We start from the raw sequence: 57671 nt of genomic DNA, 5'->3' as shown, positions 1-57671 counted from the left end.
TGATCTGACCATCCACCTTGCCAACACTAACTGCGGCGACCTGACCTAACAGATAATGCTCAGGACCAGAGGCTCCCTGCTTTTTAGCTAACACTCTTAAGGCATCATAGAGAGCGACCCACCCACCGGTAATAGAAGCGGTTCTCGTTCCTCCATCAGCTTGAATAACATCACAATCGATGGTGATACTAACCTCTCCAAGCTTTTCCAGATCAACAGCGGCTCTTAAGCTTCGTCCGATGAGTCTTTGAATCTCCGTACTTCGCCCGTCTTTTTTAATGCCGTCTCTTCGTTTACGCCCTCCCCCTGTAGAACCAGGAAGCATAGAATATTCTGCTGTCAGCCAACCTTTACCACTATTTCTTAAAAAGGGAGGAACCGACTCCTCAATAGTCGCCGTACAAATCACTTTGGTATCTCCAAAGCTTACCAAGCAGGATCCGGCAGGATGTAAAATATAGTTTGTCTCAAATGAGATTGCTCGCATAATAACTCCTCGTAAACAATGCCCCTATTAAACCTTTTATCAAGGGAAATGTCAAAGTCACACAAATATGCTATTCTTTCTGCATGGCTGACACAGGATTTATTGTTCACCGAACTTATTTATACCAGGACAACAAGCCTCAATTGGTTTTTTTGGGGCGTTTGAATCAAGGACAAACTTTTGCCATCATCATAAACACAGAACAACCTTGCTTTTATATTCGTCAATCACAGAGTGTTTTAATTGATATCCCCACACAAGATACGGAGTATAAAACAATAGATGGAGAGCCTGTAAAAAAGTGTTCTTTTCCTAATACTCAAGAATATGACAAACAAGTCAATCATTTGAAAGCTATGGGCATCCGTTTATATGAATCAGACATAGCCTTTCATGACTCCTTTCTTATGGATAAAGGAATTAAAGGACAAATATCTATAGAAGGAACCTGGATCAAAGGGGATCGGGTAGATAGAATATACAGAAATCCTGAGATAAAGAGACAGGAGGAATGGCCTCAATTATCTTATCTTGTCTTCGATATAGAAACAAATCCTTATGAAGATGAAATATGGGCTTTTTCAGCAGTACTACAAGGGCCAAGTGAATCCAAAGAAGGGGTATGGGATTCACGTGATCTGGGAGGGGAAAAGGAGTTACTCACACATTTTCGATCCTTGGTCCAAGAGTGGGATCCTGATATTATAACGGGCTGGAACATCATTGATTTTGATCTGCCTTATGTATTTAAGAGAATGAAAAAACTCGGTGTGACTTCTGATTGGGGACGTTCTAAGGAACCAGCCAGGTATTTTCCATCAGAAGGCAAACAAGGTCCCAGCTATCAAATCCCCGGTCGACAAGTTCTGGATGGTTTAAGAGCAGTTCGTTCCGGACCGGATCAATTCGATGATTACAAATTAGAAACAGTAGCTCAAGCCGTCTTGGGGAGAGGGAAAGAAATTGAAGAAGCAGGGACTGATAAGCTCAAAAAACTAATCGATTTAAGAACTAATAGAAAAGAAGACTTCCTATCCTATTGTCTTGAAGATTCTCGTTTAGTCCGGGATATCTTAGAGAAAACAGGCTTAATGGCATTGACCATACGTAGAGCCGCTTTGACAGGAATCTCGATAACAAAAGCATGGACCAGTATTCAAGCTTTTGAGTTTCTCTATGGAGTAGAACTTCATAAGAGAGCTTATGTACTACCCGATTATGGAGTCGATACCCTTCCAACAGGAGATGCTTTAGGGGGGGCCATCATTACCCCAAAAGCAGGTTTATATAGAAACGTTTTGACCTTTGATTTCAAAAGTCTTTACCCGAGTATCATTAGAAGTTTTAATATTGACCCTCTGAGCTATCTGCCGCCGTATCGTTATCCTGAAACTTTTCCTGCACATAAACGGGAAGAGTTTATTGAAACACCAGGGGGGCAATTATTTAGTAGAGAACCGGCCATACTACCAGAAGTTCTGACAAAGTTTCATAATTACAGGGAAAAAGCCAAACAAAATGAAGACAATATTGCCAGCTTTGTATACAAGATTATTCAGAACTCCATATATGGATGTTTAGGAAGTCCTGGATGCCGTTTGGCAGGTAATGATTTAGCAGGAGCCATTACAGGATTCGGTCATTATTTGCTTAATTGGTGTAAGCAATGGTTCCTGGATCAGGGACATCCCGTCATCTATGGAGATACTGATTCAGTGTTTGTCCACATTCCAGAAGAATTATCTCCTCAAGAACTCTATTCCAAAGGACAATTATTAACCAGGCAGATTAATACAGATCTTAATATACATGTCAAAGAAAAGTTTAACGTCCAGAGTGTTTTGGATCTGGAATTTGAAACGATCTTTGCTCACTTTTTTCTTCCAACCTTAAGACATTCCCTGGACCTTACCCAAGGGCGAGCCAAAGGATATGCAGGATTACCTTGGAGAAAGAATAATGACCAATGGAACAAGGGTAAGTTGATCATAAAGGGAATGGAAGCTGTAAGAAGGGATTGGACCAGACTAGCGAAGGATATGCAGCTAGAATTATTAGACCTTTTATTCACCGAACAAAAGCAAGAAAGCTTTGCTTCCTACTTAAAGGCTCTTGTCAAAGATCTAAAAGAAGGTTTGAAGGATGAACAATGTCAGTATACAAAGATGCTAAGAAAACCAGTAGCGGCCTATACAAAGTCGAGACCACCCCATGTTCAGGCCGCAGCCCTTCTACCTCCCCAAAAGCAACAAGGTCTAATACGTTATTGCATCACAACAGAAGGTCCTCAGCCGGTAGGGATGGGACAGATTGACTACAATCATTATATTGAAAAACAACTTATTCCTATAGCTGAAAGTATCGAAGGAGTACTCTCTTTTAAGATCACTCCCTTCCTGGACAGTACGGGACAGTTGGATTTATTTTAACCCTTCACTATACTTCAATATCAACTCTGTTAACAAATTAAGCTCTATCGATTCCACAGACCATCTATGCCAATATAAAGGAATGGCTATAGGCTTATCTTCTGACAGATCAACAAGATCATACTGATTTTTGTACTCTTGAAATTGACTTTCCGTTAGCATTCCACTAACAGAACCTGCCCCAATGACATGAGGAAAGCCATCTGAAGAAGGTAAATAGTGACTTAACACAGGAGGCTCCGCTTTAGGATTAGTTTGACGTAACCATTGCAAAATCAAAGTATCTTCAGGTGAGAAGTTAAGCACAGGAATAGAGGAAACAACATCCGATATATTAGAGCCTTTTATGTAGCTGTCAACATAAGACCTGGTGGCACAGAAACGATACACCATTTCCCCTAATGACCAGGAACGACATCCCCGGATCTTACCACTGTAGGAACTGATAGCGCCCATAACCTCCCCTTTCATAAGGAGATCCTGTGTCATATCCTGATCTTCTCTCCTTATTTCTAAATAGGCATTTCCTCTTTTGTAGTATTCAGTAATCACAGGGGCAAACCAAGTGGCTATACTATCAGAGTTGACCGCCAAAGGGATTTTAGAAAGGGAATGATTCCTCGATAAGGGATTATTTAGTTCTTTCTCTAATAAATTAACCTTACGACAATGTTCTACCAACACTTGACCAGACTCGGTAGGAGTGGGAGGCTGAGTTCTGGATAGAAGGATTTGGCCAGAAAGCTCTTCCAATAGTTTAATCCTTTGCGTTACAGCAGATTGAGTAATATAAAGTCTGTTCCCTGCTTCTTCAAAGCTACCCTCTTCCACAACTGCTAGGAGAGTTTCCAATAATTTGTAGTCATACATATGTAAATATTAGCATTTCTTATTGTTTATTAAAATTATTAATTATACTTATATCTTTCTTTATTCTATAGTAGGACCATGATTAATGAATACCTAACAGGAGCCCTTACAGGAGCTGGGCTTATTATAGCCATTGGGCCACAGAATGCATTTGTCATTACCCAGGGTCTAAAAAAACAACACAGTTTAATGGTGGCCTTCCTTTGCAGTTTGAGTGATGTTGTGTTAATTGGCTTGGGAGTTCTCGGAATGGGACGAATGATACAAAGTATTCCCTGGTTATTGACCGTTGCGACAATATTAGGATCCCTACTCTTATATTGTTATGGGATTAGAAATTTTATCTCAGCATGGAAAAACAACAATGCCTTTCATGAAGTAGAATATGCCCAACAATCTATCTACAAAACGATCCTTTTTACCTTGGGAATTACCTTTCTCAATCCCTCGGTGTATTTAGACACAATGATATTTTTAGGAAGCATGAGTGCAACCTATGAACATCCTGGAAATTATTACTTTGGATTAGGTGCTATGACCATGTCCTTTGTATGGTTTTTTGGAATATCTATTGGGGCCGTATTACTAGCTCCCTTATTTAAAAAGAAACGAACATGGCAGATACTCGATATTATTCTTGGAATTTTAATGTGGGTCATTGCCACAAAACTTATCTTTTCCCTAGACTATTTTTAGAGTGTGTCAATTCCAGAGACCTAACAGTTCTCTACGACTTTTCTGATATGAATTAGAGGAGATATCTTCAATGGAATAAGGTTTATCAGACTTTATACATTGAATATCTCTTTCTTTATTTATGTAATAAATATCGTGCCCCAGTAGTAGCGCCAGATCTATATCATGAGTTACCAGTAAAGTGGTTATCCTGTGTTGATCCCAAAAAGATCTGAAGTATTGTATTAATTCCTTTTTCAGAAACCAATCTAGTCCCTGGAAGGGTTCATCCATTAGAAGTAAAGAAGAAGAGTAAGCAAAAGCCCTTGCCATAGCGACTCTTTGTTTTTGCCCACCAGAGAGGGTTTCTGCTTTCTGATCACGTACAGGACTCAGTTCAAATCTGGTAAGTAAATCCTCTATGGAAGTTTTATGAGGTAGCACATAGTTTATATTCTCACTAACAGAAAGCCAGGGAATTAATCTTGGTTCTTGAAACAGATAACTGATTTTGTCCCTTTGTACTCCGGTAATAAGTCCTTTTTCTGGTTTTAACAAGCCACCTATTAGATTCAATAATGTTGTTTTTCCTATTCCTGAAGAACCGATGATTACTGAAATTTTTTCCTTTCCAAATTGTACATTTAAGTTTTCAAAGAGGGAGTTTATTCCATCATAGGAAAAGGAAAGACCATTAATCTTAATCATGTTTATGGCTCCCGGTTTTAAAACAATAATCTATAATCAAACTGATAAACACAGCCCAAATAGTCCAGGCCATAACATGATCAGTTTCAAGATATAACTTATGCTGCCATAATCCAGTACCAATACCATGTACAGGACTAGCTAGGACCTCAGCGGCTATAATAGCTTTGAAACCAATACCTATAGCCATAAGGCTTCCTGTTTTAAGATAATTGCTTAAGAAGGGAAGATAGAGACACTGGAATTGTTTGAATCGGGAGACACCATAGATATGGGACATCTCTAATAATTTACCATCCATATCCTTTACCCCCTGTCGTACGGCCCCTTCAATGAGAGGTATCATTACTAAAAGAGATACAAAAATAGGGACTCCATAAGAGGGAAGCCAGATAATAGCCAGAACAACAATGGCTAAAACAGGAGTTGTCTTGACAAAACCTATAAAGAGAGCAAAAAAGCTTTGTACAGGTTCGTGCTTTCCTGAAAAAAAACCCATTGGGAGAGCTATCAATAAAGACAAACCATAAGCAATAAACAATCTCACAAGAGAATGAAAAATATGAACATAAGTGTCAAATTGGGAAGCCTGTTGAAACCAGGCCTTTGCTACAGCCAGGGGAGAAGGTAAAATAAGGGAGGTATGTACTTGAAAGGACAAGACATACCAACCCATTATCAGAACAATCCAGGATAGAAAAGTTATTCTTCTATTGTTCAAAATAGAAGAACTCTTCATCAGGAATCTGTCCTCCTACACTAGCAGGATTTTGATCATAGAGAACTTTTAAATAATCAAGAACTGCTCTTTTTGATTCAAAGGCTGGTACCAGACTGATATTTAGCCGGGGAATAGCCTTTGCTGCTATAGCAGCAGGAACTCCCACTTTCCATTTCTCTACAAGTTTACCAGCTTCTACCGGATGGCTGACAACATAATCAACTGATTGGCTATACGAGAGAAGAAAGGAAGAAACAACTTCCGGATGTTCAAGCAAGGAGGTCTTCATAACTAACCCAGTCATAGGATAGGTATTACCTTCTTCACTTACCTCTTTCCAAGATTTCTGTAAATCCAAGCTTACTTTTAGTTCTGAATTCTTTGTTGTAACCATAGTCACAAAAGGTTCAGGAATTAAAGCTGTGTCTACTACACCGCCGATTAAGGCTGCAGCTAAGTCTGTTTGGCTATAACTAAAGTCTAGTTCAACATCTTTTTTAGGTTCCAGATTATGCTTGGTTAATAAATAATTGAAAACAAGCTCAGGAGTAGCCCCTTTGCCGAGACTATAGACGGTTTTACCTTTTAAGTCTGTCCAATCTTTAATATCAGTTCGAGAGGTAACCAAGTACAAAACCCCCGAACCTGTTGTCGCTACCATTTTATAAGGAAGCCCTTTATTGTAAAGTACAGCCGCAAGATTAAGAGGTAAAACAGCCACATCCAACTCACCTTTTGCCAATTTGGCAACAGCGACATCAGGGCTGGGTAATAACTCAAAGTTTGCCGTACCGGGGGATTCGAACATTTGAATCATACTAAAAGCTGTGGGCCCTTTTAAGGCAGCAGCGTTTATTGATACAACTTCTTCTACAGGCAGGGATTTCTCTTCCTTAGCCCCACCTGCCCATAAGCAAAGGCTACTTAATAAAAGGATAGTAATAGATAAATATTTCTTCATAGAAGAAGATTACACTAAGCCTTCTTCTGTGGCAACTGCCATTTCCTCTGGATAATCATCAATATCATCAACTTCAATAGAATACAGTGAGAAGTGTCGTTCTTCTTCACTCACTAGATTTTCTAATTCATGTTCTGCTTCATGTTTGGTCATAAAGGCTCTTAAAGGTTCATCATTATCGTTCTGGATAAACCATATTTCACTAGACATACCTGCACCTCCCTATAGGACTCATCTATCTTATATTTTAAATAAATCCTAAGGGAAATGCTCATTAATTCGTAATTATTTCACATTCACTTACTCTAGCGAACCATGATAGTAGTTGACACCAATCCTATCTAAAACAAAAAAGTGATTTTTTAACAGGACTTTAAAATCATCCCATGTTAATGGAGCTTTACCATGCCAGGCTTTTTCCGCAAAGGCAATAACTCGTGGAAAGGCCATTCGTTCAACAGTCTGTTCATTTCGCATATATTCTGTCCAAATCTGACCTTGAATACCCAAAATCTTGTCTTGTTTATCTCCTAAAGGAAGAAAGGGATCATGATTATATAAAGCTTGACAGGACGTAAAACCGCCAAAAGCCAGAGGATCATTATCAGGGGAACCTTGATAATGATCAAAATAAAAGAATCTTTGATCATTAATAATAGTAGGTAGCTCTAGAGATAAGGCCTTGGCGGCTCCTTTATCACTTTGCCAGGACATGATCAAACAATCATCAGGGGCTTTACCATCAAGGATTTCATCCCAGGCTACCAATTTACGACCTTTACCATTAAGATGTTTACTTACTTCCGTCATAAACCAACCTTGGAGCTCTTCCACATCTTCAATGCCTAATTCAGCCATTTGCCTCTGAATCCCCTCATGCTTCTCCCATTGGGTCTTAAGAGCTTCATCGCCACCTAAGTGAATATACTCAAAAGGAAAGAGTTCCATAACTTCATCAAGGATAATCTTCATCGCTGCGATAACTTCTGGACAAGGATTAAGAATAATCTCACTAATCCCCCAATCCTCTTTAACAATAGCTGGTTCTACTTGACATCCCCATTCGGGATAAGCAGTAATAGCAGCCTGCATATGTCCAGGCATATCAACTTCTGGAACAACTTCAATGCCTCTCTTTTTAGCATGAGCCACTACTGATCGAATCTCCTCCTTAGCATAGTAACCACCATATGATTGAGTATCATAAGTCACATGATCGTTAAGCTGATGGCTAATTCGTGTTTTATGACGATTAGCGGCTATCGTATTAAGTTTGGGAAAGGAATCAATCTCAATGCGCCAACCCTGATCATCAGTAAGATGCCAATGAAAACGGTTAAAACGATGAAGGGCCAGTATGTCAATAAACTTCTTAATCCAGGCAATACTCTGCATATGTCTTGAAGAGTCTAGATGCATGCCTCGCCACTCGAGTTTTGGCTGATCCGTTATATTAACACAAGGAATATTAGCTATGCCATTTTGGTAGTTATAATGGGATAGTAGGATTTGAAAAAAGGACTGATAGCCATGTAGAAGAGATAAATCCTTATCTCCTTTGATAATCACTTGAGAGTCGGACATACTTATCTGATATTCATTAATTCCTAATTCGGAATCGATTCTGAACTCAATATCAGCCTTTTCTGATACAATAATGGGCTGAAATAAAAGATATTTGGGATAATCTTCATTTAATAGAGTAGTAATAATCTCTGGCCCTTTAAATCTTGTTTGGGCGGAAAGGATAAATTCTCCATTCAATTCTTGCCACTTTTGTGGTGTTGGTATTAATTTCATGAGCCTATTATATATCAGCATTTACGTCATTAACAGGAACAATTTAGTAGGATTGCATGATTTATGACTAGCTTTTTTCCTGCAACTTTATTAAATTAGTCCAGCTCAGGTCTCACATCTTCTTGTCTTAATAATCTTTACAAACAAAGACCTCAAATTTTTATTCAACTCGAGGAGTCTTTATGCTGAAACGAATCAGCGTAACAGCAGTGCTGTTTACTATTTTCACAATTTTGAGCGTTCAAGCTCAGGAAGCATCCTTTCCATTAGACAAATTTGTCATTTCCAGTAATTTTGGCTACAGAGAACCCGTTATGGGAGGAAGAGGAGAAGGATTAAAACTACATAGAGGGATAGATATAGTTGGTCCACCTAATGCCCCTATAAAGGCAGTATTACCAGGAGTTGTAGTGGAACACTGGCCTGCTCCCAATGGGTATTTCAAAGGTCATCCTACTTATGGAGGCATGGTTGTTATTGATCACGGGAATGGACATCTTAGCCTCTATGCCCATATGAAAAAGACCTTCGTTAAAGAAGGTCAAAAAGTTGATGCCGGTGAAGTCATAGGAATACAGGGAGCCACCGGTATGGCTACCGGTGATCACCTGCATTTTGAGTATTTAACAGATCCACTTCAGTTTCTAAGTTCACTCCCAACGAAAGAAAAGGGAGGAAATTCCTAAGAAAACCAAGGTCATAATTGATAAGATAAGCAGTTGTGGCCAAATTTGATAGAAACCTGCGCCGTCAATCATGACGGCACGGGTGGCTGTCAGAAAATGTGTCAAAGGAAAAAATTGCGCCGCTTTCTGAATAAAGACAGGTGTTCCTTCCAGGGAGAAGAATACACCGGAAAATATCATCATTGGGAAGGTCACCAAATTAATTAGACCACCGGCCAATTCTTCATTCTTAATTCGGGCTGCAAAAATAAGTCCCATAGAAATCATACAGAGAATGCCAAGACTTAAAACAACAACTAGCCAGAGGTAAGATCCAACCACAGAAAAATGAAGGAATAAATTGGTACCAGCAAAGACAAACACCGATGTTAAAAAGACAATAATAAAACGGCTTGCCATCTGAGCTGACACAAAAGTGAAAGGATTAATAGGACTTGCCTTTAATCGTTTAAGAACACCATTCTTACGATAACGGACGATAACAAATCCAACACCATAGAGACAACTAAACAGCATACTCATGGCAATGATTCCCGGCACTAGCCAATCGACATAACGAACAGCCTTTCCCGCCACTTGCTCCCTATGAAATGAAGGATAAGCTTTCTCTAAAAGGGGTTCCAAAATAAAAGAGGAATTGGCTTCATTATTCAAGTAATACATTTGGTTATCAAAGTCTATAATTAAATCAATCTGATGTTGCTGTAATTTTCGTAAAACCACATCAACAGGTTCATGGTAGTCAATAACTTCCATGGCAGGGTTATCCAAAATAGTATCTAATTCATAGGAACTGGTGGAGTACACTCCATGCATAACACCCACTTTAAAAAGAGCATCATCACCTCGTCCAAAAGCTATAGCAAAACCAATTACCAATAAAAAAGGAAAGGCCAGATTCCACATAAGGGAGCCGCGATCTCTCACATATTCCATAGTTCGTGCCTTGAATATGGCATAAAATTTCTTCATATCGTTACCCTTTATGTTCTTAAAGAAGACCCTGTTAATTTAATAAAAAGATCTTCTAAATTCGGTTTGTGAATACTAAGGCCTTCCAAATTGACGTTGAGGCCCAGCAATTGTTTCATGGTTTCATCCAAATTATTAGAAATGATTTCCACATAATCTCCATTGATTTCGGCATTAGGAATATCAATGGTTATCCCTTGATGGGGAACCTTTACAAGAGCCCCTTTGAAATACTTATCCAATAGAGCCTCTGACGTATCAATTTCCAATATTGTTCCATGGTCCATAATGGCTATCTGGTCACACAGGACTTGAGCCTCATCCATATAATGAGTTGTCAAAAGAACTGAGGTTTTTTCCGCTTTTACCTTTTCGATTAGAGACCAGAAATTACGTCTGGCGGCAGGATCTAAACCTGTGGTGGGCTCATCTAAAAATATCATCTCAGGATGAGGGATAAGAGCTAAACCAAGAAGCATACGCTGACGCTGTCCTCCGGATAATTTTTGATTATCCCTATCCAAAATATCCTGCAATGAACAAATCTCTATGATTTCCTCAAGGGACCGAGGATGAGGATAGAAGGCTCTAAACATCTCAATGGTTTCTTTGACCGTAATAAACTCGGGCAGAGCAGTATTCTGGAATTGAATTCCCACATTTTCCTTAAATCTCTGACCAATAGGATTATCTCTAAAGAATACAGTCCCCTCTGTAGGACTAAGTATTCCTTCCATCATTTCAATCGTCGTTGTTTTGCCTGCTCCATTCGGACCTAATAAACCAAAACAAATACCCTCGGGAATCTCAAAACTAACTCCCTTAACGGCATCCACACCGGGATAACGCTTTACTAAATTTTCAACACGCATTATTGATTTCATAAGCATGAAGGTAAGAAATTATAAGACAGATAGCAAATAGAATTTACTTTTCTTTCCAGGGAATTCGATTATTCAAAATCTGGATCTCCTCATCAGTTTCTTCATTGATCTGAGGTATGTATTTAGCCATAATCTGCTGCATTAAAGGATTAGTAAAATAATGATAGCTTGATACATGATGACTGGAAAAACCTCTACGTGCTTTATGGGGAGATCCCATTCCCGGATCAAAAGAAGAAATGCCCTTCTGGATACAATACCTAATAGGTTCATAATAACAGAGAACGAAATGAAGACAATCATGATATTCCAAAGTCCCCCAATATCGACCATAAAGACAATTATTATCTTCAAAGAGCAGAGACATAGCAATATTACGACCATCCAATTGAGCTACGAAGACTCTTATCCCTTTGACTAAACCATCACCTAAGCTCATAAAAAACTCTTTACTTAAATAAAGGGCACCCCAGGGACCAAATTTTTCATTAGTTATATAATAACAGTCCCAGATGAACTCTAATATTTCAGGAGTAAGATCTTCTTCAGTGAGGATTTGAAATTGAATACCAGCCTCCTGAACAGTACGCAACTCTTTTTGAATATTACGCCTTTGATTCTTTTTAAACTTATATAGAAAATCTTCCATACTTCCATAGTTCTGGTTGGACCATAGAAAATACTGATGAGTCCATTCCACAAAGTCACCCTGAGGTGGTTCCTGATCAGCTTTCCACCATAATAAATGAAGAGAAGGGTATCCTCTCTCTGTAAGCAGAGACTTAGCCTTATCTATTAATAAATTCCTGACCTCAGAATATTCCTGTGACTTAATAAGAATGGCAGTTCCTGGTGAAGCTGTAAAAGCCTGGGTTCCCACCAGCTTGGGATAATAACTCACACCTATCTGCTGAGCCACATTTGCCCAGGCATAGTCCCAAACAAATTCTCCCTGGCTATGCTTTTTTTCATAAAGACAGAGGCAAGCGACAAGAACATCATCCTCCCATGCTGTTACAAATATAGGTTTCCATCCATTATGGAAATGAAGAAGTCCTACCTGCTCTAATTTGTGAAGCCAGTGATACTGAAAGAAGGGGGTCGCCTCTTTCTGGAGAAGAATCCAATCAGATTCATCAATGTCGTTAATTGAATGAAATAGTTTAATGTCCATACTATAGAAATTACCCTAAGTAAGACAAAAGAACAAATTGATTGTGATATTCCTATTTTCCCTCTATCATATTGTATACAGAAAAGTGAGGAGGCATCATGCGTATCAAATCAAAGCTCATCGGCTTTTCCAGCATATTTATATTTGGAATGTTAGTTATATCTTTGATACAGATAGTGGATCAAGTTTTGGTTGGGCAACTCAAAGACTTCCAATTAGAATTAAGTAAAAACATAGCTGATTGGCAAAATCTAAGAATGTCGACTAACGATTTGATCAACAGTAGAAGTGGTTATGTAAAAGTAAAAGAACGTGAAAAGGAAGCACGTCAGCGTTTGGAGAACAGTTTGTTGATTCTGGAAACTCATCCCGGGCGTAGACTGTTAAGAGAAGAAACACAAAAAAAACTAGAAGGGATTCCCCGGCTTTATGGCAACATTGAAAATAAACTAGATACAATCGAAACCAATTTTGCTGATTTGGAAACATCAGACGTGTTACTTAAAATGCAAACTACAGACCTAAAAACGGTCACCTTGCTAATGAATGAGGACATAGGAACTATGGCCGCTTTGTCTTTCAGTGTTCTTAATAATCAGATCCAATCTGTCCTGGTTTTCTTTGAAACAGGAATCGAGATTGTAACGGAGACAAGAAACTATGTAGACACTGAAATCAACAAGATACAACAGATATTCTTATATATTTCTGTTGGTTCTTTTATCTTTCTATCCTTTTTATCGATTCTGGCAGGAATAAGGTTTGCCTCTTCCTTAAGTCAAAGACTACGTTTAATGGAAGACGCTATGAAAGAAGTCTCATCGAAAAATCTGGCTCTTGATATAGAATTGAAAGGTAAGGATGAAGTTAGTAATACAGCCAAGGATTTAAACAGTCTCATTGGTTCCCTGAAAGATTTCTTTGGAGCCACCCAAATAGCCAGTACGGATATTAGATCTCACGGGGAAGATATATCTGGCGCCACAGAGGAGACATCCGTAGCCCTTAATCAAATAGGGAAGAATATTAGCTCTATCAAAACATTAATTGAACGGATTCATGTAAGTGTTAAATCCAACTTCACCTCTATCAAACAAATCTCCACTAACATTGACAGGCTTAGTGACAAAACCTATGAACAATCGAATCGAAATGATGATACATCCGCCTCAATAGAAGAGATGGATGCCTCTATCAAAAGCATAGCCCGTTTAGGTAGTGAAAGAAAAGAACAGGCTATGGAGTTAAAGAACGTAGTAAATCTGGGCGGTGAAAAAGTAGCCAATACAAATCAGATCATTACTGATGTTGCTAAAGAGATAGACAGTTTGCTCGAAATCACTAGCTTGATAAAAGCCGTAAGCCAGCAGACAGACCTCTTAAGCATGAATGCCGCAATAGAGAGCGCCCATGCAGGGGAAGCCGGAAGGGGATTTAGCGTAGTAGCTGAAGAAATCCGTAAATTAGCAGAAAACACATCGGAGAATGCTGTTCAAATAGATAATTCCCTATTAGGAATGATCGAACAAATCAAAATGGCCCAAGAAGCAGCACATACAAGCTTCGATGTGTTTGAACAAATCAAAGAGACTGCCGATCAGCTAACAGAAGCCTTAACAGAGATCATTGAAAACATGTCTGAACTATCCCAGGGAAGTCAAAGAATACTGAAATCTACCTCCGAAGGCACTGAGATGATAAAAGCCATTCGTAACGAATCCCAATCCATAGATGATCAAAGTAAGGATATTCAAGAAACCATGCGTATACTGGATCAAATATCTGATGAGGCAACACTGGGAATAAAAGAAATAGAATTAGGTGTTCAAGAAATAAACGATGCTATGAATAATATAAAGAAACTTAACATATCCAACCAGGAAAAGATCAATCATTTGGATACAGACGTTAGGGGATTTAAACTAAATTAGGACACAGCCTATACTAAAAAAAGCTGTTACAATCTAATACTTGTAACAGCTTTTCTCTTATTTATTTAACAATAATTCTAAAGAAACGTTTCTTACCAGCTTTAAGAATGATATCCCCTTCTTCATCTATATGAGAATCATTCACCACATAATCAATATTGTTATACTTCTCTCCATTGATAGCAGCGCCGTTCTGTTGTACTAAACGTCTAGCTTCACTCTTGGATTGGCATAAGCCCACTTCTGTGAATAGATCCATAATATTAATACCGGCTTGTATTTGAGCCTGGGAGTATTCACCAGAAGGCATACCTTCCTTGCTACCGGCGCCCCCTTGACTAAAGGCAGCACGTGCACCATCTAAGGCTTTTTGCGCTTCTTCCTCACCGTGGATCAATTTGGTATATTCAAAAGCCAGGATTTCCTTGGCTCTATTAATATCCTTTGCTTCTGTTCCAGCTGTGAGAGTTTCAATCTCTTCTAATGACAAGAAGGTGAATAATTTAAGGAACTTCTTAACATCTCTATCATCAACATTACGCCAGTATTGGAAGAAGTCAAAGATGGGACACATATCAGGATTAAGGAAGATAGCGCCCTTCTCTGATTTACCCATTTTCTTACCATCAGCTCGTGTGATCAAAGGAAAGGTAAGACCAAAGACTTCTTTACTTTCCATTCGTCTGATCAAATCAATACCAGCAACAATATTACCCCACTGATCATCACCACCAATCTGAAGATGACAATTTTCTTGTCGATTTAATTCCAGGAAGTCATAAGACTGGAGCAATTGGTAGTTGAATTCCACAAAGGACAAACCTGTTTCCATTCGTTGTTTATAAGCTTCAAAAGTCAACATACGGTTAACAGAGAACTGACTACCAATCTCACGTAAGAAATCAATATAATTAAGATTCGCCAACCAATCTGCATTATTCATCAACTTACCAGAACCATCATCAAAGCTAATGAAGTTCTTGAGTTGGGCAGCTTGGGCTTCCCCATTCTTAGCTATATCCTCATAGCTAAGCATCTTACGCATTTCTGTCTTACCAGAAGGATCACCTAAACGGGCCGTCCCTCCCCCTATAAGAAGGATAGGATTATGTCCCGCATTCTTAAGATGAGTCATGGCAAAAATAGGAACCATATGCCCCACATGAGCACTGGGACCCGTAGGATCAATGCCGGAATAGAAGGTCACAGGACCTTCTTTCATCTTCTTGTTCAATCCTTCAATATCTGTACATTGTTGGAGGAATCCCCTTTCCAGGAGACTCTTCAAACCTGGATCTAAATCCAATTGGGATGCTTTTTCTAATAATTCAGACATTAAAATTCTCTCTTGTAATTCTTGATTTCACTTCTGATACGATTAGATAATTCACTAATAGGAACACGAACCTGTTCCATAGAATCTCTGAATCGAAGAGTAACGGTCTGATCTTCCTTCGTATCATAGTCCACAGTAAGACAGAAAGGAGTACCAATCTCATCTTGACGTCGATATCTCTTACCAATGGCACCGCTTTGATCATAGAAAGTGGCAAAGTCTTCTCTTAGTTCCAATTCGATTTCCTTAGCCAGTTCAGCTAATCCATCTTTCTTCACAAGAGGAAGAACCGCTACGGTTAAAGGCGCGATAGCAGGATGGAAGTGAAGTACCGTTCTCACATCCCCTTCGGCGATTTCCTCTTCTTCATAAGCATCGGATAAACACATAAGAACAGTTCGAGTCAAACCAACAGAAGTCTCAATGACATAAGGAATAAAGACTTCATTAGTCTCAGGATCCCGATAAGTACAGTCTTTCTTCTTACCAGAGAACTCGGCATGACGACTAAGGTCAAAGTCTGTTCGGGAGTGAATCCCTTCTAATTCCTGCCATCCCATAGGGAACTCATATTCAATATCAAAAGCACCCTTAGCATAATGAGCTAATTCATCGGGACCATGTTCATGGAAACGAAGCTTTTTATTATTAATACCTAACTTATCATAGTAAGCCATTCTTTTTTCTTTCCAATAAGGGAACCACTCTTCATCCGTTCCTGGCTTAACAAAATATTGCATTTCCATCTGTTCGAACTCACAAGTTCGGAAGATAAAAGATTTGGTCGTTACTTCATTTCTAAAAGCCTTACCTACCTGGGCAATACCAAAGGGAAGTTTTAATCGGCTAGTGTTTTCCACATTCTTGAAGTTAACAAAGATCCCTTGGGCTGTTTCTGGCCTGAGATACACTTTAGAGTTTTCATTACGAACAGGACCTAAGTTGGTACTAAGCATGAGGTTAAAATCACGTGGTTCGGTGAAGCTATCCTTATTGCCACAATTAGGACAGGGAGCACTTAAATCTATATGGTCAGCTCGGAATCTCGCATTACATTCCTTACAGTCAACCATGGGATCATTAAATCCTTCCACGTGACCAGAAGCTTCCCAAGTTCGTGGGTGCATTAAGATGGCAGCATCTAATCCAACAATATTATCATGAAGCTGGGTCATTTCCTTCCACCAGAACTTCTGAATATTATTCTTAAGAGCTATACCTAAGGGACCGTAATCCCAGGCGCCATTAAGACCACCATAGATTTCACTCGATTGAAATACAAAACCGCGTCTCTTACTTAAAGAAGTTAATTTGGCTAGTGTTACTTCTTTATTGTTTTTACCATCTGCCATATTTAGTTATCTCCATTTTCATTATCTTGTAAAAATTTTAGCGCCCCATCAATCCGTTTCATAGTCACATCAGAACCAATGAGCATCATGCTTTCAAAAAGCGGAGGGGATTGTTTGGTACCTGTTACTGCTACACGGACAGGCATCATTAAGTTGCCCAGCTTCCACCCTTTGGCTTCGGCCAGATCATGAAATACCTGTTCATTTTCCTCTACTGATCGCTTCTCGAATCCTGCCAAAGCTTCCTTTGCTGATTGAAGGATCGTGATGACCTCAGAAACTTCAACCTTTTTGGGTAATAGATCTTCTATGGTCCAAGTGTTGACATCAGTCAAAATGAATTTCAAAAGGTTTACAGAATCAGATAATAACTTCATCCTTTCATGGATCAAAGGGATACAGGAGTCTATCAACTGATCTTCAGTAGAAGTAACAGGATTACTGACCATACCTGCCTTTTGTAGATAAGGCATAATCAGGGGTTTAACTTCTGACTCTGGTGTTTTTCGTATGTACTGTCCGTTAAACCAATCCAGTTTTTTATAATCAAAAACCCCAGGGGCTTTGTTTATTTTATCTATTGTAAATAGTTGTTCCAGGTCTTCTTTTGAAAAGAACTCTCTACTGTCATCATAAGACCATCCCACCAAGTCAACATAATTGATAATGGCTTCAGGAAGATATCCCCCTTCTCTGAATTGAATGAGAGAGGTGGCCCCATGCCGTTTAGACAGCTTTTGACCATCTTTACCCATAACCATAGGAAGATGACAGAATTGAGGAGCCTCCCATCCAAAAGCCTTGTATAACAAAACGTGAAGTGGACCAGAGGGAATCCACTCCTGAGCTCTTAGGACATGAGTTATTTTCATATGATGGTCATCAATGATATTAGCCAGGTGATAAGTAGGCAGACCATCAGATTTCATGATCACCGGATCGGGACTGATGTCTTCATTTTTCCGTTTAATGGTTCCCATGATCAAATCATCAAAATGAGTCTTGCCTTCAAGAGGTATCTTAAATCGGATGACATGTTCTTCACCCTCTTCGATTCTTTTTTTTGCTTCTCCAGGATCTAAATCACGACAATGTCGATCATAGCCTTGAATCTTGCTTTTTGCTTTCTTCTGTTCTTCCCTCACCTGATCCAAACGTTCTGCACTACAGAAACAAGGATAAGCATGGCCCTCTTCAATAAGCTGATCACAATACTTTTTATATAGATCAGAACGTTGGGATTGAATATAAGGACCATAGGGACCGCCCACATCTGGACCTTCATCCCAATGAATGTCTAACCACTCAAAAGTATCATATAGATCCTGTAAGGCCTCCTCACTAAACCTTTGCTGATCCGTATCTTCAATACGAAGAATAAATTGCCCGCCCTGGGCTCTGGCAAAGAAATAATTAAATAAAGCAGTTCTTACACCACCGATATGCTGCTTGCCCGTTGGACTAGGGGCATAACGTACTCGTACACTCATAGGTTTACCTTCCATAGGGGAGGATTATAGCTGTCAATGGGTGTCTTGTAAATTACCTCACCAAGAACTTTGATGACCAAAGGTCATAATCAAAGCTCATAAGAAGTTCATCTAATTGTTCTGTGCTTATTGGTTTACTTATGAGATACCCCTGGATTTCATGGCAGCCCGTATCATCAAGGAAGGCAAGTTGCTCCCACCGTTCGACCCCTTCTGCTACGACCTTAAGATTTAATAGATGACTCAAGTGCAATATGGTTTCCACTATACCCGAATGCTGTTCCACATCAGGAAGAGAATCTATAAAAGATTTGTCAATTTTGAGAACATCCAAGGGGTAATCCTTTAGATAGGCTAAGGAAGAATATCCCGTACCAAAATCATCCATGGCAATGCTGATTCCCATAGCTCGGAATTTATCAATCACATTAGTAGATTGACTTAAGTGATTCATGGCAACAGTCTCTGTGATTTCCAGTTCCAGCAGAGAAGGAGATAGTTGAGATAATTTTAATGCCTGTTTAACAGTATCAAACAAAGAAGGATCACTGAATTGAACACCTGACACATTGATAGCTACAGAAATAGGATAAGCTAAAGTTTTATTAAGATCAGCAATATCCTGGCAGGCCTTAAAAAGAACATGGGTTCCGATAGGAATGATCAACCCTGTATCTTCCGCAATAGGAACGAATTCTTCGGGTGAGAACAACCCTTCTTCAGATTCCCATCGAATCAAGGCTTCCACTCCTGTAATACGACGATGATTCAGGTTTAGTTTAGGTTGATAAAGGATATGGATTTCTCCTTTATTAAGACTATCCCGCAGGAGCAATTCCCTTTGGATTCTGGATTTTATGGGATTACTGAAACGATCTTCATAATAGGTGATCTGTCCCATTCTATGGGTTTTACCTCGATGAAGAGCCAGATAGGCACGATCTACAACCTCCAGCAAGCTAGCTCCATCTTCGGGATACAAAGCCACTCCCATAGATAATCTCACAACCAACTGGTTAAAATCGGGAATCACCAAAGGCTCTTTAAATGCGTTAATGATAGAATCCCAGAACTCTCTTGAAAGTTCTGGGTCAACAGGATTCCAATAGACGATACAAAATTCATCCCCCTCCAGTCGGGCAATAAACAGATTATGTCCATATTCGAATTCTCTCAACTTATCCACCACAGTTCTTAATATCTTATCACCAGCATAATAACCAAAAGCATCATTGTAGTTTTTAAACTGATCAATATCCACGATGGCTAATTGAAAAGGCCTTAAGAGATCCTGCTTAAGATATTCCTCCACATATTCCAGGAGAAAACGTCGGTTAGGAAGATCAGTCAGGGAGTCATGCTTCGCCTGATAGATAGCAACACTCTCTAATTCTCTTTCTTTAGTGACATCCTCAATAACGCCCACCCAATTCTTGAGAACACCTTGTTGATCCAAAATCGGTTGAAGTCTGGTATGCTGGATGTACTCACTACCATCTTTACGATGACCTACGAGATCTTTCTGCCATTGTCCCTCAACTTTCAATATTTCATTAATCTGGTCCTGAGGAGGATGGCTATCATTTATTTTCCAGAAAGGTAGATCAAAAAAATTACAGCTCAATAGATTATCAATACCCAGGATTTGACAAAAAGCCCTGTTGGTTTTTAGAATATTATAATTCTTATCGGTGATCACAATACCCTCTCTGGCATTTTCTACAAGGGATTGGGAAAGGGTCAATTCTTCTGTTTTCTTGCGAACCTGATAACGGAGAATAAATAAAAATCCAAAAAAGATACTGAGAGCTATGCCCAGAGAACTAGCAAAAAACACCACCAGCCAAAACAATTGTTTTCTGGAGGAGGCAGAGAAAGAAAACCATTTATCCCATAGATCATAATAATAACTGTTCGTATCCGTTTTTAGTTCTTTATATCGATCCATGATTCTATCAAGATCACTCTTAAAAGGATTGTTTATATTAGTAACAGGATAACCAGCGACAGGGGAAAAAACAGTTGCTGTGGGAGAAATTCCATTCCTTCTTATATTTATAACATTAGAACAGACGCCCCCATAAATATCTTGATTCTTAACAGCCTCCATAAGTTTAGCAAAGCTGGAGTAGTATCTAAAGTCACATGGGATGTCAAAGTCTTTTATGAATTTCCTAAAATTCACACCATTACTATCCCCTGCCACCAGTCCAATAGATTGACTACTTAAGGAATGCAGGTCTTTATAGTCAGCACCATCGGAAACAAAAAGCTGCCCCCATCCCGAATAAGCGGGAGTATCCGGATAATAGAGCAACTTCTCCCGTTCAGGAGTCTTCATCATGGTTGTAAATAGATCAATATCACCGATAAGAAGTTCTTTATAAAGTTGGGGGAAGATGCCTACTTCAATACGATAGGGAATCCCCAAGTCAGACATAATATGTTCAAACAGTTCTACAAAGAAACCAGTCGGCTTGCCTTCGTCATCTACATAAGTCATGGGAGCAGCATCAGGAACAATTCCGTACACAATGGGATCACTGTTCACATTCATCGAGGGAAGACATAAGAAAAGCAGCAACAAATATACCGGTATTCTTCTCATATTCATGAGTATACCGGGTAAATGGGGCTAAGGGGGAATAACTTTTTTAAAAAATTACCAAAACTTCTGATTTGATAGTATTAGCAATATAACACTGGTCATGAGCTCTATGGTGAAGATCTTCTAATTGTGATTTTTGAGGAGACTCTCCTCTGTATCGGATCTTAGGTTCCAGCTTAATACGGGATATCCAGGGAATACCCTTTTCATTCTTTTCCATAAAACCAAGGGCCTTATCTTCGTAGGATTCAATATCCCAACCATCGTTCCCTGCAAGGAAAAGAAAAGTAAGCATATGACAACTGGATACAGAAGCCACCAGGGCTTCTTCTGGGTCCAGGGCATCTTCTGCAGAAAAAGGAAGACGAACAACATGAGGCGAAGAAGAGGCTTTAACAGTAATCCCTCCATCAAAGGCCCAAGAATGGGCTCGAGAGTATCGTCCCGTATGAAATTTGTTTTCTGTGTCAGTCCAATGTATAAAAGCTTTATACTCTGCCATATAAGTTTCCTTAAAATGTTCTCAACCCTGATGTTACAGGATTGAGAACATTATGTTAACCTGCTTTATTGGCTGCTGCTTTTCTCTTAACACGAATAGATGTTACGAGTGAAAAGACAGCTAAAACAATGAAGGCAACAGTAATAGGTCTTGTATAAAGGAAACGCCAACTCCCTTCATACATAAGAATGGCTTTCCGCAAATTAGTCTCAGCCATAGGTCCCAGAATCAAAGCCAGAACAATAGGAGATTGGGGGATTTCCACCTTCACCATTAGATAACCAATGATACCAAACAGGATAGTAACCAACACATCAAACATATTGTTATTGATGGCAAAGGAACCAACAATGGAGAGAATAAGAATCATAGGAACTATCAATGTTTTAGGAATGTCCACAATGCGAGAAAAGAAGCGAATACAAGTCAAACCAATGATAAGCATCAAAATATTCCCTACAATCATAGAGCTAAACAAGCCATATACAATCTCAGGATTATTCTTGAACAACATAGGGCCGGGAGAAATACCTTGAATTATCAAAGCACCCAGAAGAATGGCGGCTACAGCATCACCGGGAACCCCCAAGGTAAGCAAGGGCACCAGGGCTCCCCCTGTTACCCCGTTATTTCCTGCTTCAGGAGCAGCAATTCCCGGGAGGTGACCTGTACCAAATTTTTCTGGTTCCTTTGAACTTCTTTTGGCTTCATTGTAGGCAATAAAGGCAGCAATATCTGCGCCTGCCCCAGGGATAGCGCCGATAAAGGTACCCATAAGTGCAGACTTAATGATAGTGGGAAGGTTGGAAACAACATCCTTCATGGACACAATCTGCCTATTAGCCACAGGGGACTTTTCCTTCTTATTAAGGATGATATCTTCTAATTGAACAAGGGCTTCTGCCACAGCAAATAAACCGATTAATACAGGAATGATAGAGAGCCCGTTAAGCATTTGTATATTACCAAAAGTAAAACGGGGAAAGCTGGTAACAGGATCCATTCCCATAGTGGCTAAAAACAATCCAAAGAAACCTGCAATAAAACCTTTAAGAACATTTTTAGAAGATATGGAAGCAATAATGGTCAGACCAAATATAGCTAACATAAAATATTCGGGCGCACTGAATCTCAAGGCAAACTTAGCCAAGAGAGGAGACAAAGAGATGAGCATGATAGTACTAATCATACCACCGGAAAAACTGGCAATAGCGGACATACTCAAAGCTTGACCCGCTTTGCCCTTCTTCACCAATGCATTACCATCAGCTACAGTCGCAGCCGCAGCAGGAGTACCAGGAGTTCTCAAAAGAATAGCCGCAATAGAGCCCCCGTAAATGGCACCGATATAGATACCCACCAGCATAACCAAAGCCGCCGTAGGACTCATACCAAAGGTAAAAGGAAGAAGGATAGCCACTCCCATAGTAGCTGTTAAGCCAGGAAGAGATCCAATGATAATTCCCCCTGTTACACCAATAACAAGAAGGGGAAATATACTAAGGGAAAAAACAGATTGAAATCCCTGTAATAGTAGATGAAACATAATTAACTCCTAAAATCCTACAAAACCTGTTGGTAATTGAACAAGGAATAAGAATCGAAAGATAAAATACACTACTCCAACAAAAATAGGAGCACTTATATAATAGCTGACTTTTTTAACGCCAATGACGAACAGAATGGCAGTAAAGAGCAAAGTTGAAGTGATACAAAATCCTGTAACCCTGACAAGAAAATAATAGACCATCAGGAAGGCCATAATTATTAAAGGATTTTTTAACTTACTAAGGTGAAAAATATCTTTGGCAACCTGATTCTCCCCTGCAGAATCAGCCAGATAAACCTTTGCACTGGATATGATCAATGCAATAGACAATACACTTAAAACGACAGACACAAGACGAGGGAAGAAAGCAGCTCCCAGATAATTGTCTGATATCAGAGTTTGTTTGAATGTAAAGGACATAGCAAAGACGAATATTCCTAATATTAAGAATAAACCACCAACCACAATATTAATCTTTTTCATGAAGCTTCCTATTTAATTGATACGAACAGACTCCGGCCTAAGCCAGAGTCTATAGAAAATTATTTAAGTTTAGAAACGATCTCTTGAATGGTATCAGTATCAGCCTTGATGTACTGAGCGAAAGCAGCGCTATCAAGATCATAGATACCTAACTTGGCATTCTTCATAAAGGCAACAAAATCAGGATCAGCTACGGCTTTAGCAAAAGCTTCCTCTAATCCTGTTCGAATAGATTCAGGAGTTCCCTTAGGAACAGCAATACCTCTCCAGGTTCCTGAAACAACATCATAACCAAGTTCTCTAAAGGTAGGGACTTCAGGCATAGAATCAATTCTTTCAGGTGCCATAATAGCTACTGGTCGTAATTGGTCACCCTGGATCTGAGAAATCAATTCTCCTGGGCTGGCAATAGTAAAGTCAGTATGTCCACCAATAACAGAAGGAATAGCTTCCCCTGCTCCATTAAAAGGAATCTGGTTAAACTTAATATTTTGGTTGTTTTCCAAAGCTAAAATGTAAAAATTTGGTTTAGCTGTACTGGCGAACTTGATGCTACCTGGGTTCTTTTTGGCAGCGTCTATGATCTGATCTATGTTAGCGTAGGAAGAATCTGATTTAACGGCCAATAGAGCAGGATCAAGGTTAACGAGTCTAACCAAATCAAAATCGTCAGGAGAAATCTGAGCCAATCCCATTAATGGTAGAGAAACTATTTCCCGGGTAATCATAGTGATGGTATAACCATCGGGAGTAGCGGTTGCACCAGCCGTCATTCCTACAGCCCCGGAACCACCTGTTTTATTCAATACAACAACAGATTGTCCTAGATACTTCTCAGCTGATTTAGCCAAAGCTCTCGCAACAGCATCTGTACCGCCACCAGCAGAAAAAGGAACTATGAGGTTAATGCTTTTGGTAGGGTAAGATCCCTCTTGAGAACCTTCAGCAACAAGAATTCCCGTAAAAAAAGTCAAGACACATAGAATGGACAAAAATCTTTTCACATTCAACTCCTATATTTATTTAGTCTAAACAGAGGCTAACTCTAGTATGAAGAAGCTGTCCATGATGCAATTTTACTTAATCTGTCACTTTTTTACCTAAAGACAATAGATATTGTTTTGGACTCATACCTTTGACTCTTTTGAAAACGCGGCAGAAGGTCTCCGGTTGGGGAATTCCCACAAGAACGGCTAATTCGGATATCCTCAGATTATGAGCATTCATTATGGATACAGCAGATTTGATGCGGATTTCCGCCAAATACTGGGCAAACCCTCCCCCTACTTCTTTCTTAAAAAGACGACTTAAATAACTGGGATTGAGTTCAAAATGTTCTGCAACGCCCCCTAAGGTGAGAGCTTCTTTATAATGTTCCTTGATGTATTGAACGATATCTCCTACTAATCGATTCGGTAAGGAGGTGGTTGTCTTATAGAAATCAATGATTTTGTCAACAGTTCTATTGAATTGCTTAATATCCCAGTCATTGATCTGTCGTTGAGACTGATAGAACATATCAAGTAAATGGGAATTATCACTAAACCCAAGGGCTTCTAAAGAAGCTTTGATATGGGAGGCTGTGCTGTGAAAATAAGACCTGATCTGTGAAGGGGAGAACCAACCAAAAGTATAGGGATCCAACTTAATCTTGTCTAAAATAGCAATGGATTCCTCTGTAGTAGCCAGAATCAATTGCTGAGATAGCTTCTTCACATCAGGAAGACTAACAGGGCTTGCCTTAATTTGTAGTCGAGGGGGACTTATAATACTACCCTGACCTCGTACAGTGTACCAATCCAAACAAGAGCTGCCCTCTTCTATTGTCTGCCGAATCTGGCTTATATCAGAATATTTATTTTGAAAACCTATGGAGAGACTTCCTCCATAGGAAGAAATCCCGTCAGACCACAAGCTCCCCACAAAGGACCAGAAGCTATCCAGTTCCCGCCAGGACAAGGGCTTTTTTGTAACATAAAAAAAAGTCACATCCTGATTATGCTGAATGGTATATAAGGAAGGAATTTGATAGGCTATGTCCTCAATAAGTTGATAAAGATAGGCCCCATCAATATCCTGTTCAACATGGATTCTTCCTTTTGCCGTATAAATACGGCCTCCTTCTTTAAAACTGGGGATTTCCATGACCTGGCAGACATCGCTCTCCTTTACCTTCTCCTCTCTTAAAAGAGAAGCTAAAAAATCCCTTTGATAGAGCCTTTCTTTCTGAGTATCAGAACTATCCTGTGCCTTTTGACGATCTCGATAGTTATTAATAATGCGACTTACTTCATCCTGGCTTATTTGATGTTTTAAAAGGTAATCCAGACAGCCTATCTGAAAAGCTTTCTTCACTAGCTTAAAATCATCATAAGCACTAAGAACGATAAAATGACTGTCTATCTTTTGTTGATGAGCTTCACGAATCAACTCCAATCCATCCATCTTAGGCATTTTGATGTCTGTAATAACAAGACCAAAGTTGCTTTGTGATAGCCGTGATAGAGCATCCTCACCATTAATGGCTTCTTCCGGTTCATCAAAACCTAAGGACTTCCAATCTATGATCTCCTTTATCGCCTTACGATAAAGAGGTTCATCATCAACTATCAATAATCGATCATTCATGGGTACTCCTGAGAATAGGTAAGGTAATAAGAATCTTCGTTCCCTGCTCTTTTTGACTTGTAACCGTTAATCCATAGGACAAGCCAAAGTTGATTTTGATTCTTTCATCAATATTGCTTAAACCCAAATGGGTTCTGGAGAAGTTGTCTTTTACAGGGAGGCTAAGATCCCTATGGCTGATATCCATACCCGTGCCATTGTCCTCCACCTCCAGATATAAAACATCACTTTGAATATAGGCTCTGATATAAATAAAAGCTTCTTTTCCCTCTTGATTAAGGTATTCATTGATTCCATGTTGTATGGCATTTTCCAACAAAGGTTGAAGGATCTGGCTCGGAATGTACATTTTATATACTTCCGGGTCTATCTCTTTGACAACACTTATTCTGTCAAAATAACGGAATTGCATAATATTGATATAGTCGTCAAGCATATCCAGCTCCTCATAGACCGTGATCTGATGACCGGTCATGTTGATGGTTTTTCGCAGGAGCTGGGAGAGACTTTTAATAACAGCACCTATTCTTGGTTGTTGCTCTATCAGAGCCGCCATCTGTATGGAACCTAATGTGTTATAGAGAAAATGAGGGTTAATTTGATACTGAAGAGCCTTAAGACGGGCTTCCTGCTTCTCCTTTTCGATCTCCAAATTCTGTTCATAGAGACTACTAATCTTTTGGCACATCTCATACACACCATGTTGTATCAGGGCTATCTCGTCAAAATGCGGGTCTATTGCCGGTTTGGGAGAAACCAATAAATAATCCATCTGACCAATATCATTCATGGTTTGAACTAACTGTTTTATTGGTGCTGAAGTTTTACCCAGGAAGAACAATGTGCCTGTAAAAGTCAGAATATACAGAATAAAAGATATACCGCAGAGGGCAAAAATCCTCTGTTCCAGGAGGGGGGGAATTTCATTATTAATGACATTCAGAATATCTGTGAATTCATTACGCGTCATAAAAAAGACTGCTGTATTAGCTAGAAAACTTCTATAGACCAGACGCTCCTCAAAACTTAAGTCCCCTTCCAGGCTCAGAACTTTAATATTTTCATACAAACTAGGGTTACCACTGGCTAATATAACATCAAATAATTGCTGTCTATCGGATAGGCTGTTCAGTATTTGCTGGGCATTATAGATACGCTTTTTGGAAAAACGCCATATATAATCAGCATGGATCAGTTCACGAGTCAGTTCCGGAGAGAGAGTCTTAGCACGGGGATGATTATATAAATCCTGAAAAGACTGGTCCAAATTCTTGGTCTTCACCAACCAGTCCTCTCTAAGTTTATTGAGATAGCTAATAGAATCTAATTGAAAATATAAAATATCATCATTTATGAGGGACAGCTCATTCCATGCAGTCCTCACTTTCCATGTCTGAAGGGATAGATCCTTAAAATCCAAGATGACTGAAACAAAATAGATGGAAAGGAGAGAAATAAATGTAAATGCCCCGGCAGAGGTAATGGCTACCCTATATAAACTCTGTATTATCTTCATGATTTAACCTCAAAGAGCAAAGTCTTTTGAGCAAGCATTCTACAATTAGTTCCAGTTTTTTAAAATCATGGAATAACAACTTCAGTAAGGAAAATAGGGTAAAAATGACAATTGCCTCAGGGAAATACCCCTTTCCAAAGCATCAAAGTGCTGTTAGAAGGGTTTTCTAAGAACTTTAGAAGGGCCTTCTAAAAGTTTTAGCTGGGCCTTCTAAAAAAGTTAGAAGGCCCTTCTAACGTTCGAATAAGCAGGAAAACTAGTCAGAAAGAAGTAGTAAAGAATCCTAATGTTCAATAATACATCGTGGATATTTAGCCTTTAAGGAAGCTACAAGCTTGGAAGGGATAGGATTACCTTTTAGGTTCAGAACCTTAAGATGTTTCATTACAGGTTCCAAGCCTTCGAGACTAGAGATTCTATTCTGGCTAACGTTCAAATACATAAGTTTGGGACAGTCCACAAGACAATCAGGGATTAGGGTTAGTGAGTTCTCTGCTAAGTCTAAATAACGAAGTTCTTGTTGATGTGCCAAATTAACAGAAAAGAAATCTTCATTGTTCAAGCCATTACCGAATAAAGTAAGAGAGCGGATATGACTCATTCGTTTTAAATGGTTGAGTTGTTTTTTGAGCATAGTGGAATTGTCAACTTCTGCCATATCTCCAAGATGGACATTGTACACTTTTTCAGGATCAGCTTTTGTAATGTCATTCCATTGTGCTGGATATAGCATCTGACTGGCAAAGTAAGGCAGGGGATGGGTATTTATTTTAAAAGCCTTAGCTCCCTGTTTCTTGATCTTAGCATATAAGCTCTCAATTTTGTCTAGGATCTGTCCTGCTTGATGGGCTATCTTCTTATCTTTATAGATAAGAGCAATAGGATATTGACGACGGCTAAAATTTATATCCATATCCTCCAGCTTGGATAAAAGTTGATTCATTTCTTCCTTCTTTCTTTTCATTCCGAAAGGAAATTTGGTAACAAAACTGAAGGACTCATGAAAACTTGCATAATTTCTGAGACGCCATGTATCTTTTTCAGCCTGGGAATCTTCCTTTTGATCGCTAAAAGCTTTGATCTCTTGACGCAAGTAAGCTAGAAAATGGGGAAATAACTTTATAATTTCTTCATAGAGAGCCTTATATAGCTGATCATCCCCTTTTAGCTTAAGTAAATTAAGTTTAAGAATATAATTATCTGTAGAATGGGGCTTATCCTTTATCTTAGCCTCAACAGCCTGTATTTTGTCATTCAATGAGTTATGAACCTCTTCTTTGCGTCCTAGACTGTTCAGTATTTCAATTCTTAACATAAAGTTATCAATGTTATGGGAAGATGGTTCTACAAGCTTATTGATATAGCTGAGAGCTTCTTCTTCTCGACCTAAGGCCATGAGGACTTTTGCACAATCCCTATAAATGATATAGCCAGGATATTTTGATGGATGACTTATAAGGCTTTCTATAAAGGGATTGAACTCTTCCAATTTCGTTAGATATTTTTCATATTCTCCAGCATGATAGTAGTTATTCAATAGAGAGGCTAAGAATAGAATACGATCACTAATTTGATAATTTTTAGTAAGCTCTTTTTCAGAGACCAGTTTGAGATATTCCTCCCGATGGAGAGATAACTCTTTATGAAACTCAGAATATGATGAAAAGATTTGCTTATAGCTTCCAGGGGCATACGAAGAAAAGAAACTCTCTTCAGCCATAACCATTGCATTAAGATTTAGGATTAGGTCTTCAAGGATATTTTCCTTCTTTGGACTTATTTCTAATTGACGTAATGTAAGTTCATAATATTCTTTTAAGTACCCAGCGGAGTCATAAAGAGAGGCTAGACGATTTAAGATATCCAGGGACTGTGGTTCATTCTCTAATAGGATTTCATATATCTTACGAGTACTACGATACATACCTTTTCGGTAGTATTGTTCAGCCGCTTGTATGAGGAAGTTTAATTCTTCGGAAGTCATTAGGGGATCCTTTTTGATAATTTTTATATAGATTCTTTTTCCAAATCTAGAATACAGAGCCCATTGTATCTCATTATTATCGAAAAACAAGATCCCATATTGGCCACAAAACTGGACTCCCACGAGTCCAGTTTTGTATAAAAGAATATCTATTCTGTCTTAAACGAGTCCATCTCCTCTTGTAACTCATCCGTACTTTGGTTGAGTTCCAGAGTAATCTGCTGCACATTGGTCATAGCTTCGGCGATCTCACTGCTACCCTGTTGGATCTCAGCCATACCCGAGGCGACCTGTGATGATATACCATAAGCAGAATGGGTAGAATTATTAATAAGCTCTATAGCTTCTTCCATTTCTGAGGCATCTTGACTGACACCTCTGGCCATTCTATCTAAACTCGTGTTGGATTGAGCGATAACATGTCCCCCTGAGGATAATTGGGAAGTGGCTTCTTCCACTTCACCTAGCGCTTTGATAATAGCTTGCACTTCATTCCTTAAGAAGGTAAAATTCTCTTCACTACGCTTTGATGCAGAATTCGCCAAGTTCACTTTGCCAATGATATCCTTAATGGACTGACTAATGTTCTTGGAATTATTTTGGGATGTAGCAGCTAAATTACGGATTTCCTCTGCGACAACAGCAAAACCTCGTCCTGCATCCCCTGCATGGGCGGCTTCGATAGCGGCATTCATGGAGAGAAGATTCGTCTGGGCAGCAATATTGCTGATCACCTTGGACATATCTGATATTTGTCCTGCCAACTCTGCCACTTCATGATTGGATTTGGCTGCTTCCTTGATAATAACATCATTACTTTCAATCTGGGCTGTTAAGGTGGAAGTCACTTCTTTACGATCCATGATTAATTGATCCACATGAGCTAACTGACTACGCATTTGCTCTATAGGAACTTGTGCCTCCTCTACAGCTTTAACCTGATCATAAGATTTCTCCTTGAGAGCCAAGATAGAACTTTTAATCTGATTCATACTGGAAGATATGCTTTGGATCTCCAGATTCAGATTATTAATCTGTTGATTTATGGACTTTACATTCCCACTGATTTGTACTGCAGAGGATGCCGTTTCCTCCCCATTAGCCACAAGATCATTCTTATGTTCAATGACCGCCTGTGTTGTCGCTTTAATGGTAAGAACCATATCTTTTAGTTTTTGGACGAAAAGATTAAATCCTTCTCCTAGCTGGCCCACTTCGTCTTTTGTCGTCACAGGAACTGAGACATTCAGATTCCCGTCCCCTTCTCCAATATCTCTGATGTGTTTTCCCATGACAACAATGGGTTTTACAATTCGTCCAGTGATGATGCGTATCAACAGGAGCATGACCACAATAGTGATGACCAGAAGTAAGACCGTAGTTCCTAAAGTGGCATAAACGGCACTATAAGCTTCCTGATCCGGAACGAGGAAACCGAAAACATATCCCGTAATCAATAAGGAATAATAGCCTGTATAGGAATCACCATCGATTCTTATATCACTGACCCTATGAGTTCCCGATGTTTGTAGATCTTTTGAAAAAGTATTCCACCAACTTAAAGAGTCCACCTTCTTCGCGACTATGGATTTATCAGGATAGTAGAGAACTTGATTGTCCTGAGGGTCTATCAGGAAGGGAAGAGAATGAGAAGTTAGTGTTAATTCTGAAAACAGATTCTTAACGAAGTCCAATGTCCAGTCAGCTGTAATCACTCCCACCGTTTGCCCAGAATAGTTTTGAATACTTCGTCCCATGGTAATAAAGGTTTGATCCAGGACTTCATCATAATAGGGTGTTGTGTAGATATACTGATCATCTGGACTTGCTAAAGACAACTGATACCAGTCTAAAGAGGGAAAGTTATAATCAGGGTCCTCATAATCATAGGTCAATTGAACTTGTCCTGCATCACGATAAACGTAAGGCCCAACATAAGTCTCTGCTCCTAAACTTTGTGGCTCATACCATACACCAAATCCATAAGCGGATTGTTCATGGTCCATTGTAGAGAGAAGAAACTCATCTAGGTCCTTACGATAAACACTATCAGATGCTTGTTGATTCCTTTCATAAATCACCCGTGCGCCTGCAGCTAAGGAGTCCCCATCAGCTTGCATTAGCTTTAATGAACTATTAATTTTGTTTACATATTCCGTACATTTTTCCATCAAATTTTGATTGGTTTGTTTTTTTACCTCTGTTCCCACTAATCGATTTGTTAAGTATCCATTGATTGTTAACAATACAAGCAATGTACAACCTACATACACAACCAGCTTCATTCGAATGCCCATAGGTTTCACAGAGTCCTCCATAGTGTAAGATTTGAATAATTCCAGTAAAGAGTATATTGACGCAAATGTTTAAGTAAGCATTAGTTGGTGAATAAACTTCTAAAGAATTGTACACAATTAATATACAGAAATATAATATTTAGTTCAAATACCTCTGGCACTACCATTGCTATAGAACTAAACTTTATCTCGTGAGTATAAAGCTGATTATTATGTTCATATTTGTTTTATCCAACTCTTCTTGCCAATATCCTGTGGCCTTGCTTTATGATCACCTGCCGGACCCTTTATTGAAGTACGATGATTCTCTACCAGACAGGATTCCCGAATTCAAGACCATTAAGGAAGCGCTTCACTGGGTTCATACGAATATTGAATATCAACAGGATAAGGATGATGATGTTTATTCAGAAGAGGACTGGAAAATCCCTAAAAGAACTTTAGCTGATGGCTATGGAGATTGTGAAGATATGGCGGCTTTATTAATTGCTATTGTACGTAAGCAATTTGCCATAGAAATGGAGCTTTGCATTTTAAAACCCAAGGAAGAAGGAAAACCCTACCATGCAAGCCCACGGTATAAGGATTTCTATTATGATCCGACCTCTGATGATACCTATCCTTTCCCAGATGGATATCATACTTATAACTATTATATGACCCTTCCCTGGAACTATTACATTTTACTTGCAGATAACTTTGATTTTTATTGAATCCATGAATAATATAAGATGAAACATGAGAGTCAAATTATCTTCCCTAAATAAAGAACTGCGTCCCTACTATTGGTTTTACAAACTTAGTGCTGTTGCCTTATCCCTCCCATGGATGGTGAAGCTTCTCAACTGGGAAGCCAAGCTTTTGAAGGGCCGCAAGATTAAAGGATTAGAATGCCGTACTGTTTATATCCCCCTTCCCCATAGAACAAAGAGATTACGACTCAGGATATTTAAACCTAAAGGGTCAAGCCAGTCCTCCCTTCCAGGAATGTTGTACCTTCACGGAGGAGGATACCTAACTAGTTTACCAGAACTTAGTCTGGGTATCATGAAACGTTTTATAGAGACAGAGCCCTGTATCATTGTTGCTCCCGATTATAGTAAATCCCTGGATTCACCTTATCCATCAGCCCTTAAGGACTGTTATTCTGCTCTACTTTGGATGAGGGATAACAGCCAATCCTTAAATATGTACTCCAATGACTATATTCTGGCAGGACATAGTGCAGGAGGGGGGCTGACGGCAGCCTTAAGTCTTAAGTTACGTGACACACAAGATTTAAGAGTAGCCTTTCAGATGCCCATTTATCCGATGATAGATGATAGACAAATGACAAAATCTTCACAAAACAATAATGCCCCTGTTTGGAACACCAGGAATAATAAGATTGCCTGGAGAATCTACTTAAGAGATATGGGAAAGGAAAAACAAATACCCATTTACGCGGCACCAGCCAGAGCAACAGATTATAGGAATCTTCCCCCAACGATTACCTTTGTAGGAGATCAAGAACCTTTTTTAGATGAGACAAGGGACTATGTTCATAATCTGGATAAAGGGGGAGTACCCACTGCATTTAAGATCTTTGAAGGATGTTTTCATAGTTTTGAAACCCTGGCACCAAAGATTCCTATAAGCAGGGAGGCATGGGACTTTCTACTATCCCACTACAAAATGTACATGGACCAATATGTAAAAAAACAATTAGAAAGACAAACTTCTGTTGATTTAACTAAATAGATCTATAGACTTTGTGGATATTAGTTAAAGGAAGTGTATATGAAAAGAAAAGTGTGGTTCCTATTAATCGCCATTATGTGGAGTGGGTTGATCCTTAGTTGTGATAATGGCTTTACATCAGTAGAAACAATCGACAATGAAGACTCAAGATCCCAAGTGAGCAAGAATGTTCAAAAAACGGACTATGTGACCTATAGAGATTACATCGGAGATGATTCCACCATTTTTGATGAAATCTATGATGGTTATTATAAGTATAACTATTCAGATTCCGATGGCTATAGTGGAACATTAGCTAGTTATGATTTTGATGTGATAAAAGCTCCTTATATAGAAGGTAGTTATAGGGTATTTGAACTTAGAGTTTATTATTCAGGCACAGTATATAAACAAATACCTCCCCAAACAAAAGAGGTTGAAGCCATAGATTATGTAACCTATAGAGATTACATCGGAGATGATTCCACCATTTTTTATGAAATCTATGATGGTTATTATAAGTATAACTATTCAGATTCCGATGGCTATAGTGGAACATTAGCTAGTTATGATTTTGATGTGATAAAAGCTCCTTATATAGAAGGTAGTTATAGGGTATTTGAACTTAAAGTTTATTATTCAGGCACAGTGTATACGGAGTAACTGAATGGATGAGAATAGACCTCCTTTGAGGTCTATTCCCTCATATGATTAATGAGACGGACTAAAGTTTAGCATCCTCATAGACTTCATTTGCATCCTTGTCTAAGCTAGAAAGAGTTGACTTGATGTCAGCTCCATCCATAATGGCATTAAAGGCACCAGAGACTAAATCTCGGACTTCATCATATCCGGCATAGGGTGGTTCTGCGGTCAGTTCAGCAGAGTTTAAGATATCAAAGGCATCCTTATAACGCGGATTTTCAACAAAATAATCACTTAATTCGGATGCAACAGACTTTCTAACAGGAAAGTAATTAGAGGCTCTAACCCAATAGGCCTGTTCTTCCTTTCCTGTAAGGTATTTGATGAATATCCAGGCGGCTAATTGCTTTTCCGGTGTTGATTTAGGAATAGAAAGGGAAGCCCCATAAACGTTCATTACAGGCTTATTGCCATTAGTAGGAAGAGGAGCGACACTCCATTCGAAAGGTTTATCCGAACCATTGACAGCATTGGCATAGTAGGGCATCCCCGAAGTAGATCCAATAGTAAACATACAGATGGAGTTAGCAAAATCAGTTTGTTCCCCATATTGTTGGACGATCTTACGGACAGCTCCCGCATCATAGAGTTTTTTCATCATCTCCATAGCAGCGGTCATTTCGGGAGAATCGTATTTATACCCCCCTCCTTTGATTTCCAACTGTCCCCCTCTACTAACAATTTGACTGAACACATTAGACGCTCCTGTAGCAAGGGCATATCCGTATTGATCGCCTTTGGTGGCAGCCATACACATCTGAGCAAATTCTTCCCAAGTCTTGGGAGCATGGTCATATCCTAATTCTTTTAACCAGGTTTTATTGTAATAAAGCACTTCCATGGATCTGTTAGGGGGAAAACCAAGTCTTTGCCCATCAAACATGGCATTCACATCAGAATTCAAAAATCCACTAAAAAAGTCCTCTTTCTCAGTGCCTAAACCCCATTTTGAATCAGTTACATAAGGATTTAGATCCACAAGAGCATCACTGACTTGATAGGCTGCTGCTTGATTTTGATAAGCCACAACCAGATTGGGCGTGCTATTACCTGCTATGGCCGTTATCATCTTATTGTATATTTCATCATAATTACCGGCATATTCACCTTGAACCGTAATTCCATATTCATTAGTTTCATTAAAGTCCTTAATAAGCTTCTGAATGGCATCCTCTCTACTTCGACTATGTTGATACCAGTAGGTGATCCTTGTCCCTGAAGGATCAACGTTTTCAATGGCTACCTGCTTGCTTTCATTCTGGCCACCAGCCATTACAGAGAAGCTTCCTAGTAAAGCGATTAGTATGAAGATCATACCTTTTTTCATCTCACATCTCCTTTTAATGTTTATTCTTTTATACCCGACTGGGTAATAGCTTCGGTAATATGTTTTTGAGTAATGATGTAAATGATCAGAATAGGGAGCAAAGCAATCAGAGCTCCGGCCATGCGGAATTGAGTCTCTGGACCTGCTTCTGACAAAAACTTTGCCAAGCCTACTGTGATAGGCCTTAATCTATCTGTCTGGGTAACAACCATGGGCCATTGTAAGGCCATCCATGAAGCATTGAAGGCCAAAAATGCGACGGTAAAAAGAGGGGCTTTCATAATGGGCAGGGCAATACTTAAAAAGACATTTAACTCACTTGCACCATCAATATGAGCGGAATCGATTAATGAGTCAGGAATTTGACTGAAGAATTGCCTTAGAAGAAAGATATTGAAAGCACTACCCATAAAAGGGACTGTTAAAGCAGGTAACTTGTCAATCCATCCTAAAAAGGAAATCGTCAGAAAATTAGGAATGAGAAGAACTGTTTCGGGAATCATTAAAGTGATCAATATAACAGCGAAAATAATCTTCTTACCGGGAAACTCCATCTTGGCGAAGGCATAAGCGGCTAAGCTTGAGGACACTAAAGTACCCCCAACGGTTACAGCTCCAATAAGAAGACTATTGAGAAAATACCGTCCCATATTATCTTCATGGAAAACTGTTAAGAAATTATTCCATTGGGGACTCTTTGGCCAGAATCTGGGATCCCAGAAGAAAGGACTAACCCGGGTTACTGTTTCGGAATACGTTTTTAGACTATTAGCAAGCATATACAGGAAGGGAATAACAGCGATCAGAACACCTAGGGATAAAAGTATATAAAAAGATATTTTCTTAGCCACGGCGAGATTCCTTTCCTAACAAATTCTGTTGAAGTTTAGTGAGTCCAATCACAACTAAAAGCAATATCATGGATAAGGCAGCAGCATATCCAAAGCGGCTCTTTCTAAAGAAGGTAAAGAAAATATTTATACTCATAGTATCAATAGCAGAACGCACCCCCGGTCTTCTCAGTACATAGATATGATTGAAGGCCTTAAAGGTTCCGATTATGCCTAACATGGTTAAAAATAGGGTTACAGGTTTAACAAGAGGAATCATGATGTATCGAATCTTCTGAAAAAAAGAAGCACCATCCAGTTCAGCCGCTTCATACAGCTGTCTGGGAATCTGAACTAAGCCATTGGAATATATCAAGGTATAGTACCCTGTGAAGATCCACCAATTAAAAATCATCACAGTGATCAAGGCCAGACTGGGACCGGAAGCCCAGCTCTGCCAGTATCCTGACCAGCCTTCTGAAGTAGAGACACTCCACCCGAGGAGTAACTCAAAAATACCTTTTGTTTCTTGAAGCCATTGAAGCGGCTCTAGTCCAAATAAGGATAAAATCGTATTGGCAAATGATTCAGGCCGCAAACTAAAAATACGTTCAAAGACAGCAGCTGTTGCCACAGAAGGAACAATGTAAGGTAAAAGAAAGAAGACACGGAATATCTGCTTTCCCTTGAACCTTTGATCTAAGATCACAGCCAGTAAGAATCCAGCCCCGACTTGTACGGGAACGGTTCCTAAACTATACCAGAAGGTAACACGTAGACTGGCAAAGAAATCTTGATCACCCCATACAGAAAACAGACTAAAAAAAACAATAACGGCTATGACCGTCACTAGGTTTAAAACTCTTTTGGGAGTTGACCCTCTCTGTTCAGGGATCTTCTTATACCCTAAGTAAAGGGCGATGCCCACAAGAACTGCCAGTAATTGCAGCCAAATGGGGCCTAATGCCTGTAGATAGTTGTCCCAGTATATTAGTTTTACTGGTTTGATTCGCCATTTAAATAGGCTGACAAAAAGGGCAAAAAATAAGGGAAATACATAAAATATCCCTATTAAGGACACCGCTGGTCCTATAAAAAGGTAAGCTGTCAGGTGTTTTTTGTTAAGCTTCAATTTAATTCCCATCCTCCCGGTATTTTATCCATTTACTATTATTAAACTCCCAGCGTTATAGAATGTTCAACCCATGTTAGGATTTAATTAAATGTCGCGGTAAAATATTCTCACCTTGACTTGAGTCTTACTTCAGTTTATTCTTGACCCATCTGCATTACTGGCGCAGTAAGGGGACTTACCCCGAGGAAGTGCAGATAACAGTGTAATCATGCCGTGCGCCTGGGCTGCAATCTATCCAGGAGAAATCAATATATGAGTGTGTTATCACAGTTTGATCCCGAAGTCGCTTCCTATATAAAGGAAGAAGAGACTCGTCAACATGACAAGATTAGAATGATCGCTAGTGAAAACAGTGTATCAAAAGCAGTTATGGAAGCCACAGGAAGTATCCTAACGAATAAATACTCTGAAGGGTACACAGGTAAGCGCTATTATGAAGGTCAACAGGTTATCGATAAGATCGAAGACCTTGCCATAAGTAGAGCTAAAGAATTATTTGGTGCTGATCATGTTAATGTACAGCCCTATTCTGGCTCACCTGCTAACCTGGCGGTTTACCTGGCTTTTATCAAACCAGGAGATACCATCCTAGGTATGGCCCTACCCCATGGAGGTCACTTGACCCATGGTTCACGTGCCAGCATTTCAGGTAAGTACTTTAATGCCGTGTCCTATGAACTCGATGAAAATACTGGTCTAATTAGCTATGATCGTATTGAAGAATTGGCCCTTCAACATAAACCTAAAATCATAGTCGCTGGTCACTCTGCCTACCCTAGACAATTGGACTTTAAAAGATTCAGAGAGATCGCAGATAAAGTAGGAGCTATCTTATTTGTGGATATGGCCCACTTTGCCGGTTTAGTTGCAGGAGGAGCTCATCCTTCTCCCATTCCTTATGCAGATGTTGTTACCACAACAACTCATAAGACCTTAAGAGGTCCCAGAGGGGGAATGATTCTGTGTAAAGAAGAGTATGCAAAAGCCATTGATAAAGCTGTTTTCCCTGGTATTCAAGGGGGACCTCATAATCACACCACAGCAGGAATTGCAGTAGCTCTTAAAGAAGCATTATCACCTAAATTCAAAGATTATGCGGCACAGATTGTTAAGAACTCTCAGACCTTAGCCAAGGTTCTTATGGAAAAAGGATTCAAATTAGTAACAGATGGAACTGATAATCATTTAATACTAATTGATTTACGTAACAAAGATGTGACAGGAAAGCAGGCGGCTAAGGCTTTAGACCGAGCCGGTATTGTTTGTAACTATAACACAGTCCCCAAGGATGATAGAAAAGCTTTTGATCCATCCGGTATCAGAATGGGAACAGCTACTTTGACAACGAGAGGCTTTAAAGAGGAAGAGATGACTCAAGTGGCTCTTTGGATAGACAAAGTAGTGACCAACTGGGATAAAGAAGAGGTATTAGATCAGATAGCAAAGGAAGTCAAAGAGTTATGCAACAAGAAACCAGTACCTGAAATGTTCTAGTAACTGATATATTGTTGAATTAATAAAAAAGCAGTTCTTTCATGGCAAAGAGCTGCTTTCTTTTTTATAATAGTATTATGGTAGGTAAGGTAAATGTTCTTGGGGGTGAGATATATATCACCCATAATGATGAACTCATTCGCATTATATTAGGATCTTGTGTTTCTGTGATTCTTCATGATAACCAGACAGGAACATCAGGTATTAATCATTTTGTTTCCCCATTGGGAAATAGAGATGTACCTAACCCTTTAAGATATGGCAATTTATCGATACCTGAACTCATTAACAGATTTTCACAATCAGGATCCTCTTTATATAACATAGAGGCGAGAGTTTTTGGTGGATCTAATAGACCAGATATGAATGAATCACTTTGCGTTGGTCTAAAAAATGCTCAAATCGCTTTTCAACTTCTCAAAGAAAGGGGGATTACCGTTATCGAACAGGACACAGAAGGCTGTAAAGGTCGTGAACTCCTCTATCATACAGGAGAAGATAAATTAGAGTGGCGATACCTTAATACCTGTCTCATGCACTGTAAAACAGATACAGGCTGTCCGAATACTTCAAAGAATAGATAATGGAATTGTTTGATAAGGCCTCTATTATTTTAATCAAAATGGATATAACAGGCGTTATAACCTATTGTAATTCCTATGGTGAAGAGTTCTTTGGATATCAAAGAGGAGAATTACCAGGACAAAAATTAATAGATACGATTATACCAACAGGTTATGAGAAAATAATTCAAGATCTGATTGATCAGCCAGACCACTTCCAGATCAATGAAAATGAAAATATCTGCAAAGATGGACGTCATGTTTGGATTAGCTGGACGAACCAGGGGATTTATGAACAGGAAGAGCTTAAAGAAATTCTGAGCATAGGAAAAGACATAACCAACCATAAATATACCGAATCCCAACTATTAGAGGGCCGAGAGTTCTTCTATGGATTATTTGATAGTTTGGAGGATGGAGTATTTGTTGTTAGAATGGACAATGATCAAGTTATTCAAGCCAATCAATCCCTTATGGATTTGACCAATGTAAAAGGTAACAAAAAAAGCGTAAGCTTATCTCAGTTGGGATTAAGCAATGAATACCACCATTACAAGAATAATAACCAATCCAATAGAGAATATGTCATTCAGCTTTGGAATCATAGTAATAAAGACCGCTATGCGACTCTCCATCTGTCTAAGATTAATGTAAGAGGCCATACTTATTGTTTAGGTATGGTAAGAGATATAACAGAAACCAAAAACTATGAAAGTCGCATCAACTTTGCACAGGAAATCGCTCAGCTAGGAAGCTTTGAGTACGATTATTCAGATAATAAGGAGTTCTGGTCACTTCAGTTATATAAAATCTTAGGCTACCAACCTGAGGAAATAAAACCTTCCCTGGAAAATCTCAAAATACACTTACTACCAGAGGATCGTAAGAGACTGGAAGAGACAATTGACAGTTTAGACAGGAGTAATCCAAAAGCTTCACTTCGCGTGAAATTAAAGAATCAAAACAGATGGTGTCAAATACGGATACATCTCCGCTATGATGCAGAGCACCATTTCAATGCCTTGGTGGGTACCTTACAGGACATTACTAAAATTAAGTTTTATCAAGATTCTATTGAATGGCATCTACAATTAAATACAAGTCTTAGTAATATTATGGAAGAAATGTTAAATCCCCAGGCCACCCTGGAAGAACTCAACAAAATCACCTTGGAACAAATTCAAAGCCTAACAAAGAGTGAAGTGGCCATTATAGGATTGCTAGATGAAGAGTCTAATCTACAATTAACCATATTACAGACGATAGACCATAAGAACAAGATCATTAAACACCTCATAGAGTCTGGTGCGGAAGATCGCTTAAATACAATAATTGGCTATACAATTGATGAAGGTAAAAGGTTTTTAACTAATAATATTTCATCATGTTCTTTGGATTGGGGGATAGAGGAAGCCCGAGGGATATGTCACGGCCTAAGCATTCCTTTAACAGTTAATGAAAAGATTATTGGAATCATTGCTATTGGACAAAAAAAGAACGATTATGACCATCAATACCAAGTGGCTCTAAATCGGTTCTGTAAACTTTATTCATTGATCAAATCGAGAATTGAGGCCCAAGATAACCTGATCAGAAGTGAAGATCGTTATAAAGAACTGGTGGAAAACTCGAGTGATTGGATATGGGAAGTTGATCGGGAAGGTAAGTATACTTATGTCAGCAAAGGCTGTTATAACATACTAGGGTATACACCGGAAGAATTAACAGGACAATCCATATATATGCATATGCCTCATAATGAAGTAACAAGAATCAGAAGGCAACTTCTCGATATTGTTATTCAGAAGAAAGAAATGACCAGTTTTGAAAATATTAACAAACACAAGAACAATTATCTCGTCACCTTAGAAACAAATGGGATACCAATGTTTGATAGCAATAATCATTTAATAGGATACCGTGGTATCAGCCGTGATGTAACTATTCGTAAGGAGGTAGAAAAAACAAAAGATGATATGGAACGACTAATGAGACATGACTTACGTACGCCCTTGAATAGTCTTATTGGTTTTCCTCAAATATTAAATAAATCCACTAATCTGACAGAAAAACAACGTAAAATGGTTAGTTCCATCGAAATCGCGGCGAAGAAGATGATGGACATGATAAACCTGTACCTGGATTTATCAAAAATAGAGTCTGGAACTTTTAATCGACAAAAAACAAAGATTAATCTTACGGAACAGCTTGTGTATGTCATAAATGATTTAAAAGATTTAGCTGATCAAAAGGAAATACCACTACTAACAACCATTAATGGTCTACCCTTGGGAGAACCTACCCCCATATACTTGAATGGGGAAGCCTCCCTTGTCTATGCGTCCTTATCCAATATTCTAAAGAATGCCATAGAAGCATCACCAGAACAAAAGCCTGTTATGATTAATATTCAATGGGAAGCGAAGATTGTTGGGATTAACTTTATTAATTATGGAATTGTCCCCAAAGAACTAAGAGAGAACTTTTTTGACAAGTATGTAACCCAAGGAAAGGAAAAAGGAACAGGACTGGGAACTTACAGTGCGAAGTTATTGATAGAAAATACAGGTGGTTCCATTAAAATGGAAACAAGTGATGATAGGACAATGACAACAATAAGTGTCAAATATCCTACCATTCCCTAAGTTATTGAACAATTAAGCTTTGGAAGTAATCCATGACATCTGGAATAAACTCCCGTTTAACAATCTTTTCAATAGATTTTATTGCCAAAAGCTTTGCTTGATCCTGACTTATGCTGTTTTCTCTGTCTATTTTTTCAAAAGAAGCTAACACAGTACCTTGATTATCAACTAAATTAAATGATACCTGCCACTGAACAACTTCATATTGACCTGATTTAGGTAAGGGAGAAAAACGAACGGATCCAGTAACGACCATAGGTCCATCATCAGATACGGCTAAATTACTTTTACCCAGCTCTTGTTTGATAACTTCAGTTAAAGAATCTGCATAGTCACCTTCTACTCGAACTTGGAAAGACATATTGCTTTGAACTTTTTGAACCATTTGTTCAAGTTCATTAAGTCCAACCTCAGGCTGACTGAGTCTTTCATAAGCAGGATTGATTACTTTTAGCTGATCCAAATATATTTGATTACCCTGAGCGACGGTATAGGCTCCTTGAGTATAGGCATATTTACGAGCTACAGAATCAGTACTGTCTGCTAATTCCAACAAGGAGTTAACACGTTCTTCATTCTTCTGGATCAAACCTCTATATAATTTTCCTACAGCTTTTCGATCTAAAATGGCCAGAATATGTACGACCCCGCGATCATCAGTATAAGAAGGACTGTACTTAATCCCTAAAAGATCCTGCTGAGCTGTTACAGTTGTAGTTTGAACCAAATTCTTTTCAACCTCGCTTAGTTGAGAATCATCTCCACTAATTAGCTCTCTATACTGTTTCACCCCTTCACTACTCATAGAAATGTCGGAACGAAAGATTCTTGCTAAAGCACCCATCGCATCATTCTCAGCATCTCTTCGAGTATCACCTGTTCCCACAGCAAAGAGATAATCCTCATCAGGATAGACACTTTCAGGATCTGTAAACAACTTGGCAGCTTCATCCTTGGACAAAGAATTATTGCTATCAGAACTACTTCCAGATTGGGAAGCACAACTAAACATTAACAATGGCATCAACAATAATAATAATTTCTTCATATAACCATCCTTTTATTCCGGAGTGTAGGTTGTTATTAAATTAAGTCCATTTGATGACACATTATATTCTGGATAGGATTTTTCACTAACCAATGTATCCTTGGACCAATATTCAACCTGAATATTATGAGTCCCTGGATCAAGCCAGATTTCACCGGTATAGGCATGGGAAGGGAAATATCGACCAGAACGTAAATCAGCCTTTTCACTAGCATCCACGGCAATATCAGCGGCCACTTCTGCGACAATACCGGTTAATAAACCAGCAAAACCATCTATTTGTTTTTGTGCCTGATCCTTGGCGACTTTTTTAGCTTCTTCAGCTATCAAGCCTTTTACGATCGTTCGTGTTATTGTCTTGATATATATGATGGGCTCTTTTAACTTAAAAGTTTCGAAGGCTACATTTTCCATACTTTCTGTTAGCTCTAAGTCACCAGCATATTCACCGTCCACTTTTACTCTAATGCGGTCAACAGAGCTACCTTGTTTTTTCATGTAAGGTAACTGGAATTTAAAGAAATACCCGCTATTCATTCCATTCCAGTAAAAACTATCGACTTCCTTATTATGAATCTGACCATCATCACCCTCTTCCTGTAGAAGTATAATGATTTGATCCTTAATGGTTTTGATATATAAAGTATTAGCTTTCTTGACAGGAGCTTGACCTGCGAACCCGATAAAGTCCAAACGTCCTTTGTCGGTGTTACTCAAGTAAGGCTCTAGATCAGGTTGGGGAAAATCATAAATTTGACTCTGAGAAGCAAAGGCCATTTTGATTTGGTCACGGTCAATACGAGCGCTGTCCCAATTGTTGTCACCTCGATAGATCAACATACTCAGATACCTGGCCAAAGCAGAATTATGAAAGCGGATTTCCTCTAACGTAATGGGAATCTCTTCATCTTCAGAACTATTATATTCCTGTGCCAGAGAAGCATACTTATCATTAAGATAATTAAGTTTATCTGTTAATCTGTGTACTTCAACATAAGCCCCATCAAAATCCCTCTCCTCTAGATAGGAAAGAGACTTGAACAGATTAACATAGAGATCTTCATGGACCTCCCCTTGGTATTCAATGACATTGTCATTTAACAAGTAGGAAGCAGCAGCTTGAGATACAGATTTAGTGAAGTACTCCTCAATAAGACGTTCACCCATTTCAAGCTCACTAATTGATAGATCATATTTATTAGCATAATAGGCAATCATGCCTCTATCTAAATGATAGAGGACAAGATCTTTATTAGCATTATATAATTCACTTAATTCATTTTTATCTTCATATATAGCTAAAGCAGCATTGTAATCGCCTGCTCTAACATAATTATCAAGTTGCGCATATCTTTCATTACGAGAGGTGGCACAACCCATAGTGGTCAGAACTACCAAGGTAATTAAAAGATAGCTAGACTTTTTTGACATATTTCGTCTCATTAGAATTTTGATTTACGTTGCTCTATTTCTTTCTTGATTTCTTTAGAACCGATCCATACTTTTTCATTAGTTTCAATATTGATCAGCTCCATATCCACCTGGTAAAACACAACCTTTCTATTATCAATGGCATCAGTTATGGATGATATATTACCTATCAGCATAAAATCAGCTCCTGTTTCTTGACCAATTCTTTTCATTGTATCAAGACTTGATTGAGATTGTTGATCAGTTTTTTCGTCTCGCAATTGAAGTCGTTCATCACTGGAGGCAACAAATTTGACTGTACCACTCTTAATTAATTCTCTTTCAATATCTTTGGTAAAAACCCTTGTATCTATGTGTTCACTAGATCTATTACTTATGGAACCAACTATTACAACAGGTTTTCTACCTTCTTGAGTAGCAAAATCATTTACCCAAGGGAAACTCAACGAATCAGAGACCATTTCCTCTGCAACCAAACGAGAGTCAGTATCGTTCCATCGACCACTTAAATCTGTTACCGTATCAGCAGAGGTTCTTTGTACAGTTCTTGATGTTGAATTACAGCTCATTATAAACGCTGGCAAAATTAATAGAAGGAATAATTTCTTCATTCCATGACTCCTTTTTATTATATAAAGTATTACGTATCTTTATACTTTTAAACAATATTATATAAGATTCTATTACTTTTTTTCAAATCTTGCTACATAGGACTTATATATTTAAAAGTGGCTGAGAAATCCTACCGACAGAATTCATTTAGACATAATTTAACGAGTGAGGTTTGAGGACATTCCATTAGGGCAATTAATTATATGGGGGGCTTTTTTAGCCCTCATTGGGCTATTACAAGTGAGCTTATAAAAAAGAAAAACGGCCCATAGGCCGCTCTTCTTAGCCGGAAATACCGTACTTTTTCTTGAATCTTTCTACCCTACCAGCAGTATCAACAAGCTTTTGTTTACCAGTATAAAAGGGGTGACATTCTGAGCAGATTTCCACTTCAATATCACCAGCTGTAGATCGGGTTTCAATTACGTTACCGCAAGCACATTTTATCTTGCTAACTACATAGTTAGGATGAATTCCGTCCTTCATCGTTTCTCCTCCAAAATCGGAAGTCACATTCCCACACCAGATGTGTTCATTGACCTTAAGAAGACATCATTATTCTTAGTTTTACTCATTTTGTCAATGAGCAGTTCCACGATCTCGATATCATCCATAGGATTAAGAACCTTCCTCAATATCCACATTTTGGCAAGTTCTTCCTGTTTTAGCAGTAAGTCCTCTTTACGGGTACCTGACTTCTTAATATTCATAGCTGGAAAGAGTCGTCTGTCAGACAATCTTCTATCCAGATGTATTTCCATATTACCTGTACCTTTGAACTCTTCAAAGATTACTTCATCCATTCGGCTACCAGTCTCAACAAGGGCTGTTGCTACGATAGTTAAGCTACCCCCATCTTCAATATTACGGGCAGCACCAAAAAATCTTTTAGGTTTATGTAAGGCGTTAGAATCGACACCACCAGAAAGGATTTTACCAGAAGTAGGAACGGTTTGGTTATAAGCTCTAGCAAGACGGGTAATAGAGTCTAATAGGATCACAACATCCTTCTTATGCTCTACCAGTCTACGAGCCTTTTCCAAAACCATTTCAGCTACTTGAACATGCCTAGTGGCTTGCTCATCAAAAGTAGAAGCGACAACCTCACCCTGAACATTTCTTTCCATGTCCGTTACCTCTTCAGGTCGCTCATCTATAAGCAATACAATTAAATAAACCTCTGGGTGATTAGTTGTGATTGCATTAGCTACCTGTTGCAGCAAAGTCGTTTTACCAGTTCTGGGGGGGGATACAATTAAACCTCTCTGCCCTTTTCCAATGGGACAGAATAAATTAATGATTCTAGTAGAGACATCATCAGATTTTCCATCAAGCTCTAAGCGCTCGTTAGGATAAAGTGGAGTTAAATTATCAAAGGGAACTCTGTTTTGAGCCACAGAAGGATCATCAAAGTTAACAGATTCCACTCGAAGCATGGCAAAAAATCTTTCCCCCTCTTTAGGAGGTCTTATCTGACCATATACGGTATCACCAGTCTTTAGATTGAATAATCGTATCTGGCTGGGAGAGATATAAATATCATCCTGTCCAGGTAGATAAGAATTCTGAGGGCTTCGAAGAAAACCATAGCCATCAGGAAGGATTTCTAAAACACCATAAGCAAAAATAACCCCTGATTGATTGGTATGGCCTTTTAGAATGTTAAAGATAACCTCCTGCTTCTTCATGGTCAGGATATCGTCTTTGTTAACACCCAAGTCAACGGCAATGCTTCTCAACTCAGGCATATTCTTTCTGGTTAATTCATTGATGCTAATTTTGTTGTTTTCATCAAACTGGATTGGTTCTTTGTTACTGGTAGAATTATAATTCTTTTTATTGTTTCTACGATTTTTCTGACTACCCTGGGTAGAACCATTATCTCCCAAAGCATCTTTCACCAGCTCTACCCTTATCTTTTTACGACGACTTTTCTTCTTGGGTGCATCGACAATAGCATTAGGAGTCTCTTCCTTGGACTTTTCGCTATCTCCAGATTCCTGTGAATCTTGAGTTTCTTTGCTTTCGCTCGTTTCGACTTTTACTCGTCTAACTGCCTTTCGTACAGCTTTTTTAGGTTCAGTGGATTCCTCAGAAACGGTCTCTTTTGTAGACTCTTCAGTCTCCTGGTTTGTCAAATCCAGAGTTTCTTCCTGCTCAAGTGAGGAATCTTGATCCGAATTGGTTTTCATAATAACTCCAATAAAATATATGCATTATTTATATCATGACGAATATGAATCGTAATTAGCGGGTTAATTAAAAGCAGATTGGGCTTTTGTTATCAAATATAGGGTCTCTCCATGAGCCTGTCAATACTATTTTTCCCGGAAATTAAGTTTTCAATCATAAAATATAAGGTAATTGCCGTTTTTTTTCTAACATATCCTCTATCACCAGAGAACTGAAACCTATAAACCATAGGCGCACCTGTACTACTCATAACACCGATAAAGACGGTACCAACAGGTTTATTCTCTGTGGCCCCTCCCGGACCAGCAATTCCGCTAACGGCATAAAAACAATTACCCAATCCTTGCTCTTTTAATCCATTCAATAGAGCTATAATTGTTTCTTCCGACACGGCACCGAATTTATCAAGGATGGGGAAGGGAACTCCCAATAATTTGTTTTTAGCTTCATTACTATACACTACTTGTGAAGAACTTAGTATTTGAGAGGATCCTGGCAGGTCTGTAATCTCTTTGGCAACGAGCCCCCCTGTACAGGATTCCGCTCCTGCTAATACAATCTTATTAGCAAGGCATAAATTAAAAACTTGATTGATTATAGTGTCATGGCCCTTCCGAACACAAGAACTTCCGTATTTATCCTTTAGAAGTTCAAACACCTTGTTACAATTATCATATTCACCATGAAGTGTTACTTTAATATGACCTTCACTTGCAATAGTTGACCAAGTCATAAGAGAAGTAACCATCTCTTTTAGACTATCTTCAACTTCGGACTCTGGTATTAAAAAGCATGAAAAGGGGAAGTCGCTTTTTGCATCGTTTTTGGGCCATAACTTTGTTATTAGTGGCATAATCTGCCCTTCAAAAAGAGGGTGAAACTCACTGGGCGGTCCTGGAAGGCTTATAAGAAGTTGGTCACTATGATAACGATGAAATCCCGGTGCAGTTCCCCATTCATTGCTTACAACAGTAAAACCATCAGGGTAAAAAGCTTGATTTCTATTGCTTTCACTGGCCCTGCCCTTTAATCGCTTTTGGATATCATTCCAGCTTTGTTCATGCCAGACTAAGGGGCTGGAAGTAACTTCACTTATAATGTCTCTTGTCAAATCATCAGAGGTTGGGCCTAAACCTCCCAATGTTAGAATGATATTATACTTGTCTTCTATAGCGTCATTCAGAACTCTTTTAATATCTTCAGAACAATCTGGCAGTAATACAACTTTTGCTAATTGAATCCCCATACTCTTAAAATATCTTCCCACATACATTGTATGGAGATCTTGAACTTGTCCAGTGACAAGCTCTGTTCCCATTAAAAGAAGTAATGCGTTCTTAATGCTATTCACCTTGAAGTGATTGTTTTAATTGATTAGCAGAAGCACTAAATATATCGAGGCCCTGAGGATCTCCAATCATTTCTACTTTTCCTTCAAAAATAACGCCATCAGCAATCTTTAAGACATTGGCCTTCAAATTGCCGTATACTTGACCTGTTTCCACAATTTCTAATTCTTGTGAGGCTTCGACATTCCCTCGAACCAGCCCCCCTATCAAGATAGAACCGACTTTAATGTCAGCTATCACTTCTGCCCCCTCATGGATATATAAGAAACCAGGGGATTCAATACGACCTTCAAAGCGACCATTAATTTGAAGTGATGAAGAAAAACGCATAGTACCATTAAATCCAGTTGTACTACCCAAAGTCGTTTTTATGTCATAGATCTGAGAATGATTAGGTTGTTTTGCCATTGTATTCCTATTTTGTTGTCATTACAAAAACCCCATCCCAATCATCAGGAGGAGGATTTTGCAAATAATGCTTGCATCGCGCAAAATACACTTTACTGGGGCCATCATCAGAATCAATCTTTAAAGCCTCAGCAAAACTGCGCTTTGCCTCTTCAAACTGCATTAATTTATAATATTTTCGTCCATCAGCAAAATACTGTAGAACTTTTTTTTTGCTTTCAGATAACATAAACCTTACCTTATATCAGGAAACACTTATGTTTTCCTGGCCTTCTTTAAGACCATTTAGGTGTTTTTGAAATCTGCGTTCTAATTCTTCAACAGATATCTCATTTTCCTTTAGCTTATCCCCCTGACTTTTTAGATCAGAGATTTCTTCATCTAGGCCTTCTAAAGCCGCTACGGCTCTCTTACACTCATCTTTAACCTGTGAGACATATTGCTCTACGTCACTTAAATTGGAAGTATCCAGATTGTTAGCCCCTTGTAATAAGGATTCTACAGGCTCTCGCAGGGCCTGGGTGAAATAGGTTAAGGATTTATTAAAGGATTCGATTAAAGTAATACGTCTTTCTTTATGAACAATTGATTTGGATAATTCTCTATGTCTTAGAACAGCACGTATCCTCGCAAGGACTTCTGAAAAATTAAAAGGTTTTGTTATATAATCTTCTATTCCTAACTCAAAACCCTCAATTTTATCTTTTGCCGCATCTAATGCTGAGAACATGATAATAGGAATATCCTTATAATCAGTATATCGAGGATCCTTTTTTATTAATCTCGTTACTTCCCAACCTGTTAACTTAGGCATTATGTTATCAAGAATTATTAATTCAGGATTAACTTCTCGAACCTTGTCCAAGGCCTCTTCACCATCATGAGCCAGGGCAACAGTGAACCCTAGTTTGGTTAGCATAACTTCAAAGAACTCTAAATTTATTGGTTCATCATCTACTATTAAAATCTTTTGGTTCATTATTATCCCCTCTCTTATATTCTAGCTATCGCTTTTAGCCCTTGTCAATTGACTTTTACAAAGGCCAACAATCAGAGAGGCTAAACCAAGAATCATAAATAAGATTCCACTCCAATCGCCAAATTTTGTATAAACAGAAAGACTATCCGTGTATACAGGAACATCATAGGTCAAATGGGTTTTGGTGAAAGGCTCGGCTTCAGCTAAGATTCTACCATTAGGATCAACGACAGCCGTCATTCCCCCATTAGCAGACCGGACTAAGCTCCTTCTGTTTTCCACAGCCCTAAATGTTGATATAGAAAGATGCTGCATCATACTTACAACACTAAAAGCCCAAGAATCATTGGTTATATTCACGATAACATCAGCGCCCTGACGTACAAAATTACGTGATAGATATCCAAAAACATCTTCAAAACATATTGTGGCGGCGAACTTAAGACCTGCAGCCTCAAAAACTGTGTATTCTGTACCGCTGCCCCACCAGTGAACATCTTGTGTTTTTAAAAAATTATACAGGAAAGGCAAGCTTTTTTCATAGGGGAAATGCTCCGTAAAGGGCACTAAATGAATCTTTTTATAGATTTGCTGATAATCCCCCTTATCCCACAGTAAGGCAGCATTATAATCAATCCTTTCCATCTGATTATTTGAGTTCTTATGCTTCTCAGCATGGTCATTACCAAATAAGTAGGGAATCTGTTGAGTTGATAAGAAATCATTAAGCTCTTTGACTAACTCATAGGATTGTTGATTCTCCCGATATTGGGTGTGATAAAAGACAGGAGGGACAAAAGCCGTCTCTGACCATACAACTAAATCAGGATTATCTTTTACAGCTTTTTTGCTTTCATCAATCAAACGATCCAAACCTTTCTTATATGCTGATATGCCCCCTTTCCAAGGATCTATATCATGCTGAATAAGAGATATGCGTTTTGTTGGACTCTGAGAATAGTCCACTTGACTGATCAAACCAAAAACAACATTTCCTAAAAAGACGATCGCGTATCCAAAAGCCCACCATTTAGATTTTAACCAAAACTCTTTATATTCCCTTCGCGGTCTTGATAACAAGCGGCCAATATAAAAAGAAGGAAAGATAACTAAGAGACTGACACCCCAGATTCCCCAAAAGGAAGCGCTTTGTATAAAAGGGATAAACTTATATTGGCTATAAGCCATTATACCATAAGGATATCCAACAAAGCCTTTGGTTCTTATATATTCGTAAGCCATCCACAACAAACACTGTGGTAAGAAGGCCCAGTCTTTCCATAACACATCGACAGCCTTTAAGGCAGGAAAAAGAAAGAAAAAATAAAACATATATATGACATTAACAACAAGTCCTGCAACAGGATGAAAATTGGTTAGCCAATAATTAAAAATAGAATAGGTGATTAATGCATAAAGTGGGCCATATAAAAAGGCCTTAATCCATCCGGATCTTTTAATAACAGGGACAAGAGGTATTAATGCAAAGAACCCCAAAAATCCCCAACCTTCCAGGCTTAAAAAACTGGGAAAGCTTAATGCAAATAATAATGCTGATAATGAAAGAAGGGCCACTTCCACTAAGATTAGCGAAACGGCCCTTTTTAGGTTTTGTTCCTTGGCCATGATTATTTCCTCAATGGCCAAGCTAATGTCTTTAATTCCTTTCCAGGACGGAAAACACAAACACCATGGTTATCAACAGGGACAATATCTCCCGTTTTAGGATTACGAGCCTTTTCACGTCCCTTACGGGTACGAATCTCAAAGGTTCCGAATCCTCGAAGTTCGACAATTCTGTCTTCTTCCAAGGCTTTTTTAATTTCATCGAAAAATGCATCGATCACAGCGTGAATATCTTTTCTATTCACCCCGTGTTCATTAAATATTTCTTCAATAATTTCCGCTTTTGTCAGTTTTGCGCTAGCCAATATTCTCCCCCACAAAGATGTGATCTTAAGTCGAAAAAAGCAGCGCTATTATGCCATTGCGTTTAGTTGTTTGTGTAATCTGGACTTCTTTCGAGCTGCAGTATTTACATGATAGATACCTTTTCTTTGTGCTGTATCCATCAATTTTACAAAAGCTCTAAAAGCAGTTTCAGCTTGAGTTTTATCACCAGCTTTTACTGCAGATTCAAAAGCTTTCACTGAAGTTCTCACAGTGCTTTTATCAGCTCTGTTTCGAAGTCTTCTTGTAGTGTTTTGTCGATTTCGCTTTTCTGCTGAAAGACTATTTGCCAAGGGTATTCACCTCCATTCAAATTTCCAATTGAAATTGCAATGACCAAAACTAACAAAATTGCAAGTTCATGTCAAGCAGTCATATAACATAGCTAATTATTTTTAATAAAAGGATTTCTTTTTATTGTGATCCTTGTATATATTTTAGAACACAACAAGGAAGGTGGGATGTTACAACAGTATAAAACGCTTTTTCCCTATTTTAAAAAATGGGCATACAGATATATATTGGGGTTTTTATTACTTATCTTGACCAATACAGGCCAAATGATAATTCCCCAAATACTAAAAAAGGTAATAAACAAGTTAGAATCAAGTGGATGGGACAAAGAATTTGTTCTACATAATTTGTTTTATCTAGTAATCGTCGCCATAGTCATTGCTATAGGCCGCTTTGGTTGGCGTTTTTTTATACATGGGGTCTCCCGAAGTATCGTCAAGGAGTTAACTTCTCGACTTTTTAATCACCTGATGAAGTTGGGGCCCAAGTTTTATGGTCAAAATAAAGCAGGTGATCTTATGGCTAGGGCTACCAATGATATGAACTCAGTACGGATGGCAACAGGAATGGCTGTTGTCGCAGCAACTGATGGTATATTTCTTACAGTGTCTATCTTAATCATTCTGTTTGTAACAGCACCTAAAGTAGCTTTATTCACTATACTCCCTCTGCCTGTTTTATCTATTGCCATTGTGGCAACAGGTCCTATTATTGGGAGACTATTCAAGTCAGTACAAGAAAAATACAGTGCTATTTCAGCAGGGGCCCAGGAAGCTTTTGGTGGTGCTAGAGTCATTAAATCTTTTGTCAGGGAAAATTATTTTACCGATCAATTTTTAATAAGGAATCAGGATTACAAAAAAATAAACCTTGAACTTGTGCGCATATGGGGGTTATTCGAACCTTTCCTTTCCTTTTTATCAGGAATGACCACATTACTGTTACTTGCTTTTGGAGGAAGAGCTGTTGTGGAGGGAACATTATCTCCAGGTGATTTTGTAGCCTTTTTATCCTATTTATCAATGCTTCTATGGCCTATGATGGGAGCTGGCTTTACTATAAACATGCTTCAGAGAGGAGCCGCCTCATTAGAACGAATCAATGCGATCCTACAGGAAAAGCCAGAAATTATGTCACCAGATTCAGGGATAACAAAAGTTGAGAATTATAGCCTAACGATTAATGACTTAAATTATTCTCACGAAAAAGGGAAACCTATCCTTAGCAACATAAATCTTTCTATTAAGCAGGGACAAATTTTAGGTATTTTAGGACCAACGGGAAGTGGTAAATCTACCCTGATCAACTTATTACCAAGAATATATGATCCTGATAGAAATACAATTTTCCTGGGAGGCCAGGATGTTCATGATTACGAACTCACCTTATTGCGTAAACAATTTGGATTTGTCCCCCAAGAAAGTTTTCTTTTTTCAGACACAATCAAAAACAACATATTATATGGTTTAGATAATTGTTCGGAAAAAGATTTCAACAATGTTGTCAGTTTATCAACGATTGATCGTGATGTAGAAGGCTTTCCTCATAAATGGAACACGATGGTCGGGGAAAAAGGAGTGACGCTCTCAGGTGGACAAAAACAACGAATTGCCATTAGTCGTGCGTTGCTATTGGATCCACCTATTTTGGTCTTAGATGATGCCTTATCAGCGGTGGATGCGAATACGGAAGCTCTTATACTAGAACATTTAATGGAAACCCGAAAAGACAAAACAACAATTCTCATCAGTCATCGTATTTCAACCTTAAAGAAATCAGATAACATCATTGTTATTGAAAATGGAATCATAACACAAAAGGGGCAGCATAAAGATCTCATGAAAAAAGAAGGACATTACCAAAAGATTGCTCACCTACAACATCAGGAGCAGGATGATGAATAACCAGGAAAAAGAAATCAAAATGATGGATCCTCTTGTCTATAGAAAATTATGGGGATTCGTGAAACCTCACAAGGTAAAGTTATTCATAAGCACCATCATGCTCATTATAGCCTTAGCAGGAGAGCTTTATGTTCCGATCCTTATTCAGAAGACTGTTGATAATCAGATTATGGCAGGCTTGACCGTTGAACAAGCACAAAACGGAATCATGCATAATGTTATCATCCTCTTTTTCATATTGTTAAGCATTGTGGTTTTTTCTTTTGGACAGATCTACCTTCTAGCCATATTAAGTCAGGATGTGATGACAGCAATTCGGCATACAGCCTTTAATCATATCCTAAATCAAAATATGGATTTTCTAAATAAAACACCTGTGGGAAAACTGGTATCCAGTGTCACCAGTGATGTTGAAACCATTAATGAATTGTTCAATTCTGTTTTTACCAGTCTTCTGAGAGATGGAGCTTTGATCATAGGAGTTACAATTACTCTGCTTTTTCTTGATATAAAACTAGCCCTTATAACCTTGTTAACTGTTCCTCCTGCTTTTGTTTTGATTTATCTATTCCGTATAGCCTCCCGGAAGGTGTTCAGAAATGTTCAAAAATGTGTATCGAGTGTTAATACTTATTTATCTGAGCATTTTAATGGAGTTCAAATTGTACAATTATTTGGAGCAGAGAAAAAAACATCAAAGGAATTTCAAGTTGAGAACCAGAATCTATATCTGGCTACAATGAAGCAAGTCTATGTTCAGGCCACCTTTCGTCCTTTAGTTGACCTGCTATCAAGTATTTCTATGGCTGTGGTAATTTATGTAGGAGGGAAATATCTTGGCAAGGATATGATTAGTCTAGGTATTCTGATAGCCTTTATTAATTTGTTAAGTAAATTTTTTGATCCCATCAAGGATATGGCTGATAAATTTGGAATTATGCAATCCGCAATGGCTGGTGGAGAACGTATTTTTACTCTACTGGATTCACCTCAGGAAGTTATAGAGGAACAATCAACTATGGCCAATGACATTGAAGGTAATATTGAGTTCAGGGATGTTCATTTTTCCTATAAGAAAGGAGAGCCTATCCTTAAAGGGATTAGTTTTAAAGCCGCTCCTGGTGAAACCATTGCCCTGGTAGGATATACAGGTGCAGGTAAAACGACTATCACCAACCTCGTCACGAGACTTTGGCCTATAGATTCGGGAAGCATTTTACTTGATGGTAAAGATATAAATGACATGGATATTCCAACATTAAGAAAATCCATACTCCCTGTGCTGCAAGATGTCGTTTTGTTTTCAGGTACCATTAGGGAGAATCTAACCTTAGGCAAAGAAATAGATAACGAAGTATTAGTGCAAGCTTTAAAAGCGGTTCATGCTGATTTTGTTCTTAATCTCCCGGAACAAATGGATACAAAACTCCATGAAGGAGCCTCTAACTTATCAGCGGGACAAAGACAGTTGCTTAGTTTTGCAAGAGCTCTCGTTCATAATCCTAAAGTATTGATACTTGATGAAGCCACAAGTAATGTAGATACAGATACGGAACATCTGATCCAAAAAGCACTACCAGTGCTTATAGAGGGAAGGACCAGCCTGGTAATAGCACATAGACTCAGTACCATACGAAAAGCCGATAGAATATTAGTTCTGGAACAGGGCAAAATAATAGAATCCGGTACCCACCAGGAACTCTTAAGCCTGCAGGGTACCTATTATAATCTATATCAACTGCAATTCAATGAAGACCTATAAATCATCCGGGTTAAATACCCGGAGACTCCAGCGCCGTTTATCATTGCTGTAGTAGAAATCTTTTATAGGACGTTCATAGGAGCGGTTATCTTCTAGTTGAACACGGATTTTTTTGGTAAAGATATTAACATCTTGTACTCTAACCATATTTTTACCCATGGATATCCGACTGCCTTCAGAAGGTAATCGTTTCTTCTCATTATGATAAAAATCATATTCATAACTAAGACAACAAAGTAATCGTCCACAAGGACCGGATATTTTCATGGAGTTAAGACTTAGATTTTGTTCTTTAGCCATTTTAATGGAGACAGGTTTTAAATGATCTGTGATGCCATGACAACAATACACACGCCCACAGACACCAACCCCGCCTAAAACTCGAGCTTCGTCTCTGACACCTATCTGCCTTAACTCGATTCTCATCTTAAAAATAGAAACGAGATCCTTAACCAACTCTCGGAAATCGACTCGATTTTCCGCAGTGAAGAAGAATAATACTTTCGCTTCATCAAGCAGATAATGAGCACTTACTAACTTCATTTCTAATTTATGCGAAAAAATCTTTTCGCGACATATACTAAAAGCCTCTGCTTCCCTTTCTTCATTTTGCTCCCACTTTTTTAAATCTTGTATGGAAGCTCTTCGAATTACAGTAAAGACCGGTTGTTCTGTCAAATCTCCGGGGTCCTTCACCATTCCCAAAAACTTAGCTAAATCACGTCCATACCTAGTGGGTGCGATCACAAGACAGCCAGGGTCCAAAGACATTTGATCAGGAAGCACCACAACTTCTGTTTCAGAAGAGTGCATAACTTTGATCCTATAATAAGGACCTTCAGGTATTTCGGTATTTTTTACTTTTTCCTTAGTAGTCCCCCGCTCTTCTAAAAGAGCAGTATCTATTTCATCATGAGGCATGATATTCTCCTTTAAGACAAGAGATCGACAAGCAATCCTTGAATTTCTTCAACCCGGTGTAAGATTTCTAATTGGCCCGACTGGTTTTGAATAACACCGGCAACCAGACGGTCTAGTTTCTCATTGAGAATCTTCACTTGAAAATATTTCTTTCTGCTAAAATTACGATTAAGAACACCTTCCTGTTCTTCTACAGTAAAATTGTGAAGATTAATTGTCTTAAGGAATCGGCTTATCGCCTCTTTGTAACGCTTAATATTGGACATGTTCGGTTCATTTGCCAGGGCCTCACCTACATCATGAACTTCATCAAGTAATAATTCAATTTCATCAATCGCACCTGCTTTAATATCAGAAGC

51 protein-coding genes and 1 riboswitch (2 of these 52 cut by a window edge) are annotated in these 57671 nt (G+C 38.7%); of the genes, 12 read left to right on the top strand and 39 right to left on the bottom strand.

Annotated features, from left to right (window positions below):
- Positions 1-487, bottom strand: the 5' portion of a protein-coding gene (gene rph / locus K345_RS0117145; RefSeq protein WP_028975207.1) for a ribonuclease PH. Its footprint begins 203 nt before the window's first position; the window shows 487 of its 690 coding nt (coding positions 1-487); the start codon lies at positions 485-487; the stop codon falls past the left edge of the window.
- A gap of 83 nt (positions 488-570) precedes the next feature.
- On the opposite strand from rph, the gene K345_RS0117140 reads away from it, so the two are divergent.
- Entirely contained in the window at positions 571-2916 is a 2346-nt protein-coding gene (locus K345_RS0117140; RefSeq protein WP_028975206.1) for a DNA polymerase II, read from the top strand.
- On the opposite strand, the gene K345_RS0117135 is transcribed toward K345_RS0117140, so the two are convergent.
- Positions 2908-3786: an ArgP/LysG family DNA-binding transcriptional regulator gene (locus K345_RS0117135; RefSeq protein ID WP_028975205.1), complete on the bottom strand. Its 879-nt coding sequence runs from the start codon at positions 3784-3786 to the stop codon at positions 2908-2910. The two genes, K345_RS0117140 and K345_RS0117135, sit on opposite strands and share 9 nt — an antisense overlap.
- Before the next feature lie 78 nt (positions 3787-3864).
- Between K345_RS0117135 and K345_RS0117130 the strand changes: the two genes are divergently transcribed.
- Positions 3865-4482, top strand: coding sequence for a LysE/ArgO family amino acid transporter (locus K345_RS0117130; protein ID WP_037573036.1), 618 nt, complete (start codon positions 3865-3867; stop codon positions 4480-4482).
- A 6-nt stretch (positions 4483-4488) separates the two neighbouring features.
- Here the strand turns inward: K345_RS0117130 and K345_RS21655 are convergent, their stop codons facing one another.
- From K345_RS21655 to K345_RS21650, 5 genes are all read right to left on the bottom strand, one after another.
- Positions 4489-5169, bottom strand: coding sequence for an ATP-binding cassette domain-containing protein (locus tag K345_RS21655; protein ID WP_053228432.1), 681 nt, complete (start codon positions 5167-5169; stop codon positions 4489-4491).
- Positions 5162-5908, bottom strand: coding sequence for an ABC transporter permease (locus K345_RS0117120; RefSeq protein WP_028975203.1), 747 nt, complete (start codon positions 5906-5908; stop codon positions 5162-5164). Before K345_RS0117120 ends, K345_RS21655 begins: the two co-directional genes overlap by 8 nt.
- Positions 5880-6851 carry an ABC transporter substrate-binding protein gene (locus K345_RS0117115; protein WP_028975202.1) on the bottom strand — a complete coding sequence of 324 codons (972 nt, stop codon included), beginning with the start codon at positions 6849-6851 and terminating at the stop codon, positions 5880-5882. The genes K345_RS0117120 and K345_RS0117115 overlap by 29 nt, the downstream gene beginning before the upstream one ends.
- Before the next feature lie 9 nt (positions 6852-6860).
- Positions 6861-7061, bottom strand: coding sequence for a hypothetical protein (locus K345_RS0117110; protein WP_028975201.1), 201 nt, complete (start codon positions 7059-7061; stop codon positions 6861-6863).
- Between the two features lie 90 nt (positions 7062-7151).
- Positions 7152-8651 carry a beta-N-acetylhexosaminidase gene (locus K345_RS21650; protein WP_169714835.1) on the bottom strand — a complete coding sequence of 500 codons (1500 nt, stop codon included), beginning with the start codon at positions 8649-8651 and terminating at the stop codon, positions 7152-7154.
- A 182-nt stretch (positions 8652-8833) separates the two neighbouring features.
- On the opposite strand from K345_RS21650, the gene K345_RS0117100 reads away from it, so the two are divergent.
- Positions 8834-9337 carry a M23 family metallopeptidase gene (locus tag K345_RS0117100; protein ID WP_028975200.1) on the top strand — a complete coding sequence of 168 codons (504 nt, stop codon included), beginning with the start codon at positions 8834-8836 and terminating at the stop codon, positions 9335-9337.
- Here K345_RS0117100 and K345_RS0117095 read toward each other — a convergent pair.
- Genes K345_RS0117095 through K345_RS0117085 form a run of 3 tightly spaced genes read right to left on the bottom strand, consistent with a single transcriptional unit; the run spans position 9302 to position 12367 of the window.
- Positions 9302-10309, bottom strand: coding sequence for an ABC transporter permease (locus K345_RS0117095; RefSeq protein ID WP_028975199.1), 1008 nt, complete (start codon positions 10307-10309; stop codon positions 9302-9304). The genes K345_RS0117100 and K345_RS0117095 overlap by 36 nt on opposite strands.
- An 11-nt stretch (positions 10310-10320) precedes the next feature.
- Positions 10321-11193: an ABC transporter ATP-binding protein gene (locus K345_RS0117090; RefSeq protein WP_028975198.1), complete on the bottom strand. Its 873-nt coding sequence runs from the start codon at positions 11191-11193 to the stop codon at positions 10321-10323.
- 43 nt (positions 11194-11236) lie between these two features.
- Positions 11237-12367 carry a GNAT family N-acetyltransferase gene (locus K345_RS0117085; RefSeq protein WP_028975197.1) on the bottom strand — a complete coding sequence of 377 codons (1131 nt, stop codon included), beginning with the start codon at positions 12365-12367 and terminating at the stop codon, positions 11237-11239.
- Between the two features lie 98 nt (positions 12368-12465).
- Here K345_RS0117085 and K345_RS0117080 point away from each other — a divergent pair, with 98 nt between their 5' ends.
- Complete coding sequence (locus tag K345_RS0117080; RefSeq protein WP_028975196.1) at positions 12466-14298, top strand: methyl-accepting chemotaxis protein; 1833 nt, start codon at positions 12466-12468, stop codon at positions 14296-14298.
- Positions 14299-14359: 61 nt separating this feature from the next.
- On the opposite strand, the gene tyrS is transcribed toward K345_RS0117080, so the two are convergent.
- From tyrS to K345_RS0117020, 12 genes are all read right to left on the bottom strand, one after another.
- On the bottom strand, positions 14360-15634 hold the full coding sequence (gene tyrS / locus K345_RS0117075) for a tyrosine--tRNA ligase (protein WP_053228430.1): 1275 nt from the start codon (positions 15632-15634) through the stop codon (positions 14360-14362).
- The gene (locus K345_RS0117070) at positions 15634-16986 is read right to left on the bottom strand and encodes a glycine--tRNA ligase (RefSeq protein ID WP_028975194.1); all 1353 of its coding nucleotides are present in this window, start codon (positions 16984-16986) and stop codon (positions 15634-15636) included. The genes tyrS and K345_RS0117070 overlap by 1 nt, the downstream gene beginning before the upstream one ends.
- A gap of 2 nt (positions 16987-16988) precedes the next feature.
- Complete coding sequence (gene gltX / locus K345_RS0117065; RefSeq protein WP_028975193.1) at positions 16989-18476, bottom strand: glutamate--tRNA ligase; 1488 nt, start codon at positions 18474-18476, stop codon at positions 16989-16991.
- Positions 18477-18528: 52 nt separating this feature from the next.
- Complete coding sequence (locus K345_RS0117060) at positions 18529-21027, bottom strand: EAL domain-containing protein (protein WP_037573033.1); 2499 nt, start codon at positions 21025-21027, stop codon at positions 18529-18531.
- Positions 21028-21130: 103 nt separating this feature from the next.
- Positions 21131-21586, bottom strand: a complete 456-nt coding sequence (locus tag K345_RS0117055) for an OsmC family protein (RefSeq protein WP_028975191.1) — start codon at positions 21584-21586, stop codon at positions 21131-21133.
- A 55-nt stretch (positions 21587-21641) separates the two neighbouring features.
- Positions 21642-23132, bottom strand: a complete 1491-nt coding sequence (locus K345_RS0117050; RefSeq protein ID WP_028975190.1) for a tripartite tricarboxylate transporter permease — start codon at positions 23130-23132, stop codon at positions 21642-21644.
- Positions 23133-23141: 9 nt separating this feature from the next.
- The gene (locus K345_RS0117045) at positions 23142-23618 is read right to left on the bottom strand and encodes a tripartite tricarboxylate transporter TctB family protein (protein ID WP_028975189.1); all 477 of its coding nucleotides are present in this window, start codon (positions 23616-23618) and stop codon (positions 23142-23144) included.
- A gap of 59 nt (positions 23619-23677) precedes the next feature.
- Positions 23678-24622: a tripartite tricarboxylate transporter substrate binding protein gene (locus K345_RS0117040; protein ID WP_083963843.1), complete on the bottom strand. Its 945-nt coding sequence runs from the start codon at positions 24620-24622 to the stop codon at positions 23678-23680.
- 76 nt (positions 24623-24698) lie between these two features.
- Positions 24699-26246 carry a response regulator transcription factor gene (locus K345_RS0117035; protein WP_028975187.1) on the bottom strand — a complete coding sequence of 516 codons (1548 nt, stop codon included), beginning with the start codon at positions 26244-26246 and terminating at the stop codon, positions 24699-24701.
- Positions 26239-27762, bottom strand: a complete 1524-nt coding sequence (locus K345_RS22620; RefSeq protein WP_028975186.1) for a sensor histidine kinase — start codon at positions 27760-27762, stop codon at positions 26239-26241. The genes K345_RS0117035 and K345_RS22620 overlap by 8 nt, the downstream gene beginning before the upstream one ends.
- A 283-nt stretch (positions 27763-28045) precedes the next feature.
- Entirely contained in the window at positions 28046-29746 is a 1701-nt protein-coding gene (locus tag K345_RS0117025) for a leucine-rich repeat domain-containing protein (RefSeq protein ID WP_156888456.1), read from the bottom strand.
- A gap of 149 nt (positions 29747-29895) precedes the next feature.
- Positions 29896-32043, bottom strand: coding sequence for a methyl-accepting chemotaxis protein (locus K345_RS0117020; protein WP_245584637.1), 2148 nt, complete (start codon positions 32041-32043; stop codon positions 29896-29898).
- Positions 32044-32234: 191 nt separating this feature from the next.
- Here K345_RS0117020 and K345_RS0117015 point away from each other — a divergent pair, with 191 nt between their 5' ends.
- Genes K345_RS0117015 through K345_RS0117005 form a run of 3 tightly spaced genes read left to right on the top strand, consistent with a single transcriptional unit; the run spans position 32235 to position 34425 of the window.
- A complete protein-coding gene (locus tag K345_RS0117015; RefSeq protein ID WP_169714833.1) occupies positions 32235-32756 on the top strand; it encodes a transglutaminase domain-containing protein in 522 nt (173 codons plus the stop codon).
- Positions 32757-32781: 25 nt separating this feature from the next.
- Positions 32782-33783, top strand: coding sequence for an alpha/beta hydrolase (locus K345_RS0117010; RefSeq protein WP_053228429.1), 1002 nt, complete (start codon positions 32782-32784; stop codon positions 33781-33783).
- A gap of 39 nt (positions 33784-33822) precedes the next feature.
- Complete coding sequence (locus tag K345_RS0117005) at positions 33823-34425, top strand: hypothetical protein (protein WP_028975181.1); 603 nt, start codon at positions 33823-33825, stop codon at positions 34423-34425.
- 61 nt (positions 34426-34486) lie between these two features.
- On the opposite strand, the gene K345_RS0117000 is transcribed toward K345_RS0117005, so the two are convergent.
- The 3 genes from K345_RS0117000 to K345_RS21640 are packed head-to-tail and all read right to left on the bottom strand — an operon-like array spanning position 34487 to position 37768.
- Positions 34487-35794: an ABC transporter substrate-binding protein gene (locus tag K345_RS0117000; protein WP_028975180.1), complete on the bottom strand. Its 1308-nt coding sequence runs from the start codon at positions 35792-35794 to the stop codon at positions 34487-34489.
- Positions 35795-35814: 20 nt separating this feature from the next.
- Positions 35815-36645: a carbohydrate ABC transporter permease gene (locus tag K345_RS0116995; RefSeq protein ID WP_028975179.1), complete on the bottom strand. Its 831-nt coding sequence runs from the start codon at positions 36643-36645 to the stop codon at positions 35815-35817.
- Positions 36638-37768 carry a carbohydrate ABC transporter permease gene (locus K345_RS21640; protein WP_053228428.1) on the bottom strand — a complete coding sequence of 377 codons (1131 nt, stop codon included), beginning with the start codon at positions 37766-37768 and terminating at the stop codon, positions 36638-36640. The genes K345_RS0116995 and K345_RS21640 overlap by 8 nt, the downstream gene beginning before the upstream one ends.
- A gap of 134 nt (positions 37769-37902) precedes the next feature.
- Positions 37903-37991: riboswitch (ZMP/ZTP riboswitch) on the top strand.
- A gap of 20 nt (positions 37992-38011) precedes the next feature.
- Here K345_RS21640 and K345_RS0116985 point away from each other — a divergent pair.
- The 3 genes from K345_RS0116985 (at position 38012) to K345_RS0116975 (ending at position 42461) form a co-directional block, all read left to right on the top strand.
- Positions 38012-39253, top strand: coding sequence for a serine hydroxymethyltransferase (locus K345_RS0116985; protein ID WP_028975178.1), 1242 nt, complete (start codon positions 38012-38014; stop codon positions 39251-39253).
- A gap of 77 nt (positions 39254-39330) precedes the next feature.
- Positions 39331-39837: a chemotaxis protein CheD gene (locus tag K345_RS21635; protein WP_169714832.1), complete on the top strand. Its 507-nt coding sequence runs from the start codon at positions 39331-39333 to the stop codon at positions 39835-39837.
- Positions 39837-42461 carry a PAS domain S-box protein gene (locus tag K345_RS0116975; RefSeq protein WP_028975177.1) on the top strand — a complete coding sequence of 875 codons (2625 nt, stop codon included), beginning with the start codon at positions 39837-39839 and terminating at the stop codon, positions 42459-42461. Before K345_RS21635 ends, K345_RS0116975 begins: the two co-directional genes overlap by 1 nt.
- A 1-nt stretch (position 42462) precedes the next feature.
- Here K345_RS0116975 and K345_RS0116970 read toward each other — a convergent pair whose 3' ends face one another.
- From K345_RS0116970 to rpsT, 12 genes are all read right to left on the bottom strand, one after another.
- The gene (locus K345_RS0116970) at positions 42463-43509 is read right to left on the bottom strand and encodes an LPP20 family lipoprotein (protein ID WP_028975176.1); all 1047 of its coding nucleotides are present in this window, start codon (positions 43507-43509) and stop codon (positions 42463-42465) included.
- Between the two features lie 12 nt (positions 43510-43521).
- Positions 43522-44940, bottom strand: a complete 1419-nt coding sequence (locus K345_RS0116965; RefSeq protein WP_028975175.1) for a COG3014 family protein — start codon at positions 44938-44940, stop codon at positions 43522-43524.
- A gap of 11 nt (positions 44941-44951) precedes the next feature.
- Positions 44952-45551 carry a penicillin-binding protein activator LpoB gene (gene lpoB, locus K345_RS0116960; protein ID WP_028975174.1) on the bottom strand — a complete coding sequence of 200 codons (600 nt, stop codon included), beginning with the start codon at positions 45549-45551 and terminating at the stop codon, positions 44952-44954.
- A 283-nt stretch (positions 45552-45834) separates the two neighbouring features.
- Entirely contained in the window at positions 45835-46038 is a 204-nt protein-coding gene (rpmE, locus tag K345_RS0116955) for a 50S ribosomal protein L31 (protein WP_028975173.1), read from the bottom strand.
- Between the two features lie 23 nt (positions 46039-46061).
- Positions 46062-47744 (bottom strand): transcription termination factor Rho, encoded by a 1683-nt coding sequence (gene rho, locus K345_RS21630; protein ID WP_083963841.1) that lies wholly within the window; start codon positions 47742-47744, stop codon positions 46062-46064.
- Positions 47745-47836: 92 nt separating this feature from the next.
- The gene (locus tag K345_RS0116945) at positions 47837-49096 is read right to left on the bottom strand and encodes a nicotinamide-nucleotide amidohydrolase family protein (protein ID WP_156888455.1); all 1260 of its coding nucleotides are present in this window, start codon (positions 49094-49096) and stop codon (positions 47837-47839) included.
- Positions 49089-49502, bottom strand: coding sequence for a bactofilin family protein (locus K345_RS0116940; protein ID WP_028975171.1), 414 nt, complete (start codon positions 49500-49502; stop codon positions 49089-49091). Before K345_RS0116940 ends, K345_RS0116945 begins: the two co-directional genes overlap by 8 nt.
- A gap of 7 nt (positions 49503-49509) precedes the next feature.
- On the bottom strand, positions 49510-49731 hold the full coding sequence (locus tag K345_RS0116935; protein WP_028975170.1) for a tetratricopeptide repeat protein: 222 nt from the start codon (positions 49729-49731) through the stop codon (positions 49510-49512).
- Positions 49732-49746: 15 nt separating this feature from the next.
- Entirely contained in the window at positions 49747-50481 is a 735-nt protein-coding gene (locus tag K345_RS0116930) for a response regulator transcription factor (protein ID WP_028975169.1), read from the bottom strand.
- 21 nt (positions 50482-50502) lie between these two features.
- A complete protein-coding gene (lnt, locus tag K345_RS0116925) occupies positions 50503-52107 on the bottom strand; it encodes an apolipoprotein N-acyltransferase (RefSeq protein WP_053228426.1) in 1605 nt (534 codons plus the stop codon).
- Between the two features lie 2 nt (positions 52108-52109).
- A complete protein-coding gene (locus tag K345_RS0116920; RefSeq protein ID WP_028975167.1) occupies positions 52110-52412 on the bottom strand; it encodes an HU family DNA-binding protein in 303 nt (100 codons plus the stop codon).
- A 48-nt stretch (positions 52413-52460) separates the two neighbouring features.
- On the bottom strand, positions 52461-52724 hold the full coding sequence (gene rpsT / locus K345_RS0116915) for a 30S ribosomal protein S20 (protein ID WP_028975166.1): 264 nt from the start codon (positions 52722-52724) through the stop codon (positions 52461-52463).
- Positions 52725-52892: 168 nt separating this feature from the next.
- Between rpsT and K345_RS0116910 the strand changes: the two genes are divergently transcribed.
- Positions 52893-54629: an ABC transporter ATP-binding protein gene (locus K345_RS0116910; protein WP_037573030.1), complete on the top strand. Its 1737-nt coding sequence runs from the start codon at positions 52893-52895 to the stop codon at positions 54627-54629.
- A complete protein-coding gene (locus tag K345_RS0116905; protein WP_028975164.1) occupies positions 54622-56391 on the top strand; it encodes an ABC transporter ATP-binding protein in 1770 nt (589 codons plus the stop codon). The genes K345_RS0116910 and K345_RS0116905 overlap by 8 nt, the downstream gene beginning before the upstream one ends.
- On the opposite strand, the gene K345_RS21625 is transcribed toward K345_RS0116905, so the two are convergent.
- Both K345_RS21625 and K345_RS21620 read right to left on the bottom strand, forming a co-directional pair.
- The gene (locus tag K345_RS21625) at positions 56386-57312 is read right to left on the bottom strand and encodes a PSP1 domain-containing protein (RefSeq protein WP_037573027.1); all 927 of its coding nucleotides are present in this window, start codon (positions 57310-57312) and stop codon (positions 56386-56388) included. The genes K345_RS0116905 and K345_RS21625 overlap by 6 nt on opposite strands.
- Positions 57313-57323: 11 nt before the next feature.
- Positions 57324-57671, bottom strand: the 3' portion of a protein-coding gene (locus K345_RS21620) for a YaaR family protein (RefSeq protein ID WP_053228425.1). It continues 135 nt past the right edge of the window; only the last 348 of its 483 coding nucleotides appear in the window; the start codon falls outside the window, past its right edge; it ends in the stop codon at positions 57324-57326.

This window comes from Spirochaeta cellobiosiphila DSM 17781, from assembly GCF_000426705.1.
Lineage (GTDB): Bacteria > Spirochaetota > Spirochaetia > DSM-17781 > DSM-17781 > Spirochaeta_E > Spirochaeta_E cellobiosiphila.
Note: the sequence above shows the minus strand (reverse complement) of the source record. Positions and strands in the feature narration are given on the sequence as shown.

Excerpts from the sequence above, each read along its gene's own strand:
- K345_RS0117140 (WP_028975206.1), top strand. The coding sequence starts at position 571 with ATGGCTGACACAGGATTTATTGTTCACCGAACTTATTTATACCAGGAC.
- K345_RS0117135 (WP_028975205.1), bottom strand. The coding sequence starts at position 3,786 with ATGTATGACTACAAATTATTGGAAACTCTCCTAGCAGTTGTGGAAGAG.
- K345_RS0117130 (WP_037573036.1), top strand. The coding sequence starts at position 3,865 with ATGATTAATGAATACCTAACAGGAGCCCTTACAGGAGCTGGGCTTATT.
- K345_RS21655 (WP_053228432.1), bottom strand. The coding sequence starts at position 5,169 with ATGATTAAGATTAATGGTCTTTCCTTTTCCTATGATGGAATAAACTCC.
- K345_RS0117120 (WP_028975203.1), bottom strand. The coding sequence starts at position 5,908 with ATGAAGAGTTCTTCTATTTTGAACAATAGAAGAATAACTTTTCTATCC.
- K345_RS0117115 (WP_028975202.1), bottom strand. The coding sequence starts at position 6,851 with ATGAAGAAATATTTATCTATTACTATCCTTTTATTAAGTAGCCTTTGC.
- K345_RS0117110 (WP_028975201.1), bottom strand. The coding sequence starts at position 7,061 with ATGTCTAGTGAAATATGGTTTATCCAGAACGATAATGATGAACCTTTA.
- K345_RS21650 (WP_169714835.1), bottom strand. The coding sequence starts at position 8,651 with ATGAAATTAATACCAACACCACAAAAGTGGCAAGAATTGAATGGAGAA.
- K345_RS0117100 (WP_028975200.1), top strand. The coding sequence starts at position 8,834 with ATGCTGAAACGAATCAGCGTAACAGCAGTGCTGTTTACTATTTTCACA.
- K345_RS0117095 (WP_028975199.1), bottom strand. The coding sequence starts at position 10,309 with ATGAAGAAATTTTATGCCATATTCAAGGCACGAACTATGGAATATGTG.
- K345_RS0117090 (WP_028975198.1), bottom strand. The coding sequence starts at position 11,193 with ATGAAATCAATAATGCGTGTTGAAAATTTAGTAAAGCGTTATCCCGGT.
- K345_RS0117085 (WP_028975197.1), bottom strand. The coding sequence starts at position 12,367 with ATGGACATTAAACTATTTCATTCAATTAACGACATTGATGAATCTGAT.
- K345_RS0117080 (WP_028975196.1), top strand. The coding sequence starts at position 12,466 with ATGCGTATCAAATCAAAGCTCATCGGCTTTTCCAGCATATTTATATTT.
- tyrS (WP_053228430.1), bottom strand. The coding sequence starts at position 15,634 with ATGTCTGAATTATTAGAAAAAGCATCCCAATTGGATTTAGATCCAGGT.
- K345_RS0117070 (WP_028975194.1), bottom strand. The coding sequence starts at position 16,986 with ATGGCAGATGGTAAAAACAATAAAGAAGTAACACTAGCCAAATTAACT.
- gltX (WP_028975193.1), bottom strand. The coding sequence starts at position 18,476 with ATGAGTGTACGAGTACGTTATGCCCCTAGTCCAACGGGCAAGCAGCAT.
- K345_RS0117055 (WP_028975191.1), bottom strand. The coding sequence starts at position 21,586 with ATGGCAGAGTATAAAGCTTTTATACATTGGACTGACACAGAAAACAAA.
- K345_RS0117050 (WP_028975190.1), bottom strand. The coding sequence starts at position 23,132 with ATGTTTCATCTACTATTACAGGGATTTCAATCTGTTTTTTCCCTTAGT.
- K345_RS0117045 (WP_028975189.1), bottom strand. The coding sequence starts at position 23,618 with ATGAAAAAGATTAATATTGTGGTTGGTGGTTTATTCTTAATATTAGGA.
- K345_RS0117035 (WP_028975187.1), bottom strand. The coding sequence starts at position 26,246 with ATGAATGATCGATTATTGATAGTTGATGATGAACCTCTTTATCGTAAG.
- K345_RS22620 (WP_028975186.1), bottom strand. The coding sequence starts at position 27,762 with ATGAAGATAATACAGAGTTTATATAGGGTAGCCATTACCTCTGCCGGG.
- K345_RS0117025 (WP_156888456.1), bottom strand. The coding sequence starts at position 29,746 with ATGACTTCCGAAGAATTAAACTTCCTCATACAAGCGGCTGAACAATAC.
- K345_RS0117020 (WP_245584637.1), bottom strand. The coding sequence starts at position 32,043 with ATGGGCATTCGAATGAAGCTGGTTGTGTATGTAGGTTGTACATTGCTT.
- K345_RS0117010 (WP_053228429.1), top strand. The coding sequence starts at position 32,782 with ATGAGAGTCAAATTATCTTCCCTAAATAAAGAACTGCGTCCCTACTAT.
- K345_RS0117005 (WP_028975181.1), top strand. The coding sequence starts at position 33,823 with ATGAAAAGAAAAGTGTGGTTCCTATTAATCGCCATTATGTGGAGTGGG.
- K345_RS0117000 (WP_028975180.1), bottom strand. The coding sequence starts at position 35,794 with ATGAAAAAAGGTATGATCTTCATACTAATCGCTTTACTAGGAAGCTTC.
- K345_RS21640 (WP_053228428.1), bottom strand. The coding sequence starts at position 37,768 with ATGGGAATTAAATTGAAGCTTAACAAAAAACACCTGACAGCTTACCTT.
- K345_RS0116985 (WP_028975178.1), top strand. The coding sequence starts at position 38,012 with ATGAGTGTGTTATCACAGTTTGATCCCGAAGTCGCTTCCTATATAAAG.
- K345_RS21635 (WP_169714832.1), top strand. The coding sequence starts at position 39,331 with ATGGTAGGTAAGGTAAATGTTCTTGGGGGTGAGATATATATCACCCAT.
- K345_RS0116975 (WP_028975177.1), top strand. The coding sequence starts at position 39,837 with ATGGAATTGTTTGATAAGGCCTCTATTATTTTAATCAAAATGGATATA.
- K345_RS0116970 (WP_028975176.1), bottom strand. The coding sequence starts at position 43,509 with ATGAAGAAATTATTATTATTGTTGATGCCATTGTTAATGTTTAGTTGT.
- K345_RS0116965 (WP_028975175.1), bottom strand. The coding sequence starts at position 44,940 with ATGTCAAAAAAGTCTAGCTATCTTTTAATTACCTTGGTAGTTCTGACC.
- lpoB (WP_028975174.1), bottom strand. The coding sequence starts at position 45,551 with ATGAAGAAATTATTCCTTCTATTAATTTTGCCAGCGTTTATAATGAGC.
- rpmE (WP_028975173.1), bottom strand. The coding sequence starts at position 46,038 with ATGAAGGACGGAATTCATCCTAACTATGTAGTTAGCAAGATAAAATGT.
- rho (WP_083963841.1), bottom strand. The coding sequence starts at position 47,744 with ATGAAAACCAATTCGGATCAAGATTCCTCACTTGAGCAGGAAGAAACT.
- K345_RS0116940 (WP_028975171.1), bottom strand. The coding sequence starts at position 49,502 with ATGGCAAAACAACCTAATCATTCTCAGATCTATGACATAAAAACGACT.
- K345_RS0116935 (WP_028975170.1), bottom strand. The coding sequence starts at position 49,731 with ATGTTATCTGAAAGCAAAAAAAAAGTTCTACAGTATTTTGCTGATGGA.
- K345_RS0116930 (WP_028975169.1), bottom strand. The coding sequence starts at position 50,481 with ATGAACCAAAAGATTTTAATAGTAGATGATGAACCAATAAATTTAGAG.
- lnt (WP_053228426.1), bottom strand. The coding sequence starts at position 52,107 with ATGGCCAAGGAACAAAACCTAAAAAGGGCCGTTTCGCTAATCTTAGTG.
- K345_RS0116910 (WP_037573030.1), top strand. The coding sequence starts at position 52,893 with ATGTTACAACAGTATAAAACGCTTTTTCCCTATTTTAAAAAATGGGCA.
- K345_RS0116905 (WP_028975164.1), top strand. The coding sequence starts at position 54,622 with ATGAATAACCAGGAAAAAGAAATCAAAATGATGGATCCTCTTGTCTAT.
- K345_RS21625 (WP_037573027.1), bottom strand. The coding sequence starts at position 57,312 with ATGCCTCATGATGAAATAGATACTGCTCTTTTAGAAGAGCGGGGGACT.